This is a genomic window from Ruegeria sp. BF12 (assembly GCF_056538705.1).
Genome location: NZ_JBQFTP010000008.1, coordinates 115,344 through 173,014 on the forward strand (window position 1 = coordinate 115,344; position 57,671 = coordinate 173,014).

A 57,671-nucleotide genomic window follows, 5' to 3' on the forward strand; every position below is an offset into this window, starting at 1 on the left:
TCGAAATCCTCTGGCGTTGTTTCAACAGCAGGGCCGTGGCGCGCAACACCTGCCGAATTGACCACGACGTCGAAGGAGCGCGTTTCGAATTGTCGCTTTACCGCCGCAAGGTCACCTTGATCCAACACACACGCTTCGGCGGACCAACCCTGTTCTTGCAGGGCGGCCACGGTATCGTTCAACCGACCCTCGCCTCGGGCTGCGCAAACCACATGTGCCCCTGCCTCGGCCAAAGCCACCGCGCAGCCCTGCCCGATGCCCGAGGAGGCTCCGGTCACAAGGGCAGATTTTCCGCTCAGGGAAAACGACGGGGTGCGCGGTAGTTCAGTCATCAGTTCATTCCATCCGGTATTTCAATCCGCCCGATATTTCGGGCCTTATTGAATTCTCGCAGACGGGCAAAGACGTCAACGCCAAGCTGTCGGTACGCGTCCAACAGATCGACCAGAACCCAGTTTTCCCGGATCTTACCGTCTTCAAGACGCCAGAAATCGAGGCTGCGCATGGTGATCTTCTTGCCCGACGGCGCAATGCCCAGCCAACCGTCGTCGGTGACGGTCTGGATCATGTTGGGCCAGCCGGTTACCGCCGCGTATTCGCCATCCCCGAAAAAGTGATACGTGATGTCTTCCACGTATTTCCCGCGATCCGGCATCCCGTTCAGAAACGGAACTTGATGCCAATTGCGGAAGCCCGCGATCCCGCGCCCGGTTCCGATCCCGGAAGGCCCATACCAGTTCATGCGGGGGTGCCAGAAACGCTGCATCTCCATCACTTCAGGTCCGCCTTCCGACGGATGCTTTTTCAGATGAATGAGCATGTCGATGATATGCTGGCAAGTTTGCTTTCCCTTCACCGCGTCATAGGGCCCGGGAACAAACCCATCCTGGGTGGCCGGTCCGGGTACGTGCCATTCACGCCCCAGACTTGGTGCCAGCGGCCAGGCATTTGCCTGCATCATCACTTCGGGAATGTCCCACAGCGCCTGCATCTCAACAATCTTGTCGTTTTCGAAGCGGTAGAATTCATGGAACCGCATCGTGACCTGATGGCCGGTCGGTGGGATATCGAGCCAGGGGCCCGTGAAAACGCCGGTGTAGTAGCCACCGCTTCCGACCCAGTCCGCCCCGAATTCATCGGGCCCGGCCATGACGATGTAGTCTCGCCGTTCCAGATCGGGCCAGGCGTCCAGCAACGCCTTGTAAGCGGAGTCGTAGAACGCGTCGCTGCCAACGCTGTCGCCAATGGGATGGCACAAACGGAACACTGCGTCCGGCGATGTGATTTCAACCAAGGCCTGACGAACGCCTGCCTCGCTGAAATCGTACATCGCAGCCCTGAGCGGTTCGATCAGGGCCTTATGGTGCGTGTGTTTGTCGCTCATTCGGCAGCATCCCGGTAGGGTGCGGGCTCGCCATATGGGACATTGATACCGCCATAGCGGCGTACCCTAATGTTGCATTGCTCGGCGTGGCCAACGAACCCTTCAAGCATGCACAGGCGCGAGCCGTATTCGCCGATCAGCGTCGCCGCCTCATCGGTGAGGATTTTCTGATAGCTGTGGGTCTTGAGGAATTTTCCGACCCACAGACCACCGGTATAGCGCCCGGCCTTTTTCGTCGGCAAAGTGTGGTTTGTCCCGATCACCTTGTCCCCGTTCGAGACATTGGTGCGCGGACCCAGAAACAGCGCGCCATAACAGCTCATATTTTCGAGGAACCAGTCGTCCCGGTCGGTCATCACCTGCACATGTTCCGAAGCGATATCGTCGGCGACGGCCAGCATCTCATCATAGGTATCGCAGACGATGACCTCGCCATAATCTTCCCATGACACTTGCGCGGTCCCTGCGGTCGGCAGGATGCCCAGCAGGCGATCAACCTCGGCCAGGGTGCCTTCGGCCAGTTTGCGCGAGTTGGTGAGCAGAACACAGGGGCTGTTATAGCCGTGCTCGGCCTGACCCAGCAGATCTGTCGCGCAGATTTCAGCATCCACGGTGTCATCGGCGATGACCATGGTTTCCGTTGGTCCCGCGAAAAGGTCGATTCCCACGCGGCCGAACAATTGGCGCTTGGCCTCGGCGACAAAGGCGTTGCCGGGACCGACAAGCATATGCACTGGATCGATGGTCTCGGTACCTAGCGCCATTGCACCAATAGCCTGAATGCCGCCCATAACGTAAATCTCATGCGCGCCGCCCAAATGCATCGCGGCAATCACAGCCGGATTGGGCTTGCCATTGAATGGAGGCGTACAGGCGATAATTCGGGGAACACCAGCAACCGAAGCTGTGGCCACCGACATATGCGCCGACGCAACCATCGGAAACTTGCCCCCGGGGACGTAGCAGCCGACCGACTGAACCGGGATATTCTTGTGGCCAAGGATGACACCCGGCAGCGTTTCAACCTCGATATCCGTCATCGAAGCGCGTTGCGCGCGGGCAAAATTCATCACCTGCTGCTGCGCGAACTTGATGTCGGCCAATTCACGATCCGTCAGCTGACCGATCAGGTCATCAATCTCTTGCTGCGACAGGCGGAAAGACGGCGGAGAATAGTTGTCGAACTTTTCGCTCAGTTCGCGCACGGCAGCATCGCCGCGAGTTTCGATGTCTTTCAGCGTCGCCTCGACCACAGCGCGGGTTTTGGCGTCGTCTTCGGCCCGGTCAGCATCAGACTTGCCGCGTTTGAGATATTCGATAGCCATTTTCATCAATCCTCAGTTTTCGGGCCGGGGCGGAGTCTTCTCTCCCCGGTCGAATGCTTCCCAGCCTTCGCCTTTGAACAGGTCGACGCCCAGTTGTGCCGCGACATGCGCAAAATCGACGTTCACCCAGTTGTCGACGATCTTGCCATCGACCACTTTCCAGAAATCCATGTAGCGGATCTCGACCCGCTTGCCGGTTGGTGCGATGCCCAGAAACTCACCCGAATGGGTCGCTTCCTGTCGGCCGAAGGCAGCCGCCCATTCACCCATGTAAAGGCGCGCCTCATCAATGCAGGTCTTGTCCGAGAACGCGGCCTGAAACGGGCGCTGCCAGTTATCCTGAAACTCTTTCAGGCCGGTTTTGGTGCCGCAGCCCTGATTGCCCATCCAGCGGAATCCCTGGGAAAAGAACTCTCCGATGTCGTCAATGCGGTGGTCGTTGAGGCCATCTACCATGGTTTCGATCACGCGGCGCGTGTCTTCGGTTTTGCTGAGGTCCGTGTCGCGGCTCAGGACTGCTTGTTCGGGGCGGGAACCTTTCATTTTACTATCCTTTCAGGTTGCCTAGGGGGAGGGATTGGGGAGTGAGGCCCCAATGCTCAGAAAATCCCTTGGCATCCTGTTCAGCGCCGGGTGGCGCGAGATGGCGTTATGTCGGGCGTTTTTACTCATTAGCCTTTGACCGCTCCGGCGGTCAGACCACTTACGATCTGGCGCTGGAAGATCAGAACAAGGAAGATCAGTGGTGCCGTGATCGACACTGCGGCAGCCACGGCGACAACCTGATCGGTCGTGGTGGTTTCGCGGTTGAACATCCCCACGATGGCCGGAACCATCGTCTGGTTCTGCGCATCCAGCAACAGTGAGGTTACCAAAAAGTCATTATACGCCAGCAGGAAGCTGAACAGCCCGGTGGTGATCACACCCGGCCACATCACCGGCATAATGACACGGCGGAACGCCTGGAAGTGGCTGCAGCCGTCCACCCGGGCGGCCTCGTCCAGTTCGGCCGGGATGTTCTGGAAGAACGACCGCAGCATCCAGATGGTAAAGGGCTGGTTGATCGCGACCAGCACGGCAATCACCGCGAAAGGTTTACCGTAAAGTGTCGGGGCATTGTCCCCAAGTATAGGGGCCAGCCATTCAGCCGAAGAGATAAACACTGGCAGATAGCCCGAAACCAAGACCGAAGGCGGCAATGCGCGGAAGATCAGCGCGATGAGCAGGATCCAGAAGGCCAGCGTCGACCCTGAGCGCGCAAGCCCGTATCCGGCCAGCGTCCCAACCGTCAGGGACAAAGTGACCACCCCGGTGGTCACGATCAGCGAGTTTTTGAAGTTGTTGGAGAACCCGCGATCAACCCAAACTGTTTTGTAATGCTCGGTCGTCAGGCCCATCACGTCGCGCCCGAGCGGACCGAAAACCGGATTAAGAATGCTCAGAACAGCTGGCATGATGACAAAGAACACCAGCAGAAAGCCGACGATAACAACCAGCACACCGATGATCCATCCGAACCATGCCTGTCCGGGTTTGGTGTAAGACTTTACAATCGTCGGCAGGGTTTTTGTCGACACGAGGATTGTGCCCCAAAACACAGCGATGCCCACAATGATGTCGAGTATCGATATCCCGTTTCCTTTGGCCAAAGTCGCAGGGCCAAAGATCACGTTCAGCGCGTTGCTGTCGAAGGCATCGACCGGTGACTTGAAGCTCATGACCGTGATCCAAAGGATCGGAAAGACCGCCACGATGCACCAGAAGGCGAGGAAGATATTCGAGGTCAGTCGCAGGCTGAACGGTTGGCGAAGCGCGCGTGAAGACATCTTAGTGACCTCCTTTATGATCACGCCATGTCCGGCGCAGCGGGAAGATAAGCAGGATGACGACCCCGATCATGGTCAGCATGGCGCTTGCCGAGGCTCTGCTGATAGACCGATTGCCGGCCTGATCGGGCACAAGGAAATCATAGGTCAGCCACTGCAGCGAGATGACGTAGCCCTGGCTCGAGAAACCGACGATTTCTTCGAACACCCGGTAGCTGTCCATCAGGTGGATCATCGACACGAAAATGATCAGGGGCATCAGGTGTGGAATGACGATGTATTTCATCCGCTGCCAGCGCGTCGCTCCGTCGATCACAGCGCTTTCCAGGCTGTCTTGGTTGACCGTCTGCAGACCGGCGTAGAACACGATGGCGGCGAAGGGCGCAACGTGCCAGACACGATAGAGCATCATGAGCACCTCGATCGTCCAGGCCTGGGCAAACAAGGCAATGTCCCGGTTCAACCACGTCTCAAGCAAGGCGGTCAGGATACCGTCTCCGCGAAACAGCCAGTTGATTGACAACACACCGATGACGGGCGTGATGATGAAGGGCAGCAGCGAGACGAAAATCACTGGCCCGCGTATGGCCCTGGCGGCGTTGTTGATCAGAACTGCAATGCCCAATCCGCACCCGATAACCAACGGTAAGGTGATCAGAGTGAATGTCAGGGTAAAGCGCAGCGCCTTCCAGAAGTTGATGGTTGACAGCACGTTCCAATTGCCGTCGCTGATCGCGCGCCATGCCCGTTCCGGTTCCAGCACGTTTCGATAGCTTTGCAGCCCGACATATTGCGTCTGAGTGATGACTTGCCCATGCTCGTCCAGTTTGGGCTGTGAGACCGTCTCTGTCACACAGGTCTGCGTCAGGAAACCCGGCGTGCAGGTCTCGATCTCGACCGTCTCGTAAATCGGCTGAGTGATGTAAAAGCTTTGCATGAACACGCTGATCAGCGGGTACGCAATAAAGAGAAGCATCATAAAGACAGACGGGCCGACAAAGGCGGCAAATGTCCGGAAGTTCATGGCTCTGCCTTTCTCATGTTTCTCGAGGGATCAGGCGAGGATGGGAGGGCCGGAGCCCTCCCCCGGGAGGATCAGTTGTTGACCAGACCCGCTTCTTTGGCAGCGGTCAGGTACGAAGCCTCGATATCGGCCAGTGTTGTTTGTGCGTCCTTGGCACCGGTCATATAGTCGGCCAGCCCGTTGCCAAGCGCACTGTGCAGAACGCCCATCGGGGCCGACGCGGGATACGCCTTGGCGCCATTTTCCGCCGAGGCTGCTGCACCGGCTGCCAGATCACCCGGCTTGTAAGCTGGGCTCAACCAAACGGCGACATCGTTGTTGGCACTGACCATGTCGCTATCAATGCCTTCCATAACAAGCTGGAATGCGGCTTCCGCTTCTTCGTCACTCATGTTCGCGGCCAGGACCACACCATCCCACCAAATGGTGGTCGACGGGGCGGCTGCGCCCATCGGTGCAGATGCCATGGTAACCTTGCCAACGACCTGGCTTTCAGCTTCGTCATTCATGGCCGCGGCACGGCTGGCCCACAGGTTCGCCATGGCGATTTTGCCCTGCTGGAACTGCTGCTGAACATAGGTCGAGTCAGAAACCAGGAATTCCGGATCCATGTACTCGGTCATCGCTTTCATGGTCTCAAGCGCTTTGACACCCTTTTCATTGTTGATCGCGGGCATGTTGCCATCGCCAAAGAACTCACCACCTTCGCCGATGTACATGTTGACGAATTCCTGAGCCAGGTTCCAACCAGTCTTGAAGGTGCCACCGATCGGGTATTCCATGACGCCTGCTTCCTTGATCTTGGCAGCAGCGGCCAGAACGTCGTCATAGGTCCTGGGCTCTTCGATCCCCAGATCAGCCAGAACGTCATTGCGGTACATCAGGTGCTGTGCGTTCACCATCATGGCAATCGCCATAACCTTGCCGTCCACCTTGATCAGCTGGTTCGGCAGCAAGTCCTGACCGTATTTTGCGACCAGATCATCCAGTGGACGCAGCGAACCTGCGTTCAGCAACGGGATCATCGTCTCGTTGGCAACGCCACCGATCTGATACAGCGAGGGGTTTGCCGCAAAGGCTTCGGGCTGCTTCTCGCGGAATTCCTGGTCCAGCGAGGCGCTGAAGTTGCCACATTCAGCCATTGCGTCAGTGACGGCTTTCCAGGCTTCAAAACCGGCGGAAAGCGATTTTAGCGGTACGGTGTTTTCGTATTCGCAAGCCGCCCATGCGCCGCTTGCTGCCAGCGACATGGCGCCTGCCATAAGAATCGTCTTGAGTTTCATGCGTTTCTCCCTGTCAGGATCGGTCCGTCGTCGACGTCCGGACCGCTGTTATGCCCGTGCGGGCTGCTTTTGGGGTTGCTCCCCAATCCGCGCACCACTTTCAGCTTCAAAGAGGTGACAGATATCTGTTGGCACCGAGAACGAGACCGTCTCGCCAATCTCGGCGCGGAATGACTTGTCCGCCTTAACGGAAACCAGAGCACCGCCCACGCGAACCGAAATCATGGTGGCGTCACCAAGCAGTTCCAGCGTGTAGATTGGTGCAGTAATCTGACCTTGGCCTTCGGCAATGCTGGCGTCTTCAGCACGGAACCCCAATGTCATGGGGCCGTCAGACGCGTCGACCGGGATGGCGACGTTCTCGGCACGGAACACCCCGCCCAAAACCTCACCCTCCATCAGGTTCATCGCGGGTGAGCCGATAAAGCTGGCTACAAACGTATTCGCCGGCCGGTCGTAAATCTCGGTCGGGCTGCCAACCTGCTGAACCACGCCCTGCTTCATGACGACGACACGGTCGGCCAATGTCATGGCTTCGATCTGGTCATGGGTTACGTAGATTGTGGTGACGGCCAGTTCGTGGCTCAGGTTCTTGATCTGCGCACGGGTCGACACGCGCAGTTTCGCATCAAGGTTTGAAAGCGGTTCGTCCATCAGGAACACATTCGGTTCACGTACGATGGCGCGGGCCAAAGCCACACGTTGCCGCTGCCCTCCCGACAACTCAGCAGGTTTGCGATGCAAAAAGTCGTCCAGCTCGACCATCGCACTGGCACGGCGCACTTTCTCGTCATGCGTCGACGGGTCGATGCCGCGCACCTTCAGCGGAAATCGGATGTTCTCGTAGACGTTCATGTTCGGATAGAGGGCGTAGCTTTGGAATACCATCGCCACATCCCGATCTTTGGGCTCAAGATCGTTCACCACATTGCCGTCGATCAGGATATCGCCTTCTGTGACATCCTCGAGCCCGGCAATCATGCGCATTGTCGTAGTCTTGCCGCAACCGGACGGCCCCAAAAGAACCAGAAACTCGCGGTCGGCGATTGTCAGGTCGAAATTGTGGACCCCAACAAATGAACCCCATCGCTTGCCGACATTACGCAGTTGAATTTCCGCCATGGTCCCCCCCGGAAAGGATTCGCTTTGCATACGTTTGCAAAACTGTAATCGGCACTCATCAATTCTGGCAAGACATTTTTGCATACGTATGCAAAAATACGCCAAAGCAGTGATTCATTTCTGGGCAAAGGCGAGCATAACATGCTGCAACAACAAGATAATTCAGCGGGTTTTCAAAAAGAAAAAATGCTGATCACTTCGTTCTACGAGGCGCTTGCAAGCGCGGATAGCGCAGAATTGCCCACAGTGATGGAGCAATTTTGCGCCGAAAACCTGCTGTGGCGCGGCTTTCACCCGTTCAATGAAATCAGCGGTGGCAACCAGGTGGCGCGCGCATTCTGGCAGCCGTTGAAACACAGCCTGAAGCGCCTTCAGCGCCGTCAGGATATCTTTTTCGCCGGTCAGAACTCACTGAACGACGATGCTGGCATTTGGGTGGTCTCGATGGGGCACCTGATGGGCCTGTTTGACGAACCCTGGCTGGGCATACAACCCACCGGAAAACTGGCCTTTCTTCGGTATTGCGAATTCAACAAAGTATCTGATGGAAAGATCACCGAAACAGCCATGTACTTCGACATCCCACATCTTATGGTGCAGGCAGGCCAGAACCCCTTCCCTCCACAGACGGCGGCTCACCTCGTCCAGCCCGGACCTCTGACCCACGACGGAATTCTGACAGAGGACGCGCCGCAGGAAGAAAGCCAGCGCACCCTCGCTGCCATCAACGCAATGATTTCGGACCTGGGTCAGTGGGACAGCGGCCTTTCTCTGACCGAAGAATTGGCGCGAACATGGCAGGACGACATGATTTGGTGGGGCCCGGAAGGGATTGGCGCAACCTACACGATCGAGCGTTATGCGCAGCAACATTCGGGGCCTTTCAGGGCCACCTTCTCGGACAGGACGAAAACAAAACACATCTGTCGTCTGGCCGAAGGCCATTACGGCGGGTTTTTCGGCTGGCCAAATTTCACTGCCGTTCCGACGGGCGGCTTCATGGGGATGCCTGCGACCGGGACAGCTGGCGAGTTTCGTGTCATCGATATCTACCGCCGGGCCGGTGACAAGCTGGCAGAGAACTGGATCTTCATCGACCTTCTCCACTTCTGGAAACAGCAGGGCGTTGATATTCTGGCCCGCACAACGGGAATCGAAACTCCATGATGATCGACGCACATCACCACCTGTGGGATTTGCAGGCCGTGCACTACCCATGGCTGATGGAAAAGGGCGCCAAGCGTTTCTTTGGCGACCCGACACCAATTCAGCGCAATTACCTGCTGCCCGAGTTTCGTGGGAATTCCGAACCTCATGGCTTTTCCGCATCGGTCCACATTCAAGTGGGTGCCGCCGATCCGTGGGCCGAAGCACAATGGGTGCAAACCGTTGCCGATCAGAATCGGGACTGGCCTTTGGTGCAAGTTGCGTTTTGTGACCTCACCTCGGGCGACCTGATGATCCAGCTGGATCGGCTGCAAACCTTGCCGTCAGTGCGGGGTGTACGGCAGATCGTCGGTCGGTCACCTGGCGAAGATGCTGAGACGGGGACTAACACTTTACTCGCGAACCCAAAATTTCTTGCTGGTCTGCGCGAACTGGGCGAGCGCGGTCTGTCCTTTGATCTCCAATTGCTGCCTGAACTGATGGAGCAGACGGCCTTGGTATTGAAACAAGTACCGAATACACAAGTCGCCTTGTGCCACGCCGGGTCACCCCATGACCGTTCCGAAAGCGGGTTGCACGAGTGGGCCGCCGCTCTGGAGACGCTGTCTAGTTTGCCGAACGTCTATTGCAAGCTCTCGGGCCTCGGCATGTTTGACCATGATTGGACCGCACAGAACGCCAAGCCGATTGTGGAAACTTGTTTGACCCAATTTGGCGCTGAGCGCTGCATGTTCGGATCTAATTTTCCAGTCGACAGCCTCAGCTCCACCTACGGTGAGCTCATTTCCAGATACCAGTACCTCATTCCCGGCGAAAAACAGTCAGCTGTGTTCTACGAGACCGCCAATCGTTTCTATCGTTTTGGCCAACGTACGATTTTGATGCCAAGTCTTCCGAAAGCAAACAGCGTCAGGCCCTGAGTGCTCGTTCCTTGCGGAATGACGGCCGTCCTACGAACCGGTTCCACAGATGTAATTTTGTTTCTTTCCTGCCTCTGATTTTGAAACATCATGACAACTCTGCGCCGATGGTCTAATTGTTCTTTTTACGAAAGAACAAATTCCCGGTGACGTTTGTGGAACAGGTGGCCTTCAATTTTGAGATGGGCGTCGTTTGCGCCCTCCTGGCTTTCACCGTTTTCCTCTTTGTATCCGAAATCGTCAGAATTGACCTGTCTGCCATAATTGTTTTGGTTGTCATTGGTCTACTCAGCTATGCACCGGGCCTCGAAAACCTCGCAAATGTTCCGCACCTGTTTGATGGTTTTGCATCCAATGCGGTAATATCGATAATCGCAGTGATGATCGTCGGCGCCGGCTTAGACAAGACGGGCATAATGAACCGGGTCGCGGCCGTAATTCTGAAATACGGTGGTACGTCCGAGAACCGAGTTTTGCCAATCGTTTCGGGTACCGTCGGTGTCATTTCATCGTTCATGCAAAACGTCGGGGCTGCTGCGCTGTTTCTTCCTGTCGTCAGCAGAATATCGTCCAGATCGGGTATCCCGCTATCTCGTCTGCTGATGCCGATGGGATTCTGTGCCATCCTGGGCGGCACGATGACGATGGTTGGCTCGTCCCCGCTAATCCTGCTGAACGATCTGATCCAGACGGCAAATAGAGGCCTTCCAGACGGTCAAAAAATAGAGCAGTTTGGCCTGTTCTCGGTCACTCCGATTGGTATTGCCCTGATCCTGACAGGGATCATGTACTTCCTGGTTCTGGGTCGTTGGGTTCTGCCGGGCGATGTGGGGTCCGACAACACGGGAACAGGACAAGGGACCCAGGAATATCTGCAACGCGTCTACGGATTAAAAGCGGATGTTTTTGAGGTCATCGTGCCGGCGGAGAGCCCATTGGTGGGACAAATTCTGGCTGACATTAACCACGAAAACCATCTGTACATTATTTCGACGTTCTATCGCGGCAAGACCTCGATGGTTCAGGTTTTAACGGCTGAGATTGCAGCGCCGTGCAGGCTTGCAATCATCGGTCGGCGCTGGGTTGTCGAGGAGTTTGCCCAGAAATTCGGACTAACAGTTCTGCCAGATCTGGACATCTTCGTGGAGGAGTTTGCGCCGACCAATGCCGGTATTGCCGAAGTTGTCGTAACGCCCGACAGCAAACTGATTGGCAAATGCCCGCGCGAACTGCTTTTCCGCAAAACCTACGGAATGTCCCTTCTGGCCATCCATCGCGGCGAGGAGACGCTTAGTCACGTTGAGACTGAAACGCATGAGTCCACTCAAATCGGACTTGAGAAGTTCCAGGCGGGCGACATGCTTGTTGCGCATACGAGGTGGGACAACCTCATGCGGATCAAGCGAGACCCGGATTTTGTTGTCGTCACAACGGATTTCCCTCAGGATGAGTTGAGACCGCAGAAAGTCGGATGGGCTTTGGCGTTTTTTGCTATTTCCTTGTCCCTGATATTGTTCACCGACGTCCGACTATCGCTATGCCTTTTGACCGGGGCCGCAGGAATGATGCTGACGCGAGTGCTGAGCGTCGATGAGGCTTATCGGGCAGTTGGCTGGAACACCGTCTTTTTGCTCGCGTGCCTTATTCCTTTGGGCCAAGCCGTGCAAAACACTGGCACGGCTGCGTGGATCGCCCAACAGATCATGACAATTCTGGACGGTTGGCCGATCTGGTCGCTTCAGGCTGGAGTTGCAATTCTGGCCACGGCGTTTTCGCTTGTGATGTCTAACGTCGGGGCCACCGTCTTGCTTGTGCCACTGGCCGTATCAATTGCAGTGGCGGCCGGTGGAAACCCGGCCGTGTTTGCGCTGACCGTAGCAATATCAACTTCGAACAGTTTTATCATTCCGACCCACCAGGTTAACGCGCTTATCATGGGCCCTGCCGGGTACAAGGTCATGGATTTCGTACGTTCGGGTGGAGTCATGACGATCCTGTTCCTCGTTGTTTCCCTGCTCATGCTCAACTTGTTGTACTGAGGTCGCCTTTCTTACGCACGGTTCTTCATAGCTTCCTGCGGTGATTCACAAGGCGCGGGATTGCCGCTGTTTGCGACGTCAATTTCCGTTTGACTGAGAGCACAACTACCGTTCACTGAACGCGCGTTCCATTGTCAGTTGCACTGGCTTCAACAGATACGCCAACAGCGTCTGGTCACCCGTGGTCATTTCCGCGACAACGGTCATTCCGGCCTGAAGGGGGCGTTCCCACGGGCCAGCACCCACCTTGGCTTCGGCCAACACGAACAACGCGCGGAAATAGGTTTCTCCGGTTTTTTCATCAGTCAAAGGCACCGGGTAGATGGTTTGCAAACGCCCCTCGACCTTTCCGAACCGCCGCGCATCAAATGTATCAATGCTGACCAAAACCGGATGATTGGCGTCAACATGACCGACCTCGGAATTGGCGATGCGTGCTTCAACGACCAAGGCTTGGCGAGTCGGCAAAATCTCAAAAATCACTTCCCCGGGCGCGATGACTTCTCCAGGGTTAGGATAGGTGACGGCCTGCACGATCCCACGCGCCGGGGCACTAATGTTAAGGGCCGCCAACTTAGTGGTGGCAACCTCCAGAGATACATCCAGCTCCGCCCGTTTCCGATCAAGCTCGGTCTTTCGTGTCAGCATCTCATCCCGAAGCGTCAAGACCTCCTCAGCCTTAGTCGCTTTGGCCAACATCAATGCACTTTGAGCCTCAGCAAGGCGCACGCGGGCATCCGAAGCAGCGGCGCGTACAGCGTCAACCTCATCCTCTTCTTCAAGAAAATCGCTCAGCGACTTCAATCCTTGCACGCGTAACTGGGCATACCGTTCCAGAATCTCCTCCTTTTTCTGGACGCGGTCCTGGGCAAACTGCGCTGCCTGTTTCAGGATGCTTAGCGTTTCACCCTGTTGCGTGATCGTGGCATCTTGAATGCGCTGGCTCCCCGCATAAAGTTCCAACCTCGCCGCGGCGACGGTCAGGCCTTTGTCATTGAGGTCATCAATATCCGTTACGTCCGGCAAGCTGCCGCGATCCAACATTTCGAGCACAACCGACGCTGTGGCCAAGTCACGTTGCACGGCTGCAAGCTGCCCTGTCATCACGTCCCGCTCCTTTATCAGGTCCGGGTGATGGAGTTCGACCAGCAGGTCTCCCGCCTCAACATATTGACCGTCCCGGACGTGGACAGCCCGAACGATACCGCCCTGCATCGTTTCAATTTCCGGATACTCTCCGACCGGCAGGATCGTTCCTGGGGCACGCGTGATCTGGGGCACGGAAGTTTTCCCGGCCAAAATGGTAAGACTCCCAATCATCGCAAATGCTGCCAATGAGAGGAATGCGGCGAACCGAGGTCGTTTCATCCGACGCTTCCAACTGGCGCGTTCCATCGGACCAGCGGTGCGACTTTCATTGAAATTGTAATTCACTATCCCCTCCCAAGCGCTTTCAACGCGGCCTGAAGTTTTTTCCGTCCCGCGTCACCTTTCCCGTTCACAACGACCCGGTCGCTATTTAAAAAGATGAACCGGTCGGCGATCTGCATAAAGGATCGATCCGCCGTAGCGATGACGACAGTGCGGCGCCCTTGCTGTGATTGAACCCACTCTCTGAAACTGTGCCGGCGATGATCCGAAAGGCCGTTGGTGGGTTCTGAGAATAGGTAAATTGAGGATCGACGGGCCATGCAGCGCGCAAGCACTACGGACTTCAAGGCTTCCGCAGGCAGGCGCGCCAGATCGCAATCTGTCAACCGTGTATCGATTCCGTCGGGCAATAGACCTAGATCAAGCAAAACGTCCATATCACTCAGCGCAGCCTTGATTTCCGCGTCAGAAACCGTCGACGAGGCCAATCGGAAGTTCTGAGCGACCGTTCCGTAGAACAAGGAAAGGTCGTAAGTCGCGTAAGTGATGGACTTGCGTAACTCGTCTTTGGCTACCTGCCGAATGTCGATGCCATCATGTTCGATCGTTCCGGCCAGAGGGGGGTACAGCCCGTCGATCAAATCCAACACCGCTGTGCGACCGGCAGCGTCGCTGCCCATGACCAAAACCACTTCGCCCGGTTCGCAGTTGAAACTGGCCTGGGACAAGATAGGTGCGTTCAATGGATCAGGTCGGAACGTGACTGAGGAAAACACGATGGCCCCACTTAGGGTCTTTTGGTGCGTTTGCTCCAGCCCCACCTCCATTTCTTCAGCGAGGGAGAGAACGCGGTCAGCCTGATTTCGACTGCTTCGGAAAGACAGTATCTGCGGAAAGCTGGTGTAAAGCGACTGGATTGGCGCCAGAATTTTGGACACCAGCGCGATGGAGGCAATTAAGGTGCCAAAGCTGATTTCTCCGGTCAGAGCGCCATGAGCACACAATATGACGGCGCCCATTGAGGCCAATGCTGTGACCGACTGTGCCAGCGACTGCGAGAGAGCCTGAAACTGACGCGCGCGGCGTGTTCTTGATTCAGCATTGTCCGCCAAAGGCACGCAGCGTTTCAGCCATTGATTTTGCATGCCGAGATTGGCAATGGCTCGCTGATGACGGATCGCATCCAGCATCGCGGACTGGCTTGCTGCAGCTGCTTCTGCGGCGTCCCGATCCAGCCTCTTTTGACGCGGAATGGTGATCAACCCAAGCGCGATCAAAATAGTGGCCAACCCGAGTGTGAGCAGCCCGACCTGCGGCGCTAGGTGGACCAGAACCGCAAAGAATATCAACACAAACGGCAGGTCCAATAGAGTCGTCATAACCTGCCCGGTGAAAATATCTCGCAGGGATTCAAACTGACGGAAACGCGAAAGTTGCTGATCAACGTCAGACTTTTGAATCTGACTGAGGGGCAGCGACATTAGTTTACGAAACAGTGCGATCATCAACTGGCGTTCCGCGCGCCAACCTACATAGGCCAAAGCCTTGGTGCGTGCGTGACGAAAACACAGATCCGACATGGCAATGATGGCAACGCCGATGGTCAGAGAAATCAGCAAGTCAACAGATCCCGATGGGATTACCCGCTCGTAGATTCCCATGATCAGCAGAGGCACCATCAGCCCCAGGATGTTGGACAGCAACGATGCAGCCACCAACCAGGGCATCATCGGGCCCAACTCTCCGAACGCCTCGCGGACCGATGTGAATCGCTTTACGGCCTGATGTTCCGTAGATTGGTCGATCCGGATGACTGTACACCAATGGTGACCAGGTTTTAGGTGCCTCAGATCCGGATTTTGATCGTCGCTAACCTGCAAATCACCACCGTCACGGCTCAACGCCAGATAACAGGCGCCATTCTCTGGAACGATCAACGCAGGACACTCTTGTGCCGTGATATCGCGTTCACGGCATCTGATTTGAGTGTAGGGGATTTTAAGAATATCCAAAGTCTCTGAAAGGTCTTCCGGTCGAAGCTTTTCAGACATATGCGGAAAGGCCTCCAGCAGCCTGTCCTCATTGTTCCGCCAGCCACCTGCCGACAGTAACAGATACAATAGTCGGCTGGCAGTCTGAGCGCTCATCCCAGTCATGCGGCACCTCTGCTCAGAGAATTCGCCGCCGCAACCTCAAGACCCGCATCAATTACCCACGCAGCCAAGTCTTCCGACTCAGACAGGGCTAACCGGACAGTCTGATCTGAGAACCGCTTCATCCGTGGATCGGGACTGGCCAAAATCATAGTGGGCCGAGGCGACAGAGATTTGAGATAGTCAGCCAAAGCCTCACGTTCAGGTGTATCGAGAACAGCGGTTGGCTCGTTCATCAACAGCACCCGCGGGCGCAATGCCAAAGCACGCGTCAGCGCAATCAATTGCCGATTCACGGGGTCCGATTCAAATCCTGTCCCGGTATTGAGCCGGGTGGCATAGCCCATGGGCAGTCGGTGAATTCTTTTTTCCAACCCAAGTGCCAAGGCAACTTTCTTGGCCCGCGCTGCCATCGCTGCATCACCAAATGCGCTGATATTATCGAGTATTGTTCCGGAAAGGATCGCGGACTTGGATTCAAGCGCAACCAGTGCATCTTGTCCCCTTCGCCCAAACTGTTGCGATGCAGGGAGGTGATCGATCAGCACTTCGCCCTCATCAGGCGTTCGTTGGCCCGTCAGCGCATCAAACACGGCATCAATCATCCAGCTGTCAGTTGCCTCAATCAAAACGACAGTGCCTTGATCCGCTTGAAACGTAATTGGGGAAAAAATTTCACCTTCACCACTCGACCTACTCATGGACAAGCATGAAACGTCGACCTTACCGACCAAAGTGTTGCCTGGGGAAATCGCGCTTTGACGAATTTCAATTCTTTCCATTTCCTCCAACCGCGCCTTTGAAACGGCCGTGTTTTCCGATTGAACCCACAGCGCCATAAGCTTGGTCAGAGGCTGAACAATTCGGCCATTTAACAGCATACAGGCTGCCAATTCCGCGATGCCGATTTGGTTTGAAATCACGAGGTATGCCCCAAGCAAGCCCATTGCTGCCACGGTCATCTGGGAAAAAATCGCGCCAAAGCTTTGCGAAAACCCCGAGAACTGGATCAGAGTCTTGCTGAGGCTGACGGTCTGGTCCTCCAGCATCTCAAATCGGCGGGCCATTTGCGGCTCCATCCGATTTGCCTTGACCGTGGGCATGCTGGACAAAATCTCGGACAGAAAGGCATAGCGGCGCGTATCCAGCGCCTTGCGCTGCCTGAATAAGGCCCATTGCGCGCGTTTCATAAAGCCCGCAAAGACGGCCACTACGCAGAACGCACTAAGCGGCACAAGAATAAGCCATCCGCCTATCAACCCGATCAAAACCGCGAACAGAAACGTGAATGGCAGATCTATCGATAGCGCCTGCCCTTGACCGGAATGATAGTCCCTGAGCTGGCCGATTGCCGCGTAACGCTCGGCAAATGTGCTGGCAGGTTCCCGTGAAAAAGCCAGGGTATTCGCGCCAAGGACTTTGGTCATGAAACGACGGTAGTTCAAAATCGCAGCGCCCTCGGCAGCGGTTGTCAAAAGGACGGTTCGACACTGTCTCAGTACTAACTCCACCCCGGCACCTATCAATAAAGCGAAAGTCAGAACCCGCAGAGTCTCTGTCGACTGGAATGGGATGACGCGATCAAAAATGAGCAAGATAGAAATTGGCATCAACAGGGACAGGATATTCATTGACAACGACGCAACCCAAAGCGGGATGTCAAATTGCGGTGCCGAGATGCGGCCAACAAATTCACGCGGTTCCATATCGCCCTTCACCCCACTGGTATCTTGGGCAGGAGTGACTGGTTCCTGTTTAAAATCAGTAAACTTGCGACAAATGAAGTGGCGAGAATTTCCCTTAAAATTTATATGTTTAGTTGAACCTTACTGACCGACAGCATGCTACCCAGAAAGATGAATCAGGACGCATTTCGGGGTTTGGCATTATGGGTAAATTGGAAGACGGCCTTAATTACCTCGCTCGGTCTGCCATGGCCGAAATGGACGAGAGGCAGGAAATCATCTCTCACGCATCACGCAGCCTACCCGGAGCAAGCGACGATCCCACGCGTAGTACCCTGCACACTGGCCAACAGTTTTCCGGTAGGCTTGAGGTCCAAGTTCGAAACGATGGTGCCCCGGACGACTACAATAATTCTACCGCGCCAGAGCACCCGCAAAGTGGGCCAACACGAGCAGAATCTGAGACCCGCACCCCCGCTCCAAACGCCACCCCGACCAACACGAAGTCATCAGATTCCGAAAGGGACATCCAGGAAACGTATGACAACAGCGTTCCTAGCGAGCACTTCAAAGTCGCGAATGAGCCGCGCAATCCGACTTTGCAAGTCGAAATGACCCAGGCAAGCGACTCTGCTGAGATTCTAAGAGCGCCAGACTTATTTGACACAGAACCAACACTCGCCGCGCCATTCGCAAAGCAGGACGTCAACCATGTACCCGAAGACATCTCACTGGACAACGCAATGGTGGCCGAGAACACCCAAGGGGCTGTGATCGGCAACATCACAATTGTCGACCCGGATGCATCAGACACCCACAGGTTCGACATTTCTGACGACCGGTTTGAAATTGTCGACGGCCAGTTGAAACTCAAGCCCGGCATCGCGCTGAACCACGAAGACACCGCACAGATAGAGGTCGACGTCACCGTTACTGACGCCGAGGGTGCCAGCCTGACCGAGCGCTTTACGGTGAACGTTCAGGATGTGAACGATGCACCCGAGGCCATCTCACTGGACAGCCCTTCCGTGCCCGAGAACACCCAAGGAGCCGTGATCGGCAACATCACAATTGTCGACCCGGATACATCAGACACCCACAGGTTCGACATTTCTGACGACCGGTTTGAAATTGTCGACGGCCAGCTGAAACTCCAGCCCGGCATCGCGCTGAACCACGAAGACGCCGCACAGATAGAGGTCGACGTCACCGTCACTGACGCCGAGGGTGCCAGCCTGACCGAGCGCTTTACCCTGGACGTTCAGGATGTGAACGAGGGACCATCGCGGCTCGCCATGTTCCACGACGCCGAAAACCTGGTAAAAAATGGAAGTTTCGAAGACTTCGATCTCGAAAAAGGAAAGTGGAAGGGCTTTGACGCTGATAAAACCGGATCCTGGAAAGACACCAATGGTATGGAAATCTGGGACCAATTGGGCGGCACAAAAGCGTCCGATGGGGACCAACTGCTTGAGATGGACCACGGCCGGGGCATCGACAGTATTTCTCAGGTCATCAATACAGAAACCGGTCAGCTTTATGACCTAAGTGTCGATCTCCGCGAACGTCTTGCCGGAGGAACCGATACGGTCGAAGTTTATTGGAACGGCAATCTGATTGCTGAGCTGGATCCACAATCTGCCGATTGGGAAACGTTCCAGCTTAGGGTCGTTGGGACAGGTCAGGATACGCTGGAACTACGGGAAGCCGATGGCGAGAACGACACCTACGGAGCGCTGGTCGACAACATCACTCTGACCGCTGCCGAACAGACTGTGGCCGAAAATGTCGAAGGTGCCATTGTGGGCCAGATCAGTTTTGATGACCCGGATCTGAGCGACTCGCACCGGTTCGAAGTATCCGATGATCGGTTCGAGGTCGTCGGCAACCAACTGCGCCTGAAACCGGGGGTCGCACTGGATTACGAGGAAGATTCTTCGATCGCGGTCGATGTAACGGTAGTTGACGAGGGCGGGCTTAGCCTGACTGCGAACTTTACCGTCAACGTCGCGGACATGGATGAAATTACCTTTTCTTCTGGATTTCATGCAAAGTTCTTCGACGTTGATCATCGGCTGTTCAAGCTGGATGATATCGATTGGAACGCGGAGCCAAGCCACCAGGAGGTAACGTCCGACATCGACTTCTCAAACGGCCATGAGTCCTTTTGGGAAGGAGGCTCCAAAGATACGTTTGGAGTGCAGATCACCGGCAATGTCGACGTTGAGGAAGGCGGAACATTCACGTTCTTTCTTGGTGCCGATGACGGCGCGATGCTAGTCGTCAACGGCGAGCCAGTTGTTGAAAATGACGGGTTGCACGGGTTTCGAACCCGTTCCGGTGAAATTTACCTGGAGCCGGGCACTCATTCGATTGAGATCCGGTATTTCGAAAACTATGGCCGGGCCGGTTTAAAGCTTGAGTGGGAAGGACCGGGTCTGGACGGGCGAGAGCTTGTCACAGCCCCGGATGCGTCCGAGGCCCAGACTGTCGCTGGAATGCCGCTAGCCTTCGAGGTCGACATGCGGGCACTCAACCTGACGGACGAAACAAGTTTTGAGCTGGGCGATTTGCCGGAGGGAACGATTGTCGATACTGGTGGCGCTTCTTACGTGACGGACCCAGATGGTGCCATCGAACTGTCGGGATGGCGCGGTGAAATGCTAACCATAACGCCACCTTTGGACTTTTCTGGTACGGTGGAGGCATCGCTGCGCCATTCCACGCCCACCGGCGAAGGCAACAGTCACGACGCAGTGCAGAAGGTGACATTCGAAGTGAATGAGGCGGCTCTGAGCGCACCTGACGCCAAAATGGTGGGGGGCTTTCATGTCAGCTATTTTGACGTCGATAGCAGGCTGTCCAAACTGGGTGACGTAAATTGGGACAGTGAGCCGGCGCACCAGGAATTCGTACCCGAGATCAACTACAAAAACAGCAGCGACTCGTTCTGGGAAGGCGGATCAAAGGACACTTTCGGTGCAAAGCTTGAAGGCAAAGTCACAATAGAAGAAGGCGGGTCCTACACGTTTTTTGCAGGCGGGGACGATGGCGTCGCGGTTTTCATAAACGGCGTAGAAGTTATCGACAATGACGGGCTGCACGGGTTCCGAACACGAACGGGCCAAATCGAGCTTGAGCCCGGCTCCTATAACATCGAGGTTCGGTATTTCGAGAATTACGGCCACGCAGGGCTGAAACTGGAATGGGATGGCCCCGACACCAACCGACGCGAACTTCTGCAAGCCGATCCCGGAACCGCAATTGGTAAAAACGGCACTTTCGAAGTCGGGCTTGAACTGGATAATGCCAGCGACCAAGCTGTCGTGTCGCTGGACGGGTTACCGGCGGGCACCTTGTTGGTCAGCGGTGAGGATTCTGTGATTACAGATGGCGGGACCGCTGATCTGTCGGGCTGGTCCGTCGACTTTCTCGAGATTTCGCCGCCCCCCGGCTTCGAAGGATCGATTGAGGGTGAAATCATTGTCACCGACACCGGCTTCAATGGCGCGCAAATTACTTCTGAAAACCCATTTGTTTTGGAGGTCGGACAGCCCGAATACGGCGCGACCGATTTTGCCCACAAGTTGGCCGAAACCCTTTCGGCGACCGCTGGGTCAGAAACGCCCGCGCCATGGCACATGGATCATCCGCAAAGCGAAAACGAGGATTCAGACGTTATGGCCGAGGCGGTTTCGACCAATTCAAGGGCCGAGATTTCGTGCATTGAGACAGACGCCTACGAACGTATCGACTGGTGACCGCACCTCAAGAACCCCACCTGTCGCTCTCCCCCGGCCTTGGCAACGCCTTCAACCACGTTTGCGGGCAACAATCCACGTTGGGTGATATGTCAGCGACACGCCAGCTTCGCTGCCGAAGTATCTGACATACCGATCCGTGAATTGACCGAGGCTGGTCTTTGTCCAGACTTTTTGCGCACGCCCGTTAACCCCTGTTCGCCGCAGATGTTCGAGGACTTTCCTGGGTGTGTCGAAGTGCATTTCCCGAATGGTTTCGCCAGTGCTTATGATCTCGAGCTCACCCTGCACCGCGGCAGCCAGATCTTTGGATCGGCACAGACCCGGTGCTTTGGCCGTTGATCCAACTGCCACCAGCTCACGATACTGTTCGGGTCCAAAACCGGAAACCGCCAACCACCCCCCGGGCGCAAGCGCAACAGCCGCCCTGCGCAGGAATGCGGCAGGGTCACGCAACCATTGGATCATGGACGCGGACGTGATGAGGTTTGGCTGGTGAGGCCAGTTCAATGTTTCGGCATCACCGCACAGAAAATCAGCACCAACAGCATAGGCCGTCTGCTCGGCTTCAGGCGAAAGGTCATTGATCGTCAGCAACCGAAATTCAAATGTCTTGCAAAGCTTTTGCGTCAAGTGACCGGTGCCACAGCCAAACTCCAACCCCGACGCAAAACGCTGCGGAGCGCCACTGCTGCGCATTTCTTGCACCAGGTGGTCCGCGATTTGGGCTTGTTGGCTTGCGGCCCCGTGGTAACTGCGAAAACTGCGGCTAAAGCTGCGCTGAACGCGCTCGGCCAATTGGGCGTTCATGCGATCCACTCCTCCCAGCTTTGACCACTGCGAAACGGGATATGCGGGGCGGGGATACTGCGAACTGCGGATTGTTGGGTTGCCCAGGCAATTTCCTGCGCGCGCGTTGGAATGACCCGGTCGCGCTGAGGGATCCATATCCGGTCAAAAGCCGTTTCCGGGGCATCGCCGCGTTCGATCACGGCATGAAGTTCAGCTCGCGCTGCGCCCGCATCGATCGCAGGGGCCAGCCCTTCCAACCCGGCCCGGCGACAGAACTTGGTGAAGCTGTTTTCGGTCAATTGGTCGGCCGTAGCACGGATCATGTCCGGCGCGATGCCACGCTCAGCATTGGCAGGGCACAGAGTCCCACTGACGGCAATCAGCCGATGGGGGCGGAAACCGGTCTGAGTCAGCCAATGGGCGACGGACGCCACACCAAACGAAAAGGCGATCAGGTTGACACGGTCATATTGCGCAAGGTCATCTATCGGACCGTCAAGCCAGGTATAATCATCGACCAGCAGCACATCCCCGCCCCCACTGAGGTCGGCGAACGGGGCAGCGCCAAGGGCCCATCCCCCAAAGACCAATATCAGGTCATCCGTGCCAGAACGCGACAACCATCGCTGTCTCATGACACACTCCGAACCAGTGAAACCATTGCCGACGTCACCCGGCTCAGCTCTTCCGGAGTGATGATGTAAGGCGGCATACAGTAGATGTTGCGCGCAAACGGTCGCAGCCACACTCCGGTCTCTGGCGCCAAAGCATGCGCGACGGAGGGATCAACCCACTGCTCCATTTCGATGACGCCAATAGCGCCCAGAACGCGGACATCGGCAACACCGGGCAAATCCCGCGCTGGGGCAAGCTCGTGCTTCATCTGGTCGGCAATTGCATGCACCTCGGTACGCCAATCTCTGACCGACAGCTGATCCAAACTGGCGATAGCCGCCGCGCAGGCAAGCGGATTGGCCATGTAAGTCGGGCCATGCATCAGGACGCTTGCTTCGCTTTCACCAATCCTGCGCGCAACGTTTTCGCTGGTGATCGTTGCAGCCAACGTTATGTGACCACCAGTCAGGGCTTTGCCCAGGCATACGATGTCTGGCACGACACCGGCATGGTGCATCGCAAACAGCTCCCCGCTGCGGCCAAACCCGGTTGCGATTTCGTCGAAAATGACAAGCACATCGTGTGCCCTGCACATCTCCTGCGCCCGCTGCAGCCATTTGGGGTGATAGAAATACATGCCACCGGCACCCTGAACGACGGGTTCAAGAATCAGCGCTGCAATCTGGTCGGATTTGGTTTCCAGAAGCTCTTCCAAAGCGTCCAGCCCATTCAGTGTCGTATCATCCGTCCATTCCTGATCGAACGAGATCGGCGGGCGCGGTAGGAAATGCTGGATCGACAAGGCTCCGCTGAACAAACCATGCATCCCGTTCACGGGATCGCAGACACTCATCGCTTTCCATGTGTCACCATGGTAACCGCCACGGATTGTGGCGAATTGAGTGCGGCCAGTGTTCCCGAGGGCCATCTGATATTGAACGGCCATCTTCAATGCGACTTCAATCGCAACCGACCCACTGTCACTGTAGAAAATGCGATCCAGCCCGGCTGGCAACAGCTCAACCAACTTGCGGCCAAGGTCAATCGCGGGATGGTGTGTCAGGCCGCCGAACATCACATGCGGCATCCGCTGCAGCTGCGCCTGCATTGCGTTTGTAATGGCAGGGTGACGATGTCCGTGTGCCGCACACCACCATGACGACATCGCGTCGATCATCCGGATCCCGTCTTCGCGGGTCAACCAGACACCCTCGGCATCGGTAATCAAATGCATCGGGCCGGGGTTCAGCACGTTTGTGTAGGGGTGCCACAGATGGCGGGCATCAAAATCCAGCGGGTTCACAGGGCGCTCCGGATCATATCGACGTCAATGGCCCCAAAAGCATCGCACAGGGTATCGCGAGACAGGGGGTCGAGTTGCGGCAAACGCCCCAGATGCGCGACATTGCACATCTCGGAAATTGTCTGTTCCACATCTGGTTCGGCGTCTCCGACGAACGCCACTCCGACAACATTGCACCCCGCATTCCGCAGGGCCATCAGGGACAAGCTTGTGTGGTTGATCGTGCCGAGTGCTGTGCGCGCCACCAGAACAACGGGCGCTTTCCACTGTGCGATCACATCAAGGAAGAAGCTTTTGCGGTTCAACGGCACCATGACCCCGCCAGCGCCTTCCACAACCAGTGGTCCAGTGACCTTTGGCAACACAAGCTGGTCCAGCTCAATCTCAACGCCCATGTCTTCGGCCGACAAATGAGGCGAGGCTGGCATATTCAGCCGATAGGCCTCGGGCAGGACCCTGGCACCGGACAGAGTTTCAACAGTTTCTGTGTCAGTTGCGTCCTCAAGCCCGGATTGCACAGGCTTCCAATAGCATGCGCCCAGCGCCGCCGTCAGGCCAGAGGCAAAAACCGTTTTACCCACACCTGTGTCGGTGCCTGTAATGACTACGGCGCTCATGCAGCCTCCGCCTGTTGATGGGCTAGTGTTTCGAACAGCGCGGTAATGTCATCCTCGTCGACATTTCCGGTGATCGACACCCGCAGTCGCGACGTGCCACGCGGCACTGTTGGCGGTCGGATACCACGAACGTCGAACCCCTTGGCTTGTAACGTTGCGGCCATTTCCATTGTCTTGGCGTCATCCCCCAGAATGACCGGAATAATCTGGCTGTAAAGCGCCTCTGCAGGAACACCATGTTGCAGAGCAACGGCATGCGCATGCCCTATGCGCGCGTTCGCAGCGCGGATCGCGGTGTTGTCCGATTGTAGATGCTGCAAAACAGCCCGCACGAGAGCTGCGTTGAAAGGCGACGGGGCAGTTGCAAAGATAAACGGCCGCGCGCGGTTGATCAGGGTGTCGACCATCACCTTGGGGCCGCAGATCAAACCGCCTGAAACTCCCAACCCTTTGCCGCATGTATGCAGGGTCAACAGATCAGCATCCAACCCATGGGCCAGACCCCGCCCGTTCGGGCCGAAAACCCCGGTCGCGTGTGCTTCGTCCACAACCAGAATCGCACCATGTTCGCGGGCCAGTTCAGAAAGCTCTTTCAAGGGTGCGATATCACCCTCCATCGAGTAGATGCTTTCCACTGCAATCCAGATTTGACCAGATCCACCGCCTGCCTGCCAGTCGGCAACGGCGCGCCGCGCATCGGCTGCTTGATTATGGGCAAAGGAACGGGTCTGGGCGCGTCCCGTGCGCATACCCTCATGCGCGCTTGCATGCACCAGAGCATCATAAAGGATCAGATCTTCCGCCGCTGGAAGGGTCGAAAAGATCGCCTGGTTCGCCTGAAACCCTCCGCCCATGAACAACGCAGCTTCGGCACCAAAAAACTCGGCGGCCTCCTCTTCAAGGGCTTCATGTTCCGGGTGATTTCCACGCAACAGGCGGGACCCGCCAGAGCCCAGCGGCACGCCCTGCTCTAGCGCGTTCTGCGCCGCGTCACGCAACAAAGGTGACTGCGCCAATCCCAGATAATCGTTGGACGCGAAATCCAGTCCGCGCCTGGGTGCCAACACCCGGCGGCGATGCCGGGTGTCCAGCATTTCAAGCATCGAGTTCAAACGACTCAATGCCTTCATTCAGCAGCATCCAGACAGGATTTTTCAGCAGGTGTTTCAGCCTGCAACCCAAGTTTGGCAAAAAGCACCGCGTCAGTGTCTTCTTCCGGATTCTCTGCAGTCAGAAGAGTTTCACCAACGAACATCGAGTTCGCGCCGGCAAAGAAGCACATGGCCTGCAGTTCATCGCTCATTTCGCTGCGACCTGCGGACAGACGAACGTAGGATTTCGGCATCATGATGCGGGCAACGGCGATCACCCGAACAAAATCGATCGGGTCAATCGGTTTGGCATCGGCCAAAGGCGTGTCTTCCTGAGGCATCAGCATGTTGATCGGAACAGAGTCCGGCGCGGGGTTCATATTGGCCAGCGTCACCAGCATATCGACCCGGTCCTGAACCTCTTCTCCCATCCCCAGGATACCGCCCGAACACACTTTGATCCCTGCTTCCTGCACCCGATTCATCGTGTCGATCCGGTCCGCAAAGGTACGCGTCGTGATCACTTCGGAGTAGTACCGTTCGGACGTGTCGATGTTATGGTTGTAGTAGTCCAACCCGGCATCGCGTAGGCGGACCACCTGATTGTCGTCCAGCATGCCCAGCGTCATGCAGGTCTCCATGCCCAGCTCGCGCACACCTTCAACCATGGCGACCAGCGCATCCATGTCCCGATCTTTGGGTTCGCGCCAGGCAGCACCCATGCAAAAGCGTGTCGCACCACCGTCACGGGCCTGGCGGGCCTGGCTCAGAACACGTTCGACTTCGATCAGCTTGGACGCTGAGAGTTTCGATCCGTTGCGGGCCGACTGCGAGCAATAGGCACAGTCCTCGGCACATCCGCCAGTTTTGATTGATAGCAGCTTGGATGTCTGGACCTTGTTGGGATCAAAATTTTCGCGATGCACCGTTTGCGCGCGAAACAGCAAATCCATCAACGGAAGGTCATACAGAGCTTGCGCAGCCTCACGGGACCATGGCGTGGCGGTGTTTTCCATTTTATCGATACTTTTCAAAAGACATCATGATTGGCTGATCTTTTATAGATAAAGAAGAGAATCACAACTGGAATCTGCCACTCGTGCCTAACAGGCGGATCCTCGCACCAATCTGGAAGATCCCAAGCTATTTGCCCAACAGGCAGATGCGTTGCGCCCAAGTCCCAAGATCTGCGCATCCGACCGCGTGAATCGCCGACGCATTCGCTTAACGATTTTCGGATTTGATGAGATCTGCGGCTTTCTCGGCAATCATGATAACTGGCGAGGCCGTGTTGCCCGACACGATTTTTGGCATGATTGACGCATCCACAATGCGCAGCCCGTAAAGCCCGCGAACCTTTAGCTGAGGATCAACCACAGCCCGGTCATCCGTTCCCATCTTGCAAGTCCCCACCGGATGGAAAATCGTCGTGGCAATATCTCCGACCGCCTTAACCAAGTCAGAGTTATCCCGGATCGAAGGCCCTGGCAGGATCTCTTGCGGCTTGTATCGCGACAGCGCTTTTGCGGACATGATCCGGCGGGCTTGGCGAACAGACTCCACGGCAACAGCTCTGTCCCGCGGCGCGGACAAGTAGTTGAGCCGAATATCGGGTTGCTGATTGAGATCACGAGAGCTTACATGGCTGCTACCGATGCTTTCCGGTCGAAGATTACAGACCGAAACCGTGATCGCCGGAAAGGGATGCAAAGGATCGCCCAGCTTGTCCGTGGACAATGGCTGTATATGGTACTCCAGATCTGGCGTCGCGAGTGCAGGGTCGGACTTCGTGAACATCCCGAACTGACTTGGTGCCATGGACATGGGTCCCGACTGCGTCAGTCCGTATTGCAACGCTATCTGAGCCTTGCCGAACAACGAGTTTGCCAGCGTGTTCAGTGTTTTGGCGTTGCTGACCTTGAACACAGTTCTGATTTGCAGATGGTCCTGCAGGTTCTCACCCACCCCGGCACATTCATGCTGCATTTTAATGCCGAGATCACTCAGCAAGTCTCCGCGACCTATGCCCGATAGTTCCAGAATCTTCGGAGAGTTGATGGACCCGGCGGCCAGCAAAACCTCGTTCTGCGCAGAAGCGTCCACGACCCGACCTTTGTGGCGAAACCGGATTCCACGAACGGCTGCGCCATCCAAGATCAGTTGGTCCGTCGTGGCTTCCGTCAGGATTCTGAGATTTGGGCGTTTCATTGCAGGCTTCAGGAAGCCCTTCGCCGTGTTCCATCTGACACCATTGCTCTGATTGACCTCGAAAAACCCAGAGCCTTCATTATTGCCGTCATTGAAATCATCACGCGGATAAATACCAAATTCTTCCGCACCCTCCTGCACCGCTCTCAGGATGTCCCAGCTCAGCTTTTGTTTCTGCACTTTCCATTCACCGCCACCGCGATGGTGTTCACTGTCACCGCCGTGGTGATCTTCTGACTTGAGGAAGTAAGGCAGAACGTCGTCCCAACCCCAGCCAGTGTTTCCCATCTGCCGCCAATGATCATAATCCGCTGCCTGCCCGCGCATGTAGATCATGCCATTGACCGACGTGCAGCCGCCCAGAACCTTGCCACGCGGATAGACCAGAGATCGGCCGTTCAATCCAGGCTCGGGCGCGGTCTTCATCATCCAGTCGGTGCGCGGATTGCCGATGCAATAAAGATAGCCAACGGGGATATGCACCCAATGATAATTGTCGGACTTGCCGGCCTCCAACAGCAGGACGCGTGTTTTCGGATCTTCGCTCAGACGGTTCGCCAGTACGCATCCCGCAGTGCCGGCACCCACGATGATATAGTCATAGTCGCCATCAAGGCGGGTCGTATCGCTCATAGTCACTCTCAATCAGACCGGCTCAGCCACAATTTTCAGAGAGTTTATAGATATTTGAGCCAGTTTCCACAGGCCAGAACCCGTCATTTGATCGCAGGCATTAAAACTGAGCTAGCCAAGGGCCTCAGTCGCCCTTGGGGTCACAGTGGATGTTCTTGCTTCAGCGCAATTCCGAGATGGACTTTTGCAGTGCAACGATCAGGGCATCGCGTTGTTGCGAGAGTTCGGCGGGCGGCCGCCCCTGTGCTTCGGCCTCAACGCCTTCGACCAGTTGCCGGGTGACGTCGTCCGACAAATAGACATCGCCCAGATCTTCCCACCAGCCGTTAAACGTTTGTGAAAAATGATCGCAAAAGGCTTGCAGCCCGCCCTCTCCGGCACCGAGATTGAACAACATGGTCGGACCCATCGCGGCCCATCTGAGCCCGGGACCTGCCCAGACCGCCTTGTCGACATCTTCGACAGTCGCGACACCAGATGTGACCAGATGAATGGCCTCTCGCCAGATTGCAGCCTGCAGGCGGTTCGCGACGTGCCCGGGCACCTCTTTGTTGACGCGAATCGTGGTCTTGCCCAGGCTTTCATAAAAGCCCTGCGCCGCCTCAACCACGCCATCGGCTGTCTTTTCGTTTCCCAGAACTTCGACAAGCGGGATCAGATGCGGCGGATTGAACGGGTGTCCCAGAACAAAGCGCGCAGGATCCTTCCAGCCCGGCTGCATCTGGCCAAGGGTTAAACCGGAGGCCGAGCTTGCGACGATGGCGTCCGGCGCGAGTGCAGGTTCGATTTCAGCAAAGGTCGCATGTTTGATTTCCAGCCGTTCCGGCACGTTCTCTTGCACAAACGCGGCGTCGGCCACGGCGCTGGCGGCGTCTCGGTGGAAGGTGATCGCATCCGGGTTTCCGTGTTCCGCAAGCCCCAGTTCCGCCAGCGCTGGCCACGCGGTTTCAATATATGCGCGCACCTTGTTTTCAACTTCAGGATCAGGGTCAAACATTGCGACCGAACGCCCCGAAGCAAGAAACAACGCGGACCAGCTGGCACCGATAACACCGCCACCCAAACAAGCTGTGTGTCGCCTGTCCATTAAAACAATCCTGGATTAAGGGGTGAAGCTGCGGTCATGCCACCGTCCACCGTGAACAACTGGCCGGTTGCGAACGCGGCCTCATCCGAAGCCAGCCAGACCGCCATGCTGGCAATGTCCTCCGGCCGGCCAAAACGGCGCATGGCATGTCGAGCCAAGGCATCCTGACGAGCCTTCACGGGGTCCGAGGCGAGATCAAACCCTGCATCCAGCATCCCCGTTTCAATCCAGCCCGGGCAAATCGCGTTGCACCGGATACCCGGGCCGTGATCTACCGCTATCGACCGGGTCAGCCCATGCACAAAGGCCTTCGACGCGTTGTAGAGCGCCATAGAAGGGTCTGCGACGCGCCCCGAAATTGAGCCGATATTGATGATCGAACTTCCCTCGGGCATGCGCGGAATGTAGGCGCGACAGAGGTTGAAAACGCCACGACAATTGGTGCCGATCACGGCCTGCCAATCGGCGTCCGTGCTATCGGCTACGGTCTTTTCAACCTGAACGCCTGCGTTGTTGACAAGGATGTCCGTTCCGCCCGTCGTATCGGCCAGTTCTTCCACTGCCGCAGCATCGGTGACATCCAGCGGATACCAGATAATGTCATCCGTCAGACCGTCCGGTCTGGGCCCGCGGCCACAGGTCGTAACCGCCGCGCCTTCTCGCCGAAACGCCTCGACAATTCCACGCCCAATGCCTTGCCGGCCACCGGTGATCAGTGCTCTTTTCCCAGCCAACCGCATCAGTGGGCCACCATCACATGGCGCACCGAGGTGTAGGCATCCAGCGCGTAGACCGACATATCGCAACCGGTGCCCGAGCCCTTCATAGCCGCCCACGGCATTTCGGCGGCGGGCATACCGTGGGTGTTGACCCAGGTCATTCCGTAACGCAGCTGCGCGGTCATTTTCATCGCCATCGAGACATCTTTCGTCCAAACCGATGACGCCAACCCATACCGCCCTGCATTGGCGGTTCGAAGGGCATCTTCGGCGTCGTTGAAACGCGACAGGGTAACAACGGGCCCAAACACCTCGCTGCAGGCAATTTCGGCATCGTTGTCCACGTTGGCGACCACCGTTGGTTGATAGAAGAACCCGGCACCATCACCAGTTATACCGCCCACTGCAATTTCGGCGCTGCTTCGGGCGCGTTCGACGAAGCCCGAAACGCGCTCTCTTTGGACCGCCGAGACGATAGGGCCCATTTCGGTGCCGCCTGCCTTGGGCGCCCCAATCTGTATTTGGCTGACCTGATCCGCAACCGCGGCAACAACCTTATCGTACACACTGTCCTGAACCATCACGCGGCACGGCTGCGCACAATCCTGACCGGCATTGAAGAACGACCCATAGCGGATCGTTTCAGCCACAGCCTCAATATCGGCATCGTCAAACACGATGACCGGTGCCTTACCCCCAAGCTCCAGATGCACATGGCGGATCTGGTTCGAAGCCGCGCGCATCGCCGCCATGCCAGTGGCCGGAGAGCCGGTGATTGAAATCCCTTCGATCCTTGGATCGTTGATCAGGCTGTCTCCGATCGAAGCCCCTCTTCCATGGATCACGTTCAGAACGCCCTTGGGCAGGACATCCGCAAGCAGTTCGGCCAGCCGCAGCGTAGCCAGCGGCGTGATCTCAGAAGGTTTCAGTACAATGGTGCATCCTGCGGCCAATGGGGCCGCGATCTTCCAGGCTGCCATCATCAAGGGATAGTTCCAGGGCGCAATAGAAGCGACCGGGCCGATCGGATCCTTGCGGATCATCGACGTGTGGCCGGCCACGAATTCGCCAGCAGCAGATCCAGCCATCGTGCGCGCCGCCCCGGCCATAAACCTAAACGTGTCAATGGTCAGTGGCATTTCCTCGTCGCGGGCCATTGGCCACGGCTTGCCAACGTCCAGAGTTTCCAGTTCCGCCAGTTCTTCAATGTTGTCTTCAATCACCTCGGCAATCGCCAAAAGATGACCTGCGCGTTCAGCCCGTGTTGTGAGGCGATACGTCTCGAAGGCTTCCTCGGCTGCGCGGGTCGCGGCTTCGATCTGATCCACGGATGCTTCGGGAACTTGGGCAACTTCCTCACCGGTCGCGGGGTTCAGCACCGGCAATGCGTCACCGCCTCCTTCGACCAACTCGCCGTTAATCAACATCTTCGTCTGCATGCATACCCCCGTCAGAATGCGGTCTGGTCGTTACCTTTGAGGTCCAGCCGTTGCCGGGCCTCGTCAGGTGTCGCGACCGTCAGGCCAAGGTTTTCGATGATTGAACGGATTTTGCGGACCTGATCCGCATTCGATTTCGCCTTTTCGCCCGGTCCAATGTACAGGCTGTCTTCCAACCCCACCCGCACGTTACCGCCAAGAATTGCGGCTTGTGTTGTGAAAGCCATCTGGTGACGACCCGCCGCCAGAACCGACCATTCGTAGCTGCCGCCAAACAGTTTCTCGGCGATTGTGTGCATATGCATCAGGTTGTCGGGGTCCGCGCCGACGCCGCCCAGGATCCCAAACACCATCTGGATGAAAAAGGGCGGTTTGACCCAGCCTTGATCGACCACCCAGGCCAGGTTGTAGAGATGGCCAAGATCGTAGCATTCAAATTCAAACTTGGTACCATGCCCTTCACCTAGCTCTTTCATAGCATATTCGATATCGGCGAAGGTATTGCGGAAGATGAAGTCCCGGGTCATGCCTAGAAACTCGGGCTCCCACTCGTGCTTCCAGTCCGAGTATTTCTGCATCATCGGGAAGATGCCGAAATTCATCGACCCCATGTTCATACTGGCCATTTCCGGGCTGGCTCGCAGCGCAGCGCGCAGTCGGTCTTCTCGCGTCATGCCAAGCCCGCCGCCTGTCGAGACATTCATGACCGCACCGGTTGCCTGCTTGATGCGCGGAAGGAACTGCATGAACAATTCCGGGTCGGCATCGGGTCGGCCATTCTCCGGGTTGCGGGCGTGCAAGTGGATGATTGAGGCCCCGGCCTCTACTGCACCAATGCTGGCCTCGGTGATTTCGTTCGGCGTGATTGGCAGATGCTCGGACATTGTCGGAGTGTGAATACCACCGGTCGGAGCGCAAGTAATGATGACAGGCTTGCTCATGCAATTGCGCCCCACGCGCCGCGGGCGTCCTGATCGACGATCTCGATAACATCGCCCGGTCTAGCCACGGTGATATGAGAGAAATTACTATCAGCCGTTGCGCCGTGCCAGTGTGGGTGCCCGGCAGGGATGGTTACAACGTCTCCGGGTTCCATGATCTGTTCGCCATTCTCGTCGGCAATGATGCCCCGCCCTACCGTCGCTATCAGGATCTGATCGACTTTGTGGATGTGCACGCGGTTGCGCTCTCCTACGCCGAAGTTGACGATGTAGAGCTCGACATCTTTGGTTTCCGGCAGGCCCACCAGCGGAGCAAGAGTAATGTTATCGCCCAAAAACAGGTCACCGATCGCTGGCTTGGTGTTGGTTTGGGTCGGTTTTATTACCTTCATAGCTTCATCTGCTGAACTTGCGCGCTCAGCCCTCCGTCAAGAACCCATAACTGGCCGCTGGCATATCGCGCCTCGTCCGAAGCCAGCCAGTTGACAAGATTGGCGATGTCCTCCGGCGTGCCGTAAGTGCGCATCGGGTGCACATCACGCACAGCCTGTTGCACTTGATCGATCGTTTTACCCCCTGCACCTGAACCGTCGCCGGTGAAAAAACTTTGCAGCATCGGCGTGTCGACGTAACCGGGGCAAATCGCATTGACCCTGATGCCTTCAGGGCCGTGGTCGCAGGCCATGGCCTTGGTCAAAGCGTGCACCGCGCCCTTGGTTGCGCAATAGGCGGCCAGACCGGGGTCGGCGATGAAACCATCATAGCTGCCGAAGTTGATGATCGAGGCCGATGTGCCGGACGCAGCAGCCTTGCGCATAAGCGGCAGAGCATGTTTCGAGGTCAGGAACGTCCCGGTGACATTGACCGCAAAGGACAGGTTCCATTCCTCCAGTGACGTCTCTTCGATGGTTTTTTCGATTTCGATCCCGGCGGCATTTACCAGGATGTCGAGCTGACCCGTTTCCGCCCCTACCTGTTCCATCGCCGCGACGGCATCCGCTTCCTGCGTGACGTCGAGTTGCAGGAAAATGCTGCCATCGTCGTCATGGGCTGCCAAGGACCCCTCGGGCGTCAGGTCCGCAGCATAGACCCGCGCGCCTTCGCGCAGGAAACGCGCCACGATGGCGCGTCCGATCCCACCGCGACCACCTGTAACCAGCGCTGTTTTGCCTTCCAGCATCATTCGTTGTTCTCCTTCAACGGCGGATAGCGATAACGTGAGGCCGCAACCGTCCAGTCCATGTGATTGCGGACGTATTCCTGCGATGCGTCGCGCGGCGGGTTATAATCCCATGCCTCACCAGCGCCTGCTTCCATCGCGGCATGCAACGCGCGACGGGATTTCTGCGTTGCGATCACGTCGGCGCGGAGCTTTTCGCTGTCCCAACGCTGCGCGACTTCGGCAGCAAATGCAGCGGCCTGATCCGCACAAGCCGGATCGTTTGCGAGATTGTTTTTTTCCAGCGGATCGGCGGCCAGATCGTACAGTTGCGGCGGATCGGGATCACAATGGATGTATTTTAACGGCCCGCGTCGGATCATGAACACCGGATAAGGCGTCATCTCGGCGCAGTATTCGCCGATGGCTTCGTCCGCAGGGTCATGCTCTCCACGCGCCAGTGGCATCAGGGAACGGCCGTCGACCGGCTCGCCATACAAACCAGCCCTGCCGTCGGCGATTTCAACAAAAGTCGGCAACAGATCGAGCAGCGAACAGGCATTGGAAACATTGCCGTGAACAACACCCGGACCTGCCATGATCAAAGGCACGCGGGCAGAGTGTTCGAAGAAGTTCATCTTGTACCAAAGACCCCGCTCGCCCAGCATGTCGCCGTGGTCTGCAGTGATAACGAAGATAGTGTTGTCCAGCTCTCCGATATCTTCCAACGCCCTGACCATCGCGCCGACCTTGCTGTCGAAATAGCTGACATTGGCCAAATAGGCGCGGCGCGCGCGCAGGACCTCTTCATCCGTCAAGGGTACATAGCTCGCCTCGATCCCGTCCATCACCCGACGCGAGAACGGATCTTGTTCCTCGGGCGCCAAAGTAAACTCCGGCATTGGGATGTCCGCGTCCGAATAGAGGTTCCACCACTCCGGCTTGGCCACGTAGGGATCATGAGGATGAATGAAACTGGCCACCAGACAGAAGGGCGCGTCGTCCCCGCCGGCCCGGTCACGTCCACGGTCGATTAGCCATCGACGGGCGGCGAACTCGACTTCGTCGTCGTAATCAGTTTGGAAGGTCGCGACAGCCTCTCCGCTTTCCTTTACCGTCTGCATGTTGTGATACCACTTGTCGATCCGCTCATCCGGGGCCTCCCAGTCCGGAGTCCATGCGAAATCGGCAGGGTAGATGTCGGTGGTCACGCGATCCTGAAAACCGTGCTTCTGATCCGGACCGACAAAATGCATCTTGCCCGACAGGCATGTTCTGTAGCCCAGCGCCTTGAGGTAATGCGCGAAAGTCGGGATCGAGGCCCGGAACTCGCTTGCGTTGTCATAGGCGGCAATCCGGCTGATCAGTTGTCCGGACATGAAGGCAAAGCGCGACGGAGCGCAGAGCGGCGAGTTGCAATAAGCCGCATCAAATCGCATCCCGCGTGCCGCCAACGCATCAATGTTCGGCGTCTGCACCGTAGGGTGGCCATAGGCACCACAGAAATGTGGTGCAAGCTGGTCGGCCATGACCACGACGATGTTGGGCCGTGTCACGGAGCAGCCTTTGCGTAAGCGTCCAAAACCAACCCGTGGAAGTGATGCACCGCATGTTCGGATTTTCCCGAGCCGTTCGGATCATGCACAATCCGGCCTTGGGTAAATGCGGGCGTGCTCATCCCGCGTTGCACACTTTCGACGATATCGATGTCCTCACGTTGCAGGACCTCGTCGAGATAGCGAATGGCCTCTAGCTCGGCCTCATCCGGTTCCGGGGTTTCAAGAAAGAAGTCGTAGGTTTCCAGCGTCCGGTCCGGGCCAATCGGGATGATGTTCAGGACGATCATCGAGGATCGGCCGGGATAGCGCATCAGACATGTCGTCGGCCACAACCACCAGACCGCATGGGTGCGCACGGTCGCGTTCGAGACATCGTAGGCAGTGTTAGCACTTTTTCCGGCCTCGGCCATATGGCTGGAATAGATGCCGTAAGTGGTCACCTTGTAGGTGTCCATGTCGACCAGATCGCAGAAGTCCTTATGCGCAGTCGGACAATGATAGCATTCTAGGAAGTTATCGACGACATTCTTCCAATTCGATTTGATGTCATACGTCAAACGATGACCGAAAGTCAGCTGCTCGATATCCGGCGCCCAGTGACGTATTTCGGTTTCCAGGTTGCCGGAAACGTCACGTAGTTGGGCCGCCAAAGGGTCGAGATTTACGTAGATGAATCCTGCAAACTCCTCGACCTGCACCTGATCGAGGCAGATGTCCTTGGTGTTGAAGCCGGTGAGGTTTTCGGTCTCCGGTGCGCGCACCAATTGCCCGTCCAGTTTATAAACCCAGGCATGATAGGGGCACATGATGCGCGTTGTTTCACCCTCACCCGAAAGCAGGTGGTGCGCGCGATGTTTGCAGACATTGTAAAATGCGCGCAGCATGCCCTCACGGTCGCGAACAATGGCGATTGGGCGGCCTGCAATGTCGATGGTTACATAAGAACCGGGCGTCCGAAGTTTCTCAACGTGACACACCCATTGCCATGTCTTGGCCAATATCTCATTCTGATCAACCTGATACCACGCGGGGTCAACATAGGCTTCGGCTTTCAGAGAATTCGTATTGAAAGGGTCCGGGCTGAAACCATCGGATATCCGTTCGAATTGTTCTTTGGACGGCAGCTCGCTCATCGGAAACTCCACAATTCGGGGTCAGGCAACGACCCGCTGGCTGGCTAATGGAGGGTATGATCTGCCGAAAATGGCCCCACGTCATAACTTTTTCCGCCGCCAGTTGGACTTTTTTCGCCAATCGGCAAAAGCGAAACTTCAACCTGCGGGTTTCCTGTGCATCGGCCATGCCCGAAACTCAAACGGTACACGGCCTTCAACGCGGTCGCGACTTGGCGGCAATCCAAACCGTTCTCTATACGCCCGGCTGAAATGCACTTGACTGGCAAAACCAGACGCCATTGCAACTTCGGCAATCGGCAACTCGGTCTGCGTTACCAGGCCACGCGCCCGATCCAAACGGATATCCCGGTAGTAAAGCGCGGGAGTTTTCTTGATGTAAGTTGCAAAGAGGCGATCCAGTTGGCGATGCGATATTCCGGCTTTTCTGCAGATCTCCGGCACCGGCACCGGGTCTTCCAGATTGGCTTCCATCACTTGAATGGCCACCCGTAGCTTGGCGGGAACCGTCGCGCCCAATGGCTCGCTCCCTTCCGGCTGTTGCATGTCGGACGGTCCTCTGAGGTGATCGTGAAAGATGTATCGGGCTGCAGCGTTCGCTAGGGCGCTGCCATAGATTCCCTGCAAAACTTGCAATCCAAAATCTACAGAAGCGCTGCCGCCACAACATGTGATCCGGTTGCCATCCAGCACAAACAGATTCTCGACTACATCGACATCCGGGTAAAGCTCCTGAAAAGCGTCGATGTGTTCATAATGGACTGTCGCCCGCCGCCCGCTTAAAAGCCCGGCTTGCGCAAGGATGAACGCACCCGTATCCAGCGACCCCAGCGTTGAACCGGCGCGCGCCCAGTGTCGCAGGGCATTGCCCGTCTTCGCTGTCAGGTGTTTTTCAGGCGTCCAGCTCGTGGAAACGACGACAATGTCCGCCGCAGCAGCGGCAACTTCACCAAGCGCAACTGTGTTAATCTCCGCGCCGTTACTGGCGACGCAACAACCGCCTGTCTCGGACACGAAGTTCCACGAGAAATAGGGGCGGCCATCCAGATAGTTGGCGGCACGAAACGGATCGATGAACCCCATTGTCGCGGCCAGATTGAAACTTGGGGCAACCACCACCAAAACCCGAGTAACGGCCTCAGAGCTATTCACCATGTGGCTTCTACCTCATTTGCGCTACTTGAGCGTCAAGAAAATAGATTTTACAATCATCGCCAAGTCAGATGCCAAACAATGGACCACGACTGAGTCTTTATCAACAAGCGGTACGAGCGGACGTTTGCCTGCTGCGAAGCGAACGGGATGGCGATGGCTATTGTCAATCGACGAGTAGATTGTCGTCAAAATTCCGCCCTCCCAATATCTCTTTATTGTTGTTGGGAAAAACGGGCTGAATCCATTATCCATTGCTTCGGTAGGCGGCTTATGGACAATCTGGTAGGATGTGCATTCCCACTCAAGGAACAAAAGTTTAGGATGCGCCGCGAAATAACACCATCCGAGCCAAAAGCGGCAAAAACGAGAGTCTTCGTTCGTGAAAATTGACAATCGCATGGCCACACAGCCACGACATGAAATGCAAACTGCGCGAAATCAGGGTATTACATTCCTGGCGTTGGCGTTTCTGTTCAGCATCTTCGTCAACTTGCTAATGCTGACCGGGCCTTTGTTCATGTTGCAGGTCTATGACCGCGTACTCGGGTCCCGCGCGGTTGAAACCCTGGCGGCGCTGTTCTTGCTGGTTGCGCTGTTGTACGGTCTGATGGCGATGCTCGATTTTGCGCGAGGTCGGATCGTGGCGCGTTTTGGTGCCCGGTTTCAGTCTCAATTGGATGAGCGCGTGTTTGACGCAACCTTGCGGCGATCGCTGCATCCGCGTGCCCGTGCTGCGCCGGCAACGGCGTTGCGCGATCTGGAGTCTATTCAAAAGCTGTGTTCTTCACCAGTTCTTCTGGCCGTTATGGACATCCCATGGACGCCGATTTTTGTGGCTGCGATCTTTCTGTTCCACCCTCTTTTGGGCTGGCTGGCCGTAGGTGGCGGCTCTCTATTGATCATCATTGCCCTGCTGAATCAGGCGCTTACCCGACGCAAAGTCGCCATGGCGCAATCCGCTTCCGCCAAGGCCAATATTTTCTCCGAGCATGCAAGACAGGCGGCCGAAGTTGTGCGCTCGCAAGGCATGCAAGAGGACATCACCCGGCGGTGGCAACGGCAGCGTATAAATGCCCTGCAACAGACGATTGCGGCCAGCGACTGGACCGGTAGCTTTTCGTCCGTCACCAAATCGCTGCGTTTGTTCTTGCAATCCGCCATGTTGGCGCTTGGGGCATTGTTGGTTCTACGCAATGAACTGACGCCCGGGGCAATGATCGCAGGATCAATCCTGTTGGGTCGCGCATTGGCACCCGTCGAACAGGTGGTAGGTCAATGGGCGATTGTCGAGCAGGCTCGAACCGCATGGAAGTCTCTGAACCAGTTTCTGGAAGGAACCCCCCCAGAGGCCCCGCGTACCAAGCTGCCTGTGCCAGAAGGACGGCTGACAGCAAAAAGACTGACCGTCATTCCACCCGGTGCGGACACCCCGACGTTGCGCAATGTGTCACTTAACCTCGAGCCAGGGCGGGCGCTTGGCGTGATCGGGAAAAGCGGGTCGGGCAAGTCAACGTTGGCCAAGGCTCTTTTGGGCATATGGCGGCCCGCGACCGGGGAAATCCGCTTGGGCGGCGCGACGCTGGATCAGTATGATCCGACCGATCTGGGTCAGCACATTGGATACCTGCCGCAGGAAGTCACGTTGTTCAACGGCACGGTTACTGAAAACATCGCACGTATGTCTGAAAGCCCGGACCCTGACGCCGTTGTCGAAGCGGCCAAGAAAGCCAATGCGCATGAGCTGATTCTGACCTTGGAAAAGGGGTACGACACCGTTTTGGAGGGCAATGACAGTCAACTGTCTGGCGGGCAGAAACAACGGATCGCCCTGTCGCGCGCCTTGTACGGGGATCCCGTTCTGTTGATTTTGGATGAACCGAACTCGGCCCTAGATGCCGATGGAACCGAGGCTTTGAACGCGGCCATCCGCGAGCTCAAAGCCGCTGGAAAGTCGGCGATTATCATGACGCACCGGCCTCAGGCGATTTCGGAATGTGATGATCTTGTGGTCGTCGAACGCGGGCAAGTGGTGAAAGCCGGCCAGCGGGATGAAGTTTTAGGCGCAGTTGTTCAGAACGCCGGATCGATAAAGCGTAACCTCAGCAAAGCGAGTAACTGATGCAGGGCACAGCGGCAAAAAATGCTACCCCGGTGTGGCGCATTACGATCCCGGCTCTGGTGGGATTTACCGCTTTGGGCATCCTTGTCGGCGGATTGGGCCTTTGGGCTGTGAAAACACGGTTGGCAGGCGCGATCATATCTCAGGGGATCATCGAGGTTGAAAGCAATCGGCAGGTGATCCAACACCCCGATGGCGGCGTTGTCGGCGAGATTTTTGTACGCGACGGCGATGCCGTCGCCGCCGGCGATTTTCTTCTGCGTCTGGACGATACTTTTCTGTCGTCTGAGAAAACTATTGTCGAAGCTCAACTTTTCGAACTGCTGGCCCGTCGGGCCCGTTTGGAGGCCGAGCGCGATGGCGCCGACGCCGATGCATTGGCCGCCCGTTTGGCCGAGATTCAACAGGCGGAGCGCATCGATTCCGACCTGATCGCTGGTCAGCAACGCCTTTTCGAGGCGCGACTGAATACGCTGACCCAGAAAACCGAGCAATTGAGCAAACAAACCGTCCAAATTGAAAGCGAAATTGAAGGCACCGAAGCACAGTTGGTTTCACTGCGCCGTCAGGTCGAATTGATACAGGAGGAGCTGGATGATCAGGAAAGTCTGCTCCAGCGTGGCCTCACCCAGGCCAGCCGAGTTTCGGCACTGCTGCGCGAAGAGGCCAGCCTGACCGGTGATATCGGTCGGTTGGAGGCTGCGGTGGCACGGCTGAAAGGTCAGATTTCCGCGACCGAGATTTCGATTGTTGAACTGGAGGCGACGCGGCGGGAAGAAGCCATCTCGACCCTGCGCGACATTCAATCCCAAATTTCTGAGCTTGCCGAGCGCCGCCTGTCACTGGACACACGCCTGTCGCGGCTGGACATTCGCGCCCCGGTGTCCGGAACGGTCTATGACAGCCAGGTCTTTGCGCTGCAATCGGTGGTCCAACCGGCAGAGCCAATGATGTATCTGGTGCCGCAGGATACTCCGTTGCTGGTTGCAGCCCGCGTTGACGCGATTCACGTTGATCAGCTGCACGTCGGCCAGTCCGTTCTGTTGCGATTTCCCGCCTTCAACCAGCGCGAAACCCCTGAAATCGAAGGGCAGGTTATCACGGTTTCAGCGGACACCTTCACGGACGACAAAACGGGCCAAACGTTTTACCGCGCCGAAGTTGTTCCCGATGACGGACAGGTCGAACGGCTGAAAGGGCAGGAACTGCTGCCCGGCATGCCAGTGGAGACGCTGATCAAGACAGATGAACGTACGCCTTTGTCCTATCTCGTCAAACCGCTGGCAGACTACTTCAACCGGGCGTTCCGCGAATGATCGCCCGGTTCCCTCAGGGGGCTTCAACGTTTCCCAGCAGGATTGACGTCATGTCGGTCACGATCATCCCATCCACCGCCACGACTTCGACGCCGGTTTCATAAGAAACGTTGTGGCGCGTGATGCCCGATAGGTCCGCGTCATCGTCAAGAAAGACCCATTCCGGCCGCTTTGTTGTAGGCAGGCCGACCGCCACCCGTAGAATCTCCAATGCGTCCAGCGCATTCACTGAACCATCGCGGTTGAAGTCGGCCGCAATCAGGTTCTCGGGCGAGGCGAGTCCGAAAGTCGGGTCCAACCCGACCGAAATCCGCAAGACCTGCAGGGCGTCCAGCGCGTTGATCTCCTTGCTCGCCGTTGAATAGGTTTTGATTACGTCAAACTCACCCTCAAATGCACCCGACGGCAAGTTCAAATCAAACCGCCCATCGCTGTCAGCACGAACACTCACGGTGCCACCACCATTGGGAGCGAACCTGATTTCGGCGTCGCTGAGGCTGGGGTTCGAAGACCCGGAATTGATCGAAACGTTCCCCAGCACGCCATCGGAACTACCCGGATCGAGTCCTCCGAAATCCCCAAAGTCTACAGGAATATGATCCGGGCCGCCGAAACCTGCCCCAAACACCTGCGCACTGGTCAACGGTCCGCCGGACGCCGAAATCAAGTTGATCGTCTCATTGTGGTATTCGATGCGCGCGCCCTGCATCGTTGTCGTGAATGTGAGCTGTTCCGGGGTTCTCATCAACGGGTAGTCGAACAGGTCCAATCGGTCGACACCGGCCTGAAAATCCGTGATCGTGGTGAGGTCCGTGCGGTACTGCATAACAAAGATGTCCGCACCCGCCCCACCTGTCATAGTCGTGGCGCCGGTGCCTGCAATCAATATGTCATCCCCGGCCCCGCCCACGAGAGACGTCGGAAGGATATTGCCGCTCAGCATATCGTGCCCAGAAGTGCCATTTACCTCCCCGAACCCACTGCGCGTGACGCCTAGGTCTGCCACATTTAACGTAAGCTGTGTCAGGCCCGCATCTTGCTGCGAAGCGACCAGAATCTGCAATTCACCCCCGATATGCGCGACGCTGAAGGTCTCGACGTTTTGCAGCCCGCTGTGAATGGTATCGGCAAAGCTGTCCAGATACACCAATTGACCGGCAGGTGTCATAGTGAACAAGGTGATACCGTCATCGCCACCACCGGCCACCACGAAAACGCGCCCATCGACTTCGATCACCGAAAGGTCCTGAACCGACTCAAACCGGGTGTGCAGGGAATCCAAGACGTGATCGGTCGGGATCAGACGGCCATCGCCGGCCAGTTCCATGACACTGAGCGAGTTACTCTGGGCGCCAGCAACCACAACCCATGACCTTCCATAGGCTTGTACAACTTCGACCGCTGTCGGTGTTGCGATCCCCAGAGTCGCCAGAGATTCGGTGTTGTCCACCGCACTAATAGCGCCAGAATCCCCGTCGACGCGATAAGTCGAGACGGTGTTGTCGGCCGCATCCGCAGCAATCACAAAATTATCCGCGCCGATCCGAACTGCCTGCAACGAATCGACCCGCGCGGTGATTGAGCCCGAAGCGGTCAGCGTGCCGTCTCCATTAACGGCATAAGTGCCGATTTGCCCGGTGTCTTCATGCGCCATCATCAGCAGATCACGAGACCCGGTCGAAAGCTGAACCAATGCGGAAATGTCTCCGCCGCCATTCAGCGATCCTGTTTCACGTAGGGCACCGACGGTTCCATCAGGGTTCAGCTCATAACCGACAAGGCCTGTTGCAGTGTCGATATCCAAGACAAGCTGATCCCCACCGCCCAGCGAAACAGGTTCTCCGCTAGGTCCGACCTGAAACGTGATCGTACCGCTGAAATACTCTGTATCCATCATCTGAGGGACCGCACCATCGACCAGTTTCCAGACGGCGATACCGCCTCCTGGGCCGGTCAAACTGTACAGATACGTAACGCCGTTAAGCGTTTTTAAAGCCGTATCACGGATACCTGAATCGAGCGCTGCGCTCCCCGTCGCAATCACTCCTTCGAACTGAAGCATCATACCAAATCACCCAACGCCAAAACTTGGCAACGACTGCAGGATGATCTGATGCTCGGCCCGAAACCAAAGCGGAAATGTGGTGAAAACGAGGAGTTCGGTTTCAGTTTAACACAATTTTTCCTGGTTAGGGCGCATGAGTCACGGAAGGGAAAGACAGATGAACGGAACCCGGCCCACCCGGCCAAACGTGGACACCACATGTGAGGGTAAGATGACCAAAGAACATGAACCCAAGAACAAAACTGCGGAGCCCGGATCAGGCACCGGTCGCAAGGAACAAATTCGCCGGTGGATTGATGGCAAAATGCGCCGCTGGGCCGGGCGCGGGATCGTCGGGGGGCTGAGTTCGACGCTCATGGCCCTGCCTGCGTTGGCCCAAGCAACGATAGAAGAGCTGTACGCATATCAGTTTGCAGAGACGATCCCCGGCGTCCGATCGGTCAAGCTCCTGAAGAACGGTGACGTTCTGATCAAAATGGCCAATGGCAGCACCATGGTTGTGGCCTCTGAGAACGTTCAGGTTCTGGACAGCGGCGCTATCATGATCGCCGAAAACATCGTGGCAGAGATTGCTCAATTCAGCGTGGCCGAAGCCGGAGGTGCAGCTGCGGCCGGTGGTGGCATCAGCGGGGTCGGTGCCGCATTGGGCGGACTAGGTCTGGCCGGTGCAGCCGCTGCGGGCGCGGGTGGAGGCGGCGATGACGCTGAGCCGGTACAGCCAACGCCGACCTACCCGTTCCTTAACCTCGCGCAAGCGCAAGCCAGCGCGCTGAGTAGCACGGGTACGAACATCGCCATTCCGGAAGGAACCGAGACGGTAGAAGTCACCATAGGCTCGCTTGTTAAAACGGTGCTCTTGAATTCGGATGGCGGCTGGAGCATTTCCCTGACGCCTGCCGAAGCTGCAGGGCTGCCACAGGGTGTTCAAAATGTGACCGTTCGGCACCTTAGTGGCGACGGCCAAGAATTGTCGGTCGAAACCACCACTTACAACGTCGACACGATACCTCCTACCCTGACAATTTCCGGTCTCTCTGACGGTTCGGTCATGAACGCTGCGGAAAAGGCGACGGACCTTACTGTCTCCGGTACGACAAACGCCGAAAACGGGCAGACCGTTACTGTCACACTGAACGGGCAAACCTACACAGGTACGGTTGCCGATGGGCAATGGACCATTACAGTTCCTGCCGCCGATCTTGCAAATCTACCAGATGCGGCGGCGGTCAACGTGACCGCAGATGTCACTGATCAGGCAGGAAACCCGGCGGCACAGGCAAGCGATAGCTTTGACACCGACTTTACAGCTCCCACGATAACGCTGAACCAGATTTCCGACGGGTCCATCGAGCTGGTCGACGTTCAGAGTGACATGGTGCTGAGCGGGTCGACAACGGCCGCGGATGGCCAGACCGTGACAGTGGAGTTTGCCGGACATACCTATACGGGAGCTGCATCCGACGGGAATTGGAGCGTAACGGTTCCTGCTGCTGATCTAGCGAGTTTGCCTTCGGGAACTCCGGCTTCTGTGCGTGTTGTTGTCAGTGATGCTGCAGGAAATACATCGGTTCCGGCAACCGCATCGGTTCCCGTGGATCTGGCCGGGCCATCAATCGCCATTTCTCCGCTTTCTGTCGGTGCCGTCCTGAACGGGGTCGAAGTCGGGTCGGACCTGATGGTCTCGGGCATTACCGGGAACGTTGAGGACGGCCAGCAGGTTACGGTCACGCTGGACGGTGAAAGCTACACAGGCGTGGTGTCTGGCAACAGCTGGTCTGTCACAATCCCGGCTGCGGATCTTGCGGTTTTGGCAGACGGCGGCGCGTTTATTATCACGGCAGATGTATCGGATTCAGACGGTCTCGCGGCGAACCAGGTCAGTGTGCCCGTATCCAAGGACGTGACCGCTCCTACCCTCACCATCGACAGCTTTTCGGACGGGGCTGTCATGAATGCAGCCGAACAAGGCACGGACCTGACGATCAATGGATCGACAAATGCGGAAGATGGGCAAACTGTGACTGTTTCCCTGAATGGCCAAAACTATACCGGCACGGCCTCTGGCGGGACCTGGAGTACCACCGTTCCCGCATCAGATTTGGCGGCATTGACAGACGGCGCGACGATTGTGGTCACAGCAGATGTCGCGGACGCCGCTGGAAACCCAGCCGCTCAGGCAAGTGCAAGTTTTGACACCGATTTCTCAGCCCCAGCTATCGCCGTAACGGGTCTTTCCGATGGCGCCGCCATGAACGCGGCGGAACAAGGAACGGACCTGACTGTCTCGGGCACGTCTGACGCTCCGAATGGCACAACCATCACTGTTGAGCTTGTCAGGGCAGACGGTTCGGTGGTCCAGAGCAACACTACAGCCGTCAACGGCGGAACATGGACATTTGTTGCGCCAGCAGCCAGCCTCAGCAGCCTGCAGGACGGCGAAACTTACAACATAAACGCGTCGGTGTCTGACGCCGCCGGAAATAGCGCCAGCGCCAGCGCGGGGTTTAACACGGATTTCACTGCCCCTGCCCTGACTATAAACCCTCTGCACGTAGGATCAGTCCTGGACCTTGCAGAGCGGGGTAGCGATCTGACTATCTCTGGAACCACCACGGCAGAGGACGGACAGACCGTTACCGTCACCCTGGATGGCCAACCCTATACCGGTGTCGCCTCAGGTGGGGCCTGGACAGCTACAGTTCCCGCGTCGGATCTTGCCGGATTGGCGGATGGGACCAACTTTACTGTTTCGGCCGCGGTGGACGATTTGGCCGGAAACAGCGCCGCACCGACAACCACGACTCTCGCCACAGATTTCCGACCGCTTCTGAATTTGAACTCTGTAGGTACCAACAATGCTGTTTCGCTCAGCGATGCTCAGAGCTCCGGTGTGGTTGTTTCAGGAACATCAACCGGGCTGAACGCCGGCCAAACTGTAAACGTGACACTTAACAGTTCCACTGTCGGCACCACGACTGTAGCTGCGGACGGCACTTGGTCATTAACTGTTCCCTCTTCCGAGTTTTCCAGCATCAATGCCGGCGACGATCTGACCTTCGAGGCTCAGGCACCAGTCTCCGGTGGTCCGAATCCCTTGCCTGCCACCGATGAGGCCACTGCCCATACACCGGCGGCTTACGTCCTCACCCAGGCCAGCCGGGCCGGCTCGACAATCACATTCGAGGTTTTTGCAGACTCTGACCGAGACATATCCAGCGGGTTGGCTATGACGCTGGAGATGGGTTTTGATCCAACCGTTGTGACATTTGACAGCGGATCAGATATCGGCAACGGCGCTTTCGGGTATTATCTTTCAAATCCCGTCGGAAGCTCCATAGTCAATTTCGCCGGGATCTCGCCGACCTTTACAGACCTGAGTCAGCCATTGGTGACATTCACCATGACCGTTCAGGATCCCAGCAAACCTATTGAATTGACCATAACCACACCGGATGGCGGCCCCTCGACCATTATTCTTGGCACCGACGGAGACGACACGTTGGTCGCAACCGACGTAGACAATTTCATCCGCGGTCAAGATGGAAACGACGCCATCAATGTCTCGGACGCAGGCCGCGACGTTGTCGTATTCGAAGCGGATCCGGCGGCAAACGGTATCGATACGATTACGGGTTTCTCTCTGGGCGCTGCGTCAGACGTGGCCGACGCGTTGATGTTCAGCGGTCTCGATCTGACAAGTTTGCGAGGCAACGGCACAGGCGTGGAAACGCTGAACGCCGGCGGCTCGGTCGCCGCGAATACAGGCATCGTCGGATTGACCACAGTCTTGGCGGACCTGACTACGGGCACAATCGAAGCAGCCGTCGAAAGCCTGGCCGGAATTCAGGCGGGCGATGAGCTCTACGTGTTCGCGACAGACGGCGATGACAGTGTTCTGGTCAAGGTCGACTACTCAGCCCCGAGCTCGGCCGCCGTTCATACCGTAGCTCATTTCAACGGACTGAATGACCTGAGCGGGTTGAGTACGGACAACATCCTGCACACCGACCCAACAGGTGCGACGGCCTGATTGAAACCTGCGCTGCCGGTTCCCGCAACCGGCAGTTCCACCAGACATCAAGGGGTCAAACATGGCACAGAATGGCCTGTTTCCAGTAACATATGCGCGACACAGGGGTCGGTATTGGAAGCGCTTTTCGTCTTTTCACTTTGTGAATGGCCGATCGGAATGTCCGATTGTCGAAAAAGAGGTTCTTCACGTAGCGGCAGCCTATCCGATCGTGTTCCGTAGAAGCGAAACAACCGTCGAGCCTGTGGCCGTGTTATCGCTGTTACCCGATGCACCAACGCCATTTGTTGCCCAGGACGGCCGTTGGTTGGCCGGTTACATCCCGTCCGATCTGCGGTGCCCACCTTTTCAGGCGAGCTTGCCTGATCGGCAATTCGGCACCGAAGAAAACCGTTTGCAACTCATGGTCGATGAAACACTTGGGCTGGTAACGGACGTTCCCGGAGACGAGCCCTTTTTTACCGAGGCCGGCGACCTGACCGCGGAACTTCATAGAGTTCACACGTTTCTACAAGCACGCGCAGCTTCTGCCCATCAAACGCAGTCTATGTGCGGCGTATTGGACAAGTTGGAACTGTTCGAACCGATGAAGCGCTACGAGGGTGTCAATTTACCAGCCGGATGCCTTGGGATTGCGGCACCACGTTCAAACGCTCTGTCTCAGACCGAAAAACTGACTCTACTGGAAATCGGGGCTTTTCGACTAATCCACGCACACCAAGTATCGCTTTCGCACTTGACCTGGCTATCGCGCGCGCATGAGCAGTCGGGCTGGTCGAGAAAACCAAAGCACTATACCGAAGATTCAGACATTTCGCGTTTTCTCAGAGCCATGGCGCACGCGCAGAGAGAAGAGCTTTTGGAAATTGGTGAAGTGTGATGACGCTCAGGCTTTACCCCACCCATCTCCGAAAGTTCCTTGCCTTGATTTTGGTCCCTTTGATAGCGGCCTGCGCACCTCCACGTGACCTTGCGGGTGTCGAAGCATCGCTTTCCATTGGCTCGGTCGGGGCCGGTGCCCAAGCACCGGTGAAGCGCCTGACTCAAAGCGAATTCGGGCAACGGGTTCGAGAAGCCGTCGAAACAAATCCGAATCTGGCGCAAAGCGCGACAAGGCTCGAAATTGCAAATGCCAACCAAAGGGCGGCAGAGGGAGCTTTCCTTCCGCGAGTCTCAATGGGCGTCAATGGGCGATCCGAGCGCGCGGATTCTGACATTGCGGATGTAACACCTTTTTTGCGAGTGTCGCAGCTGGTCTACGATGGGGGTGCCGCGTCCGGTGAACTGGCGGCCGCAAAGGCACGGGTTCTCGAAAATCGGGGGGGGCAGCTGCAAACCGCTGCGGCACTAACCCTTGCCGCGATAGAAACTTATGTTGTCGTCCTTGATCAGCGCAAGATCCGCGAGATCTCGGCCCAGAACGTTGACGTGCACGAAGAGATCGTGCGTCAGATCACAGAGCGAACCGAGCAGGGTGCGGGGTCGAATGCCGACGTGTTGACCGCACGATCACGCATGGCGGACGCACGAACACAGCTTGCAGACGCTGAGGCCCGAACGGACAGAGCAGAAGCGCAGTTCCGCGAAGTTTTTGGTCAGGCTCCAGGTCCGCTTGCCGCTCCGGTGGCTGCACCCAGGCTGACCCGCACCGATACGCAAATTGTTTTGGACAGCCCGCAGGTGCGCCGCGCGAATGCAGCATTGATGGCAGCGCGGGCCGAACAAACCGCAGCAATCGCACGGCGGCAGCCGGGCGTGGAAATTACGGCGTTTGCCAATCGGGATGACAGCGATGACGCCAATTTCGGGCTCGATCTGTCCTTTAATTATGAACTGGACAGCACCGGTCAACGCCGAGCTTCCATCGCTGCCGCCGAGGCCCAGGTGAGAGAAGCCGAGTTCGCCCGTGAAACCCTGATCCGCGAAATCCGTCGCGAGCTGGAGTTCATCCGCTCAGATCAGGAAGCGGGCGCCGTTCGCTTGCAAGCAGCGCGCCTGGCAGTTCAGGCCAACGCCGAAAGCGTGGATGCTGCGCGCGCTCAGTTCTCAATCGGTCGGCGCAGCCTCATCGAGATACTGGACGCTCAGCGGGACTATGTGCACGCACAGCAAAGGCTGATTTTAGCAGAGCAAAGCTTTTTTCTGACGAACTACGCCGCTCTCAGTCTGACCGGGGACATCCTGGATTTCCTCAATATTTCAATCACTAGCCAGGGTGGTGAATTATGACCGCACTAAAACCGCTGTCTCGTACTCAAGAGCTGACGCCGTTAGAAACCTGCCTGCTGCACGTGGCCTCGCACCTGGATCGCTCGCTTACAGTGGCCGCACTTCAGGCAGCCCATTCTAACGCGTCGGGTAGGTTGAGCATTCGGGACGCAATCGAAGTCGCACATCACGCCGGGCTGCAGGCCGGTTTCGGTGCGAGGAAGCTTGCGGGTTTCGACGACACTCTGGTTCCGGCGCTTCTTCTTTTGGAAAACGACAAGGCCGTTGTCTTCCGCGGACGCGCTAAAAACGGTCTTCTTCTGATTTTTGACCCCGCCATGGGTGAAAGTATCGGTGAAGTCGCGGAATCGGTTATTGCCAAGCACTATACCGGATACGCGATTTTGTTTCGTCGCAGCCACAAAGAAGAATCTGCGAAACGCAACAAGCCTGCGTCCGGCCATTGGTTTTGGTCTGCTATGTTGGCGAACCGCTGGTCCTATGCCCAAGTGGCCCTTGCCGCAGCAGTGGCGAACTTGCTTGGTCTATCAACATCCGTGTTCATCATGGTCGTCTACGACAGGGTGCTTCCGAACGAGGCAACAGAGTCCCTGATCGCCCTAACGCTCGGCGTGAGTCTTGCGCTTGCGTTTGACTTCGCTCTGAAACTCTTGCGCGCAGGATTCATCGACCGAGCTGGTCAAAAAGCCGATATGTTCATGGGGCGGCGCGTTTTCGATCAGGTGTTGAACATCAAGATGAAATCCCGCACCGGTTCGACTGGCGCCATTGCCAGCACCATCCGCGAATTTGAAACTCTGCGCGAGTTTTTCACCTCTGCAACTTTGGTCGCACTGGTCGATCTACCCTTCATCGCCCTGTTTATAATGGTCATTTACGTCGTGGGCGGGCCACTTGCGCTCATCCCGGCGCTCGCTGTTCCTGTTGTTTTACTTGCCGGTATGGCGGTTCAGCCCTTGTTATCGAGGTTGGCCGAAAAGAGCTTCGCTGACGGTCAGTCAAAACAATCCGTTCTGGTCGAAACCGTATCAGGTCTTGAGACCATCAAAACCACGGCTGCGGCGCGTCAGATGCGTGCGCGATGGGATGACGCGATTGAACGACAGTCCTCACACGGCATTCGCAGCAGAACGGTGACACAATTTGCCCTAAACCTAACCGGTTTCACGCAACAGGCGGCACAGGTTCTGATCGTTTTTTATGGTGTGTTTCTGATCACGGACGGCCAGGCAAGTATGGGTGCCCTGATTGCCTCGGTGATGCTGACAGGACGTGCACTGGCCCCATTGGGACAACTTGCGCAGACACTGACTCGCGTCAATCAAGCGCGCAGCGCATACCGAAATCTGAACGCATTGATGCAGGCGGAAAGTGAGCGGCCCGAAGGTCGAAATTGGATCAGCCGCCCGCATATAGACGGTCGTATTTCCTTTAAGGACGTGTGTTTTTCGTACCCAGATCAGACGGATGATACGCTTTCCGGGGTCTCGTTTGATATAGCTCCCGGGGAAAAGGTCGCAATTCTGGGACCGATCGGATCAGGCAAAAGCACGATCACACGCTTGCTGCTGGGGCTATACGAACCCAGGGCTGGATCGGTCATGTTAGACGGCGTTGATATCCGGCAGATAGATCCAGGCGATCTTCGTCGCAATGTCGGTTCGGTTTTGCAGGATGTCTGGCTTTTTTCCGGTTCTATCCGGGACAACATTGCTAGTGGTGCGATCCGACCCCGAGACCAAGATCTGATCGAAGCAAGTCAGGTGGCCGGAGTGGAAGATTTCGTTGTTCATCACCCAAGCGGCTATGACCAACAGCTGGCAGAGCGTGGCGAAGGCTTGTCTGGTGGTCAACGGCAAGCCATCGCGCTTGCCAGGGCGCTGATCGGGCGGCCTCCGGTTTTGCTTTTGGACGAACCAACCAGTGCGATGGACGTGAAAACCGAAGCCGAGGTCATTAAACGCCTGAAACAGGCAACCGCCGACACCACAATGGTGATCATCACGCACCGCACCAGCCTGTTGGAACTGGTCGACAGGGTTATTGTGATCGAACGTGGTCAAGTTGGCGCCGACGGACCCACAAGCATGCTCAGCCAGCACGCACGCGTAGCAGGGAGGCACTTGAATGTCGCGGCATCCTGACCTGGATTCGATGGCCCGAGAAATGCGGGGGCGATCTCCGCTACGGGGGTCGCTCCTGCTGCTAGTCATCTTCGCCTGCCTCCTGACATCGGTGTTTTGGGCTTACCTGACAGAACTGGACGATGTGACCCGCGTGGACGGTCGGATTGTCCCTTCCGCAGATGTTCAACTGATCGAAGCGACGGAACCCGGTGTCCTTCAATCCTTGCACACTAAGGAAGGTCAGATCGTCGAAAAAGGCACATTGCTGATGGAGTTCGACACCACACAAATTGACAGCCAACTGAGTCAAGAAGAACAGCGCGCATTTGGGTTGATGGCACGGGCTCAACGATTGCAGGCGGAAATAGATGGAGCAACCCTCACATTCTCGCCAAAGCTAATCGAAGGTGCTCCGGAAGTGGTGAAATCGGAAACCGCTTTGTTCCAGGGTCGCCAAACCGAGCTGATGGCCGAAATCGCGATATTTGAGCGGCAGCGAGAACAACGCCGCCGCGAGTATGAAGAAGGACTTGTAGATCAGGTCACTGCAGACGAAACACTCAGGATTTTGGCCGAGGAACGCGCAATTATGGCGCCGCTGGTCGAAAAACGGATGGAGCCTGCAACGACCCTTTTGACGCTTCGTAGAAGCGCCGCAGAATGGGAAGGACGTAAAGTTCGAGCAAAAGCGGTTACCAACAGGTTGCAAACCGGCCTCAAAGAAATCGACGACAGGATACAAGCCGCTCACAGCAGATTCCGCAGTGCGGCGCTGACCGATCTAGCAGCCACGACAGCCGAATTGGCCGCGCTTAGGCCATCATTGCCAGCCTTGCGGGACCGTGCGGATCGAGCCCAAGTCCGGTCTCCTGTCCGTGGCATCGTCAATCGCATTCATCGGACAACGATCGGCGGTTTGGCACGCAGCGGGGAAGAACTGATCGAAATTGTCCCATTGGACGACAAGCTGTTGGTCGAAGCCTATGTCCGCCCCAAGGATATCGCCTTTCTGCATGCGGGCCAGTCTGTAAAAATTAAGATCACAGCCTATGATTTCGCTCGTTATGGAGCGCTGTATGGAGAGATCACGCGCATAGGTGCGACTACAATCACTCGAACCGAACGCAATGACGAAGAAGTATTTGTCATCGAAATCCAGACGAGTCATGCAATTTTGGATGCAAACGGGATCGCTGTTGAGATTATCCCGGGAATGATTGCCGAGGTGGACATTCTATCCGGCAAGAAAACCGTATTGGACTACCTTCTGCAACCCGTCATCAAGGTCAAGGATCGGGCTCTGCGCGAATAGTAACCTGAACCCAAGAGGGCTGCGTTGTTTAGCGGCGCGTGCTGGCGGGAGGAAACCGCGACCGGCAACTACTACCACTCGACATCTCCCAAGAAAATGTACCCAGCCCCGTAGATGGTTTTTATCAAACGTGGATTCTTTGGGTCTTCACCCAGTTTGGTGCGCAACCGCGAAATCCTGACATCCATTGCCCTGTCGAAACTGTCACCGGCAGCCCCGCCCAGCGCCTCTTGCATCTGGGCCCGGCTGATCAAACGCTTGGGGCTTTCCAGAAACAGCCGGAGAACTTCGCCTTCGGCATGGCTGAAAGGGGTCTCGTTTCCGGTTCCATCCACAAGAATGTAGCGGTCAAAGTATGCCGTCCACCCATTGAACTGCGCCACGTCCGACTGCATCGTCTGCACCCTTGGCGACCGCAACCGCGCGCGAATGCGGGCCACGACTTCAGCCGGATCGAATGGCTTGGTAATATAATCGTCTGCCCCCAGCTCTAACCCGGTGACGCGATCTTGTACTTGCGCCCGGCCGGAAATGATGATGACTGCGGCCCCCTGCTCAAGGGCCAATCTGTGGACCAGGGCCAGCCCGTCCGTATCCGGCAAGGATAAATCAACCAAACACACATCCGGTGTGACACGTTTAAGCGAGGCTTCAAATTCGCGCGCACGGGAAAAGCTTTGGGTGCGGAAACCGGCCTCTTCCAGCGCGTCTGTCAAAATGCGCCGGATCTCGGGCTCATCATCGACAATGGTTACCAGCGGTTTGGTCATCAGGCAGCCTCGTCTCGGATCAGGGCGGACAGTTGCGCCCGCGTGAACGGTTTACGCAGCACAGGGGCGCGCTTCAGTGCTTCTCGGTGTAGCGGGTCAGAATAGGGCAAGGACGTCATCAGAATGCACGGCAAAAATGGTTTGAGCTTCGCTAGCAGGTCCAGACCAGTCTTCTGCCCTTCAAGACGAATGTCCGAAAGCACAAGGGCAATGTCTTCGACATTTTCCGCCAGTGCCGACGCTTCATCGCACGACGTCGCCTCGATCACCGAAAACCCAAGATCGACCAGCATATCGCGGAACTGGCGGCGCAGGTCGTCGCTGTCTTCGACCAACAGGACCAGACCTTCCTGAACAGGAGGGGCAGGACGATAGGGAAGCCGCAGTACAACCGATGCACCCGACGGAGTGTTGCGCAGGTTCAGGTCACCACCTGCCAGCTTGACCGTGTCATACACCATCGGCAGGCCCAGTCCCGATCCCTTGTCGCCTTTGGTCGTAAAGAATGGGTTCAGTGCCTTCTCTAACGCTTCTTTCGAAAATCCGGGACCAGTGTCTGACACGGCGATCTCAGCCCAGATTTCACCAATTGTATGAGCGCTGATCGTGATCTGGCCCGACCCGCCACAGGCATCACGCGCATTGAGCACTAGATTTAGCAAAGCGTCCTGAATCATACCCGGGTCCAACATAAGGGCTTTGCCCGGCAGCGTGTTAACGACCGACAAACCAACCCCGCGCGGCAGCGAAGGAGTAGCCAGAATTCGCAGGTCTTCCAGCAATCCGCGCATGTCCGTCGCCTTGGGTTGAGGTGTTCTGTTACCGGTCATATCAGCGATACGGTTCAGCAATTGCCCGCCTCGGCGGGCCGTTTGCTGGGTCGCGGCAACGAGTTCGCGCGCTTCGTCCGACAAACCCATTTTTTCCAGTCGCGACTGCATACCTAGTATAATAGTCAGCAGGTTGGAAAAGTCGTGGGCCAAGCCACTGGTCATCTGCGCAGCCATTGCGCGACGACGCGTTTGTTGCAACGCAACACGCGCTTGCGTTTCCTCGGTGATGTCGACGGACATCACGTAAACCCCCCCTTCACCATCGGGTGTAAAGGACACTCGGATGCGTCTGGAGTCCTGATCTTCGGTGAACTCAAAAACCGACGTTTCCCCGGCGTACGCCTTCTGCAAAAACGGCTCGACCCGTAAATATGCCGTAGAACCCAACGCCTGAGAAATATGCATGCCCAAGATCTCGGACGGGCGACCGGGCATGACCGAGTTCAGGCGACGATTGGAATAGTCATACCGACCATCGGGGTCCAGATGCGCGATATGGGCCGGCATCATTTCGGTGGTCATGCGCGTGCGCGCTTCGATTTCAGTCAGCTGGCGTTTGGCTTCTTCCAAAGCCGAATTGGTAGCCGCAAGCTTTCTGTTCGTCGCTGACAGCTCCTCGGCCCGATCCAACAACTGACCAGAGAGCTCTTCTGACCGAGCACGCAACAAGGCCTCGGCCTGTTTCGTGTTGGTGATGTCTGTATAGACCGCCACCCAGCCGCCCCTGGGCAAAGGCGCACCTTCGACCGAGATCACCTGACCATTAGCGCGAACGCGTTCGATATAGTGAGGTTCGAATGTCAGAGCCTGTTTTACCCGCAGCTCGACGACTTCCTCGACGTCCTTAACCTCTCCGTATTCGCCATTGGAGGCGAGGTGTCGGATCGTATCGCTGAACAGAGCGCCCGGCTGGACCAGGTGGTCGGGCAGATCGAACATCGACTGAAACGGCCGATTGCTGACCACCAGCCGAAGTTGGCTGTCATAAATCGACAGCGCCTGTCCGATCAGATTCAGACCGGCCGTTGTCATAGCCTTGATTTGCTGTTCAGTTATATCCAAAGCCGCCCTCCCCGCATTACATGCGTAACACCGGTTCCGTCACAGGTGTAGGGGGCAGGCGCGCGACACTTTGGGGCAACAAGCTTTGATCGCTTGTGGATCAATACCTGGCTTTGGACTTTGGCCCTTCGGCCGTTATCGAATCCAACGACAGTGTATGATCCATGTTTCGCATGCGGTGACGCAACATTTGTCGACTTAGCCGCGCCAGATCCGTCGAATATTCGGGATCCGAGGCCACGTTCTGCATTTCTCCGCTATTCTGGTGATCAAACAGAATAGGCGGAAGTTCCGCAGCGAACTCGACCAGAGTAAAACGCCCGTCCCGCAGGATGCCCAGGCACGAGTCGCTGTTGCCCGTTCCCAGAACGTGTTGCCAAACAGAAGGGTCTTCGGGCTCGGCAAAGTCCAGTTCACTGAAAGAATAGCTGCGCCAGTCGTCAGGGGTTTCGCCCTGCAACAGCGGTAGCAGCGATCGCCCGTCCATTGAATTCGGGATCGGCTGACCTACCCAATCCAATATCGTTGGCGTGATGTCGATGGACTCGGTTGGTAAAGAAACAACTGATCCGGCACGCGCCTGATTGTTAGGATCCCGGATCATCAGGGGCGTTTTATAGGCCGCGTCGTAGACGGTCATCTTGCCCCAGCTGTGCCGGTCACCCAGCATCTCGCCGTGATCGGCCGTGATAACCACCATAGTGTCGTCGTATTGGCCACTGTCCTTCAGGAACTGGATGACCCGCCCAACGTGATGGTCGACCTCGGTTGCAAGCCCCAGATATACGGCGCGCAGGGTTTGAATGTTCTCGAGGGTTGGCTCGACGTCATCAAACCCCAGCACGAAATCACCGGCGGTCTGGTTGGCAATTGTCGGGCCAAAGAAGGGATGCATTGCGCTCTCTTCCGAGGCATCCGAAAGCCCGGCGGGCCGAGGCAGCGTCGCTGGATCGTACATATCATTATACGGTGCAGGCGCGACCAATGGCGGATGCGGCCGAATGTATGTCAGATGAGCGAACCAGTTCTCAGCGGAAAACGGTGCCATGCTGTTCAAGAACACATCCGTCAGGAAGGCCGTGTCACTGTCTTCGGCCCGATACAGGGCAGGATCATTTAATCGCGGTTTGCCGCCACTTGGCGCCGTCGGTTTGTGGACATCCCAGTAATCTTTGAACTCATAGCCCTTTTTCATCAGGTGGGAACGCCAAGGGTAGGATTCCTCAAGCCGCATTTCGACCACTTCGTGGAATCCGTTCATCGGGTGTTCATACGATTTCAGGATCGGATCGTTCTGGTTATGCACCCGAGGGTCCGCGGATGTGTCGGTGTACCCAAACAGCATCGGCAGATACCCTGCCTTGCGCATCTCGGTCGCGATGTTCGGGGTGTCGTGCCGCAACGGCGTGCCATTGCGAACCGAGCGGTGATTCATTGCGTATTGCCCGGTCAGGATGGAGGCACGCGACGGGCCACAGGGATTGGTTACCGAAAAATGCTGCTCGAACGTCACCGCTTCGTCCATGAACGCCCGCAAGTTTGGCAGATCGACATGGGCCGCCAAGGCACCGTTCAGGCAGTCGGCGCGCAATTGATCTATGATGATGAACAAGACATTTCCGGCGTGCGGCATTTCGATCTCCCTGATTCCACATACGTGGTACCGAAGCGAACTCTGTCCATGTTCGCAAAGCCCGGCAACAAGATAGTCGCTCCCTGTCGAAATTTGTTTCGGTTCCGGGGCGGTTCGGGTCTGGGTGCGGCTTAGCGAAACGAAAAATGTGTTTGAACGCAACGTCCTATGGGATTGGGGCTTTTGTGCCTGAAATTGTCACCTAGACGCTATTACGCGGCGAAAATTACCGGACAAATTGCAAAAATCCGTTGCAGGTCAATACCCTTTGGCATCACATACGCGCATGACCCAGCCTATGATACAGTCGGACCGTGACGCCAACGGCGTCTACCTGCGGGTTTCGGGTGATCTGCTGACACAATCCTTGGAAACGGTAGAAAAGGCATTTACCTCGTTTCACACGGATGGAAACGACGTCACCGTCGATCTGTCCAAGGTCGACGCGCTGGATACCGGTGGCGCATGGCTGATTGCCGACCTGGCGCGCCGTGTCAAAGCGGGCGGAGCCGATGTGCATTACCTGGGACTAAATCCCGCTCATTCCGCGCTGCTCGAGACTGTGGCGGAAAACATACCGGACGATCCTGGAATCGAAACCGAACGCCGCAGCTTTGTCGACTGGGTAGCAAGTGTAGGGAAACGCACGGTCCAGGCCGGAAAGG

43 protein-coding genes (2 of these 43 cut by a window edge) are annotated in these 57,671 nt (G+C 56.8%); 12 read left to right on the forward strand and 31 right to left on the reverse strand.

Annotated features, from left to right (window positions below; genetic code table 11):
• The 8 genes from ACR0J0_RS13985 to ACR0J0_RS14020 all read right to left on the reverse strand — a co-directional run.
• Nucleotides 1-332, reverse strand: the 5' end (the start) of a protein-coding gene (locus ACR0J0_RS13985) for an SDR family NAD(P)-dependent oxidoreductase (protein WP_480664762.1). 433 nt of this gene lie to the left of the window's left edge; the window shows 332 of its 765 coding nt (coding positions 1-332); it begins with the start codon at nt 330-332; its stop codon lies off the left edge, out of view.
• A complete protein-coding gene (locus ACR0J0_RS13990) occupies nt 332-1,384 on the reverse strand; it encodes an ester cyclase (protein ID WP_480664763.1) in 1,053 nt (350 codons plus the stop codon). Before ACR0J0_RS13990 ends, ACR0J0_RS13985 begins: the two co-directional genes overlap by 1 nt.
• Complete coding sequence (hisD, locus tag ACR0J0_RS13995) at nt 1,381-2,709, reverse strand: histidinol dehydrogenase (RefSeq protein ID WP_480664764.1); 1,329 nt, start codon at nt 2,707-2,709, stop codon at nt 1,381-1,383. Before hisD ends, ACR0J0_RS13990 begins: the two co-directional genes overlap by 4 nt.
• Before the next feature lie 12 nt (nt 2,710-2,721).
• Nucleotides 2,722-3,252 (reverse strand): ester cyclase, encoded by a 531-nt coding sequence (locus tag ACR0J0_RS14000; protein ID WP_480664765.1) that lies wholly within the window; start codon nt 3,250-3,252, stop codon nt 2,722-2,724.
• 128 nt (nt 3,253-3,380) lie between these two features.
• Nucleotides 3,381-4,535: a carbohydrate ABC transporter permease gene (locus ACR0J0_RS14005; RefSeq protein ID WP_480664766.1), complete on the reverse strand. Its 1,155-nt coding sequence runs from the start codon at nt 4,533-4,535 to the stop codon at nt 3,381-3,383.
• A gap of 1 nt (nt 4,536) precedes the next feature.
• Nucleotides 4,537-5,559, reverse strand: coding sequence for a carbohydrate ABC transporter permease (locus tag ACR0J0_RS14010; RefSeq protein WP_480664767.1), 1,023 nt, complete (start codon nt 5,557-5,559; stop codon nt 4,537-4,539).
• 71 nt (nt 5,560-5,630) lie between these two features.
• Entirely contained in the window at nt 5,631-6,842 is a 1,212-nt protein-coding gene (locus ACR0J0_RS14015) for an ABC transporter substrate-binding protein (RefSeq protein WP_480664768.1), read from the reverse strand.
• Nucleotides 6,843-6,890: 48 nt separating this feature from the next.
• The gene (locus ACR0J0_RS14020; RefSeq protein ID WP_480664769.1) at nt 6,891-7,964 is read right to left on the reverse strand and encodes an ABC transporter ATP-binding protein; all 1,074 of its coding nucleotides are present in this window, start codon (nt 7,962-7,964) and stop codon (nt 6,891-6,893) included.
• Between the two features lie 186 nt (nt 7,965-8,150).
• On the opposite strand from ACR0J0_RS14020, the gene ACR0J0_RS14025 reads away from it, so the two are divergent.
• The 3 genes from ACR0J0_RS14025 (at nt 8,151) to ACR0J0_RS14035 (ending at nt 12,090) form a co-directional block, all read left to right on the forward strand.
• Nucleotides 8,151-9,131 (forward strand): ester cyclase, encoded by a 981-nt coding sequence (locus ACR0J0_RS14025; RefSeq protein WP_480664770.1) that lies wholly within the window; start codon nt 8,151-8,153, stop codon nt 9,129-9,131.
• A complete protein-coding gene (locus ACR0J0_RS14030) occupies nt 9,128-10,051 on the forward strand; it encodes an amidohydrolase family protein (RefSeq protein WP_480664771.1) in 924 nt (307 codons plus the stop codon). Before ACR0J0_RS14025 ends, ACR0J0_RS14030 begins: the two co-directional genes overlap by 4 nt.
• 182 nt (nt 10,052-10,233) lie before the next feature.
• Nucleotides 10,234-12,090, forward strand: coding sequence for an SLC13 family permease (locus ACR0J0_RS14035; RefSeq protein WP_480664846.1), 1,857 nt, complete (start codon nt 10,234-10,236; stop codon nt 12,088-12,090).
• A gap of 105 nt (nt 12,091-12,195) precedes the next feature.
• Here the strand turns inward: ACR0J0_RS14035 and ACR0J0_RS14040 are convergent, their stop codons facing one another.
• The 3 genes from ACR0J0_RS14040 to ACR0J0_RS14050 are packed head-to-tail and all read right to left on the reverse strand — an operon-like array spanning nt 12,196 to nt 17,320.
• Nucleotides 12,196-13,485: an HlyD family type I secretion periplasmic adaptor subunit gene (locus tag ACR0J0_RS14040; protein ID WP_480664847.1), complete on the reverse strand. Its 1,290-nt coding sequence runs from the start codon at nt 13,483-13,485 to the stop codon at nt 12,196-12,198.
• 38 nt (nt 13,486-13,523) lie between these two features.
• A complete protein-coding gene (locus tag ACR0J0_RS14045) occupies nt 13,524-15,617 on the reverse strand; it encodes an ABC transporter transmembrane domain-containing protein (protein WP_480664772.1) in 2,094 nt (697 codons plus the stop codon).
• On the reverse strand, nt 15,614-17,320 hold the full coding sequence (locus tag ACR0J0_RS14050) for an ABC transporter transmembrane domain-containing protein (protein ID WP_480664773.1): 1,707 nt from the start codon (nt 17,318-17,320) through the stop codon (nt 15,614-15,616). Before ACR0J0_RS14050 ends, ACR0J0_RS14045 begins: the two co-directional genes overlap by 4 nt.
• A gap of 590 nt (nt 17,321-17,910) precedes the next feature.
• Between ACR0J0_RS14050 and ACR0J0_RS14055 the strand changes: the two genes are divergently transcribed.
• Nucleotides 17,911-21,060 carry a PA14 domain-containing protein gene (locus ACR0J0_RS14055; RefSeq protein WP_480664774.1) on the forward strand — a complete coding sequence of 1,050 codons (3,150 nt, stop codon included), beginning with the start codon at nt 17,911-17,913 and terminating at the stop codon, nt 21,058-21,060.
• Nucleotides 21,061-21,111: 51 nt separating this feature from the next.
• Here ACR0J0_RS14055 and ACR0J0_RS14060 read toward each other — a convergent pair whose 3' ends face one another.
• The 16 genes from ACR0J0_RS14060 to ACR0J0_RS14135 all read right to left on the reverse strand — a co-directional run bounded on the left by ACR0J0_RS14060 (nt 21,112) and on the right by ACR0J0_RS14135 (nt 37,511).
• On the reverse strand, nt 21,112-21,870 hold the full coding sequence (locus ACR0J0_RS14060; protein ID WP_480664775.1) for a methyltransferase domain-containing protein: 759 nt from the start codon (nt 21,868-21,870) through the stop codon (nt 21,112-21,114).
• A complete protein-coding gene (locus tag ACR0J0_RS14065; RefSeq protein ID WP_480664776.1) occupies nt 21,867-22,487 on the reverse strand; it encodes a pimeloyl-ACP methyl esterase BioG family protein in 621 nt (206 codons plus the stop codon). The genes ACR0J0_RS14060 and ACR0J0_RS14065 overlap by 4 nt, the downstream gene beginning before the upstream one ends.
• A complete protein-coding gene (bioA, locus tag ACR0J0_RS14070) occupies nt 22,484-23,770 on the reverse strand; it encodes an adenosylmethionine--8-amino-7-oxononanoate transaminase (protein ID WP_480664777.1) in 1,287 nt (428 codons plus the stop codon). Before bioA ends, ACR0J0_RS14065 begins: the two co-directional genes overlap by 4 nt.
• Nucleotides 23,767-24,387: a dethiobiotin synthase gene (gene bioD, locus ACR0J0_RS14075; RefSeq protein WP_480664778.1), complete on the reverse strand. Its 621-nt coding sequence runs from the start codon at nt 24,385-24,387 to the stop codon at nt 23,767-23,769. Before bioD ends, bioA begins: the two co-directional genes overlap by 4 nt.
• Nucleotides 24,384-25,517, reverse strand: coding sequence for an 8-amino-7-oxononanoate synthase (locus ACR0J0_RS14080; RefSeq protein WP_480664779.1), 1,134 nt, complete (start codon nt 25,515-25,517; stop codon nt 24,384-24,386). The genes bioD and ACR0J0_RS14080 overlap by 4 nt, the downstream gene beginning before the upstream one ends.
• Nucleotides 25,514-26,494, reverse strand: a complete 981-nt coding sequence (gene bioB, locus ACR0J0_RS14085; protein WP_480664780.1) for a biotin synthase BioB — start codon at nt 26,492-26,494, stop codon at nt 25,514-25,516. Before bioB ends, ACR0J0_RS14080 begins: the two co-directional genes overlap by 4 nt.
• Before the next feature lie 208 nt (nt 26,495-26,702).
• Complete coding sequence (locus tag ACR0J0_RS14090) at nt 26,703-28,319, reverse strand: GMC family oxidoreductase (RefSeq protein WP_480664781.1); 1,617 nt, start codon at nt 28,317-28,319, stop codon at nt 26,703-26,705.
• Between the two features lie 160 nt (nt 28,320-28,479).
• On the reverse strand, nt 28,480-29,406 hold the full coding sequence (locus ACR0J0_RS14095; protein ID WP_480664782.1) for a 3-hydroxyacyl-CoA dehydrogenase NAD-binding domain-containing protein: 927 nt from the start codon (nt 29,404-29,406) through the stop codon (nt 28,480-28,482).
• A complete protein-coding gene (locus ACR0J0_RS14100) occupies nt 29,406-30,146 on the reverse strand; it encodes an SDR family NAD(P)-dependent oxidoreductase (RefSeq protein ID WP_480664783.1) in 741 nt (246 codons plus the stop codon). Before ACR0J0_RS14100 ends, ACR0J0_RS14095 begins: the two co-directional genes overlap by 1 nt.
• Entirely contained in the window at nt 30,146-31,564 is a 1,419-nt protein-coding gene (locus ACR0J0_RS14105) for an aminobutyraldehyde dehydrogenase (RefSeq protein ID WP_480664784.1), read from the reverse strand. The genes ACR0J0_RS14100 and ACR0J0_RS14105 overlap by 1 nt, the downstream gene beginning before the upstream one ends.
• An 11-nt stretch (nt 31,565-31,575) precedes the next feature.
• Nucleotides 31,576-32,505 (reverse strand): 3,5-dioxohexanoate:acetyl-CoA acetone transferase, encoded by a 930-nt coding sequence (gene kce / locus ACR0J0_RS14110; protein ID WP_480664785.1) that lies wholly within the window; start codon nt 32,503-32,505, stop codon nt 31,576-31,578.
• Nucleotides 32,502-32,897: a cupin domain-containing protein gene (locus ACR0J0_RS14115; protein WP_480664786.1), complete on the reverse strand. Its 396-nt coding sequence runs from the start codon at nt 32,895-32,897 to the stop codon at nt 32,502-32,504. Before ACR0J0_RS14115 ends, kce begins: the two co-directional genes overlap by 4 nt.
• A complete protein-coding gene (locus ACR0J0_RS14120) occupies nt 32,894-33,688 on the reverse strand; it encodes an SDR family NAD(P)-dependent oxidoreductase (RefSeq protein ID WP_480664787.1) in 795 nt (264 codons plus the stop codon). Before ACR0J0_RS14120 ends, ACR0J0_RS14115 begins: the two co-directional genes overlap by 4 nt.
• Nucleotides 33,685-35,220 (reverse strand): choline-sulfatase, encoded by a 1,536-nt coding sequence (gene betC / locus ACR0J0_RS14125; RefSeq protein ID WP_480664788.1) that lies wholly within the window; start codon nt 35,218-35,220, stop codon nt 33,685-33,687. The genes ACR0J0_RS14120 and betC overlap by 4 nt, the downstream gene beginning before the upstream one ends.
• Nucleotides 35,217-36,356 carry an aromatic ring-hydroxylating oxygenase subunit alpha gene (locus tag ACR0J0_RS14130; RefSeq protein ID WP_480664789.1) on the reverse strand — a complete coding sequence of 380 codons (1,140 nt, stop codon included), beginning with the start codon at nt 36,354-36,356 and terminating at the stop codon, nt 35,217-35,219. The genes betC and ACR0J0_RS14130 overlap by 4 nt, the downstream gene beginning before the upstream one ends.
• Nucleotides 36,357-36,494: 138 nt before the next feature.
• On the reverse strand, nt 36,495-37,511 hold the full coding sequence (locus ACR0J0_RS14135) for a GlxA family transcriptional regulator (RefSeq protein ID WP_480664790.1): 1,017 nt from the start codon (nt 37,509-37,511) through the stop codon (nt 36,495-36,497).
• Nucleotides 37,512-37,908: 397 nt separating this feature from the next.
• Here ACR0J0_RS14135 and ACR0J0_RS14140 point away from each other — a divergent pair, with 397 nt between their 5' ends.
• Nucleotides 37,909-39,630 carry a type I secretion system permease/ATPase gene (locus ACR0J0_RS14140; RefSeq protein WP_480664791.1) on the forward strand — a complete coding sequence of 574 codons (1,722 nt, stop codon included), beginning with the start codon at nt 37,909-37,911 and terminating at the stop codon, nt 39,628-39,630.
• Nucleotides 39,630-40,946, forward strand: coding sequence for an HlyD family type I secretion periplasmic adaptor subunit (locus tag ACR0J0_RS14145; protein ID WP_480664792.1), 1,317 nt, complete (start codon nt 39,630-39,632; stop codon nt 40,944-40,946). Before ACR0J0_RS14140 ends, ACR0J0_RS14145 begins: the two co-directional genes overlap by 1 nt.
• 13 nt (nt 40,947-40,959) lie before the next feature.
• Here ACR0J0_RS14145 and ACR0J0_RS14150 read toward each other — a convergent pair whose 3' ends face one another.
• Nucleotides 40,960-43,011, reverse strand: a complete 2,052-nt coding sequence (locus ACR0J0_RS14150; RefSeq protein ID WP_480664793.1) for a dockerin type I domain-containing protein — start codon at nt 43,009-43,011, stop codon at nt 40,960-40,962.
• 211 nt (nt 43,012-43,222) lie between these two features.
• Here ACR0J0_RS14150 and ACR0J0_RS14155 point away from each other — a divergent pair, with 211 nt between their 5' ends.
• The 5 genes from ACR0J0_RS14155 to ACR0J0_RS14175 all read left to right on the forward strand — a co-directional run bounded on the left by ACR0J0_RS14155 (nt 43,223) and on the right by ACR0J0_RS14175 (nt 52,708).
• Nucleotides 43,223-47,041, forward strand: coding sequence for an Ig-like domain-containing protein (locus tag ACR0J0_RS14155; RefSeq protein WP_480664794.1), 3,819 nt, complete (start codon nt 43,223-43,225; stop codon nt 47,039-47,041).
• A gap of 61 nt (nt 47,042-47,102) precedes the next feature.
• Nucleotides 47,103-47,921 (forward strand): SapC family protein, encoded by an 819-nt coding sequence (locus ACR0J0_RS14160; RefSeq protein WP_480664795.1) that lies wholly within the window; start codon nt 47,103-47,105, stop codon nt 47,919-47,921.
• On the forward strand, nt 47,921-49,270 hold the full coding sequence (locus ACR0J0_RS14165; RefSeq protein WP_480664796.1) for a TolC family protein: 1,350 nt from the start codon (nt 47,921-47,923) through the stop codon (nt 49,268-49,270). The genes ACR0J0_RS14160 and ACR0J0_RS14165 overlap by 1 nt, the downstream gene beginning before the upstream one ends.
• A complete protein-coding gene (locus ACR0J0_RS14170; protein WP_480664797.1) occupies nt 49,267-51,414 on the forward strand; it encodes a type I secretion system permease/ATPase in 2,148 nt (715 codons plus the stop codon). Before ACR0J0_RS14165 ends, ACR0J0_RS14170 begins: the two co-directional genes overlap by 4 nt.
• Nucleotides 51,398-52,708 (forward strand): HlyD family type I secretion periplasmic adaptor subunit, encoded by a 1,311-nt coding sequence (locus tag ACR0J0_RS14175; RefSeq protein WP_480664798.1) that lies wholly within the window; start codon nt 51,398-51,400, stop codon nt 52,706-52,708. The genes ACR0J0_RS14170 and ACR0J0_RS14175 overlap by 17 nt, the downstream gene beginning before the upstream one ends.
• 71 nt (nt 52,709-52,779) lie before the next feature.
• On the opposite strand, the gene ACR0J0_RS14180 is transcribed toward ACR0J0_RS14175, so the two are convergent.
• The 3 genes from ACR0J0_RS14180 to ACR0J0_RS14190 form a co-directional block, all read right to left on the reverse strand.
• Nucleotides 52,780-53,478 (reverse strand): response regulator transcription factor, encoded by a 699-nt coding sequence (locus tag ACR0J0_RS14180; RefSeq protein ID WP_480664799.1) that lies wholly within the window; start codon nt 53,476-53,478, stop codon nt 52,780-52,782.
• Complete coding sequence (locus ACR0J0_RS14185) at nt 53,478-55,373, reverse strand: hybrid sensor histidine kinase/response regulator (RefSeq protein WP_480664800.1); 1,896 nt, start codon at nt 55,371-55,373, stop codon at nt 53,478-53,480. The genes ACR0J0_RS14180 and ACR0J0_RS14185 overlap by 1 nt, the downstream gene beginning before the upstream one ends.
• Nucleotides 55,374-55,473: 100 nt before the next feature.
• Nucleotides 55,474-57,006, reverse strand: a complete 1,533-nt coding sequence (locus ACR0J0_RS14190) for an alkaline phosphatase family protein (RefSeq protein ID WP_480664801.1) — start codon at nt 57,004-57,006, stop codon at nt 55,474-55,476.
• A 298-nt stretch (nt 57,007-57,304) separates the two neighbouring features.
• On the opposite strand from ACR0J0_RS14190, the gene ACR0J0_RS14195 reads away from it, so the two are divergent.
• Nucleotides 57,305-57,671 carry the beginning of an MlaE family lipid ABC transporter permease subunit gene (locus tag ACR0J0_RS14195; RefSeq protein ID WP_480664802.1) on the forward strand. The gene runs 746 nt beyond the window's last position, so only the first 367 of its 1,113 coding nucleotides appear in the window; it begins with the start codon at nt 57,305-57,307; its stop codon lies off the right edge, out of view.

Coding starts and splice junctions, on each gene's coding strand:
- ACR0J0_RS13990 (WP_480664763.1), bottom strand. CDS start 1,384: ATGAGCGACAAACACACGCACCATAAGGCCCTGATCGAACCGCTCAGG.
- hisD (WP_480664764.1), bottom strand. CDS start 2,709: ATGGCTATCGAATATCTCAAACGCGGCAAGTCTGATGCTGACCGGGCC.
- ACR0J0_RS14000 (WP_480664765.1), bottom strand. CDS start 3,252: ATGAAAGGTTCCCGCCCCGAACAAGCAGTCCTGAGCCGCGACACGGAC.
- ACR0J0_RS14005 (WP_480664766.1), bottom strand. CDS start 4,535: ATGTCTTCACGCGCGCTTCGCCAACCGTTCAGCCTGCGACTGACCTCG.
- ACR0J0_RS14010 (WP_480664767.1), bottom strand. CDS start 5,559: ATGAACTTCCGGACATTTGCCGCCTTTGTCGGCCCGTCTGTCTTTATG.
- ACR0J0_RS14015 (WP_480664768.1), bottom strand. CDS start 6,842: ATGAAACTCAAGACGATTCTTATGGCAGGCGCCATGTCGCTGGCAGCA.
- ACR0J0_RS14020 (WP_480664769.1), bottom strand. CDS start 7,964: ATGGCGGAAATTCAACTGCGTAATGTCGGCAAGCGATGGGGTTCATTT.
- ACR0J0_RS14025 (WP_480664770.1), top strand. CDS start 8,151: ATGCTGATCACTTCGTTCTACGAGGCGCTTGCAAGCGCGGATAGCGCA.
- ACR0J0_RS14030 (WP_480664771.1), top strand. CDS start 9,128: ATGATGATCGACGCACATCACCACCTGTGGGATTTGCAGGCCGTGCAC.
- ACR0J0_RS14035 (WP_480664846.1), top strand. CDS start 10,234: ATGGGCGTCGTTTGCGCCCTCCTGGCTTTCACCGTTTTCCTCTTTGTA.
- ACR0J0_RS14040 (WP_480664847.1), bottom strand. CDS start 13,485: ATGGAACGCGCCAGTTGGAAGCGTCGGATGAAACGACCTCGGTTCGCC.
- ACR0J0_RS14045 (WP_480664772.1), bottom strand. CDS start 15,617: ATGACTGGGATGAGCGCTCAGACTGCCAGCCGACTATTGTATCTGTTA.
- ACR0J0_RS14050 (WP_480664773.1), bottom strand. CDS start 17,320: ATGGAACCGCGTGAATTTGTTGGCCGCATCTCGGCACCGCAATTTGAC.
- ACR0J0_RS14055 (WP_480664774.1), top strand. CDS start 17,911: ATGACCCAGGCAAGCGACTCTGCTGAGATTCTAAGAGCGCCAGACTTA.
- ACR0J0_RS14060 (WP_480664775.1), bottom strand. CDS start 21,870: ATGAACGCCCAATTGGCCGAGCGCGTTCAGCGCAGCTTTAGCCGCAGT.
- ACR0J0_RS14065 (WP_480664776.1), bottom strand. CDS start 22,487: ATGAGACAGCGATGGTTGTCGCGTTCTGGCACGGATGACCTGATATTG.
- bioD (WP_480664778.1), bottom strand. CDS start 24,387: ATGAGCGCCGTAGTCATTACAGGCACCGACACAGGTGTGGGTAAAACG.
- ACR0J0_RS14080 (WP_480664779.1), bottom strand. CDS start 25,517: ATGAAGGCATTGAGTCGTTTGAACTCGATGCTTGAAATGCTGGACACC.
- bioB (WP_480664780.1), bottom strand. CDS start 26,494: ATGGAAAACACCGCCACGCCATGGTCCCGTGAGGCTGCGCAAGCTCTG.
- ACR0J0_RS14090 (WP_480664781.1), bottom strand. CDS start 28,319: ATGAGCGATACGACCCGCCTTGATGGCGACTATGACTATATCATCGTG.
- ACR0J0_RS14095 (WP_480664782.1), bottom strand. CDS start 29,406: ATGGACAGGCGACACACAGCTTGTTTGGGTGGCGGTGTTATCGGTGCC.
- ACR0J0_RS14100 (WP_480664783.1), bottom strand. CDS start 30,146: ATGCGGTTGGCTGGGAAAAGAGCACTGATCACCGGTGGCCGGCAAGGC.
- ACR0J0_RS14105 (WP_480664784.1), bottom strand. CDS start 31,564: ATGCAGACGAAGATGTTGATTAACGGCGAGTTGGTCGAAGGAGGCGGT.
- kce (WP_480664785.1), bottom strand. CDS start 32,505: ATGAGCAAGCCTGTCATCATTACTTGCGCTCCGACCGGTGGTATTCAC.
- ACR0J0_RS14115 (WP_480664786.1), bottom strand. CDS start 32,897: ATGAAGGTAATAAAACCGACCCAAACCAACACCAAGCCAGCGATCGGT.
- ACR0J0_RS14120 (WP_480664787.1), bottom strand. CDS start 33,688: ATGATGCTGGAAGGCAAAACAGCGCTGGTTACAGGTGGTCGCGGTGGG.
- ACR0J0_RS14130 (WP_480664789.1), bottom strand. CDS start 36,356: ATGAGCGAGCTGCCGTCCAAAGAACAATTCGAACGGATATCCGATGGT.
- ACR0J0_RS14135 (WP_480664790.1), bottom strand. CDS start 37,511: ATGGTGAATAGCTCTGAGGCCGTTACTCGGGTTTTGGTGGTGGTTGCC.
- ACR0J0_RS14140 (WP_480664791.1), top strand. CDS start 37,909: ATGGCCACACAGCCACGACATGAAATGCAAACTGCGCGAAATCAGGGT.
- ACR0J0_RS14145 (WP_480664792.1), top strand. CDS start 39,630: ATGCAGGGCACAGCGGCAAAAAATGCTACCCCGGTGTGGCGCATTACG.
- ACR0J0_RS14150 (WP_480664793.1), bottom strand. CDS start 43,011: ATGATGCTTCAGTTCGAAGGAGTGATTGCGACGGGGAGCGCAGCGCTC.
- ACR0J0_RS14155 (WP_480664794.1), top strand. CDS start 43,223: ATGACCAAAGAACATGAACCCAAGAACAAAACTGCGGAGCCCGGATCA.
- ACR0J0_RS14160 (WP_480664795.1), top strand. CDS start 47,103: ATGGCACAGAATGGCCTGTTTCCAGTAACATATGCGCGACACAGGGGT.
- ACR0J0_RS14165 (WP_480664796.1), top strand. CDS start 47,921: ATGACGCTCAGGCTTTACCCCACCCATCTCCGAAAGTTCCTTGCCTTG.
- ACR0J0_RS14170 (WP_480664797.1), top strand. CDS start 49,267: ATGACCGCACTAAAACCGCTGTCTCGTACTCAAGAGCTGACGCCGTTA.
- ACR0J0_RS14175 (WP_480664798.1), top strand. CDS start 51,398: ATGTCGCGGCATCCTGACCTGGATTCGATGGCCCGAGAAATGCGGGGG.
- ACR0J0_RS14180 (WP_480664799.1), bottom strand. CDS start 53,478: ATGACCAAACCGCTGGTAACCATTGTCGATGATGAGCCCGAGATCCGG.
- ACR0J0_RS14190 (WP_480664801.1), bottom strand. CDS start 57,006: ATGCCGCACGCCGGAAATGTCTTGTTCATCATCATAGATCAATTGCGC.